The 49,621-nt window shown below is 58.8% G+C and carries 34 protein-coding genes; 19 read left to right on the top strand and 15 right to left on the bottom strand.

The features are described from left to right. Positions 1–172: 172 nt before the first annotated feature. Positions 173–3,346, bottom strand: coding sequence for a TonB-dependent receptor (locus VL547_RS04020; RefSeq protein WP_325575448.1), 3,174 nt, complete (start codon positions 3,344–3,346; stop codon positions 173–175). A gap of 212 nt (positions 3,347–3,558) precedes the next feature. Between VL547_RS04020 and VL547_RS04025 the strand changes: the two genes are divergently transcribed. Beyond that, positions 3,559–4,755: a bifunctional 3,4-dihydroxy-2-butanone-4-phosphate synthase/GTP cyclohydrolase II gene (locus VL547_RS04025; RefSeq protein WP_325575452.1), complete on the top strand. Its 1,197-nt coding sequence runs from the start codon at positions 3,559–3,561 to the stop codon at positions 4,753–4,755. Positions 4,756–4,796: 41 nt separating this feature from the next. Here the strand turns inward: VL547_RS04025 and VL547_RS04030 are convergent, their stop codons facing one another. The 7 genes from VL547_RS04030 to ggt all read right to left on the bottom strand — a co-directional run bounded on the left by VL547_RS04030 (position 4,797) and on the right by ggt (position 14,876). Then, positions 4,797–9,524, bottom strand: coding sequence for a translocation/assembly module TamB domain-containing protein (locus tag VL547_RS04030; protein ID WP_325575454.1), 4,728 nt, complete (start codon positions 9,522–9,524; stop codon positions 4,797–4,799). 68 nt (positions 9,525–9,592) lie between these two features. Further along, positions 9,593–10,441, bottom strand: coding sequence for a TraB/GumN family protein (locus tag VL547_RS04035; protein ID WP_325575456.1), 849 nt, complete (start codon positions 10,439–10,441; stop codon positions 9,593–9,595). Between the two features lie 16 nt (positions 10,442–10,457). After that, positions 10,458–11,087 (bottom strand): hypothetical protein, encoded by a 630-nt coding sequence (locus VL547_RS04040; protein ID WP_325575458.1) that lies wholly within the window; start codon positions 11,085–11,087, stop codon positions 10,458–10,460. Continuing rightward, entirely contained in the window at positions 11,078–11,575 is a 498-nt protein-coding gene (locus tag VL547_RS04045) for a sigma-70 family RNA polymerase sigma factor (protein ID WP_325575460.1), read from the bottom strand. Before VL547_RS04045 ends, VL547_RS04040 begins: the two co-directional genes overlap by 10 nt. A 4-nt stretch (positions 11,576–11,579) precedes the next feature. Then, positions 11,580–12,548, bottom strand: a complete 969-nt coding sequence (locus tag VL547_RS04050; protein WP_325575462.1) for an aminotransferase class I/II-fold pyridoxal phosphate-dependent enzyme — start codon at positions 12,546–12,548, stop codon at positions 11,580–11,582. Between the two features lie 83 nt (positions 12,549–12,631). Further along, positions 12,632–13,186 carry a DUF1572 family protein gene (locus VL547_RS04055; RefSeq protein ID WP_325575464.1) on the bottom strand — a complete coding sequence of 185 codons (555 nt, stop codon included), beginning with the start codon at positions 13,184–13,186 and terminating at the stop codon, positions 12,632–12,634. 31 nt (positions 13,187–13,217) lie between these two features. Beyond that, positions 13,218–14,876 carry a gamma-glutamyltransferase gene (ggt, locus tag VL547_RS04060; RefSeq protein WP_325575466.1) on the bottom strand — a complete coding sequence of 553 codons (1,659 nt, stop codon included), beginning with the start codon at positions 14,874–14,876 and terminating at the stop codon, positions 13,218–13,220. Between the two features lie 45 nt (positions 14,877–14,921). Here ggt and VL547_RS04065 point away from each other — a divergent pair, with 45 nt between their 5' ends. The 7 genes from VL547_RS04065 to VL547_RS04095 all read left to right on the top strand — a co-directional run bounded on the left by VL547_RS04065 (position 14,922) and on the right by VL547_RS04095 (position 27,478). After that, positions 14,922–17,447: a M14 family metallopeptidase gene (locus tag VL547_RS04065; RefSeq protein ID WP_325575468.1), complete on the top strand. Its 2,526-nt coding sequence runs from the start codon at positions 14,922–14,924 to the stop codon at positions 17,445–17,447. A gap of 247 nt (positions 17,448–17,694) precedes the next feature. Further along, positions 17,695–18,057, top strand: coding sequence for a BlaI/MecI/CopY family transcriptional regulator (locus tag VL547_RS04070; protein ID WP_325575470.1), 363 nt, complete (start codon positions 17,695–17,697; stop codon positions 18,055–18,057). Next, positions 18,054–20,600 (top strand): M56 family metallopeptidase, encoded by a 2,547-nt coding sequence (locus tag VL547_RS04075; protein WP_325575471.1) that lies wholly within the window; start codon positions 18,054–18,056, stop codon positions 20,598–20,600. The genes VL547_RS04070 and VL547_RS04075 overlap by 4 nt, the downstream gene beginning before the upstream one ends. A 303-nt stretch (positions 20,601–20,903) precedes the next feature. Then, the gene (locus tag VL547_RS04080; protein ID WP_325575472.1) at positions 20,904–22,838 is read left to right on the top strand and encodes an SPFH domain-containing protein; all 1,935 of its coding nucleotides are present in this window, start codon (positions 20,904–20,906) and stop codon (positions 22,836–22,838) included. A gap of 65 nt (positions 22,839–22,903) precedes the next feature. Beyond that, positions 22,904–25,396: a PIG-L family deacetylase gene (locus VL547_RS04085; protein ID WP_325575474.1), complete on the top strand. Its 2,493-nt coding sequence runs from the start codon at positions 22,904–22,906 to the stop codon at positions 25,394–25,396. 81 nt (positions 25,397–25,477) lie between these two features. After that, entirely contained in the window at positions 25,478–25,645 is a 168-nt protein-coding gene (locus tag VL547_RS04090) for a hypothetical protein (protein ID WP_325575476.1), read from the top strand. 114 nt (positions 25,646–25,759) lie between these two features. Further along, positions 25,760–27,478 (top strand): sodium:solute symporter, encoded by a 1,719-nt coding sequence (locus tag VL547_RS04095; RefSeq protein WP_325575478.1) that lies wholly within the window; start codon positions 25,760–25,762, stop codon positions 27,476–27,478. On the opposite strand, the gene VL547_RS04100 is transcribed toward VL547_RS04095, so the two are convergent. Genes VL547_RS04100 through VL547_RS04110 form a run of 3 tightly spaced genes read right to left on the bottom strand, consistent with a single transcriptional unit; the run spans position 27,447 to position 31,752 of the window. Further along, positions 27,447–29,858, bottom strand: a complete 2,412-nt coding sequence (locus VL547_RS04100) for an ABC transporter permease (RefSeq protein ID WP_325575480.1) — start codon at positions 29,856–29,858, stop codon at positions 27,447–27,449. The two genes, VL547_RS04095 and VL547_RS04100, sit on opposite strands and share 32 nt — an antisense overlap. 21 nt (positions 29,859–29,879) lie before the next feature. Beyond that, positions 29,880–31,190, bottom strand: a complete 1,311-nt coding sequence (locus VL547_RS04105; RefSeq protein WP_325575482.1) for an energy transducer TonB — start codon at positions 31,188–31,190, stop codon at positions 29,880–29,882. Then, positions 31,171–31,752 (bottom strand): sigma-70 family RNA polymerase sigma factor, encoded by a 582-nt coding sequence (locus VL547_RS04110; RefSeq protein WP_325575484.1) that lies wholly within the window; start codon positions 31,750–31,752, stop codon positions 31,171–31,173. Before VL547_RS04110 ends, VL547_RS04105 begins: the two co-directional genes overlap by 20 nt. A 70-nt stretch (positions 31,753–31,822) precedes the next feature. Between VL547_RS04110 and VL547_RS04115 the strand changes: the two genes are divergently transcribed. Continuing rightward, positions 31,823–32,359 (top strand): hypothetical protein, encoded by a 537-nt coding sequence (locus VL547_RS04115; protein ID WP_325575486.1) that lies wholly within the window; start codon positions 31,823–31,825, stop codon positions 32,357–32,359. Here VL547_RS04115 and xerD read toward each other — a convergent pair. Continuing rightward, entirely contained in the window at positions 32,277–33,179 is a 903-nt protein-coding gene (xerD, locus tag VL547_RS04120; RefSeq protein ID WP_325575488.1) for a site-specific tyrosine recombinase XerD, read from the bottom strand. The genes VL547_RS04115 and xerD overlap by 83 nt on opposite strands. A gap of 72 nt (positions 33,180–33,251) precedes the next feature. On the opposite strand from xerD, the gene VL547_RS04125 reads away from it, so the two are divergent. Then, positions 33,252–33,797: a YkgJ family cysteine cluster protein gene (locus tag VL547_RS04125; RefSeq protein WP_325575490.1), complete on the top strand. Its 546-nt coding sequence runs from the start codon at positions 33,252–33,254 to the stop codon at positions 33,795–33,797. A gap of 8 nt (positions 33,798–33,805) precedes the next feature. Here VL547_RS04125 and VL547_RS04130 read toward each other — a convergent pair whose 3' ends face one another. Then, positions 33,806–35,392: a peptide chain release factor 3 gene (locus VL547_RS04130; protein WP_325575492.1), complete on the bottom strand. Its 1,587-nt coding sequence runs from the start codon at positions 35,390–35,392 to the stop codon at positions 33,806–33,808. 85 nt (positions 35,393–35,477) lie between these two features. Between VL547_RS04130 and VL547_RS04135 the strand changes: the two genes are divergently transcribed. The 8 genes from VL547_RS04135 to VL547_RS04170 are packed head-to-tail and all read left to right on the top strand — an operon-like array spanning position 35,478 to position 46,697. After that, positions 35,478–36,038: an RNA polymerase sigma-70 factor gene (locus VL547_RS04135; RefSeq protein ID WP_325575494.1), complete on the top strand. Its 561-nt coding sequence runs from the start codon at positions 35,478–35,480 to the stop codon at positions 36,036–36,038. Positions 36,039–36,092: 54 nt separating this feature from the next. Next, complete coding sequence (locus tag VL547_RS04140) at positions 36,093–37,205, top strand: FecR family protein (protein ID WP_325575496.1); 1,113 nt, start codon at positions 36,093–36,095, stop codon at positions 37,203–37,205. Positions 37,206–37,237: 32 nt separating this feature from the next. Beyond that, positions 37,238–40,564 (top strand): SusC/RagA family TonB-linked outer membrane protein, encoded by a 3,327-nt coding sequence (locus VL547_RS04145; RefSeq protein WP_325575498.1) that lies wholly within the window; start codon positions 37,238–37,240, stop codon positions 40,562–40,564. Between the two features lie 10 nt (positions 40,565–40,574). Further along, on the top strand, positions 40,575–42,050 hold the full coding sequence (locus VL547_RS04150) for a RagB/SusD family nutrient uptake outer membrane protein (protein ID WP_325575500.1): 1,476 nt from the start codon (positions 40,575–40,577) through the stop codon (positions 42,048–42,050). 2 nt (positions 42,051–42,052) lie between these two features. After that, positions 42,053–42,853 (top strand): DUF4843 domain-containing protein, encoded by an 801-nt coding sequence (locus tag VL547_RS04155; RefSeq protein WP_325575502.1) that lies wholly within the window; start codon positions 42,053–42,055, stop codon positions 42,851–42,853. 32 nt (positions 42,854–42,885) lie between these two features. Further along, positions 42,886–44,286, top strand: a complete 1,401-nt coding sequence (locus tag VL547_RS04160; RefSeq protein WP_325575504.1) for a PKD-like family lipoprotein — start codon at positions 42,886–42,888, stop codon at positions 44,284–44,286. Between the two features lie 39 nt (positions 44,287–44,325). Next, the gene (locus VL547_RS04165) at positions 44,326–45,426 is read left to right on the top strand and encodes a TlpA disulfide reductase family protein (RefSeq protein WP_325575506.1); all 1,101 of its coding nucleotides are present in this window, start codon (positions 44,326–44,328) and stop codon (positions 45,424–45,426) included. Positions 45,427–45,452: 26 nt separating this feature from the next. Then, entirely contained in the window at positions 45,453–46,697 is a 1,245-nt protein-coding gene (locus tag VL547_RS04170; protein WP_325575508.1) for an ABC transporter permease, read from the top strand. Here the strand turns inward: VL547_RS04170 and VL547_RS04175 are convergent. Together VL547_RS04175 and VL547_RS04180 are read right to left on the bottom strand one after the other, a co-directional pair. Next, positions 46,678–47,370, bottom strand: a complete 693-nt coding sequence (locus VL547_RS04175; RefSeq protein WP_325575510.1) for a LytTR family DNA-binding domain-containing protein — start codon at positions 47,368–47,370, stop codon at positions 46,678–46,680. The genes VL547_RS04170 and VL547_RS04175 overlap by 20 nt on opposite strands. Continuing rightward, positions 47,349–48,377 (bottom strand): sensor histidine kinase, encoded by a 1,029-nt coding sequence (locus VL547_RS04180; RefSeq protein ID WP_325575512.1) that lies wholly within the window; start codon positions 48,375–48,377, stop codon positions 47,349–47,351. Before VL547_RS04180 ends, VL547_RS04175 begins: the two co-directional genes overlap by 22 nt. 125 nt (positions 48,378–48,502) lie before the next feature. Here VL547_RS04180 and VL547_RS04185 point away from each other — a divergent pair. After that, positions 48,503–49,621 (top strand): hypothetical protein (locus VL547_RS04185; protein WP_325575514.1); only part of this gene is annotated, 1,119 nt, incomplete at its 3' end.

The raw sequence follows: 49,621 nt of genomic DNA on the forward strand, positions 1-49,621 counted from the left end.
TCTCATAATCGGTTATTAGGTTTAGTTTCGAGGCGCAAATAAAACGATTAATTTCCGGGATGATTAATGAACTGCATTATCAAATTGTTAGGCTGTGAATGCGTCGGTGCGACAAAATAAAAAGGCCGCCCGGATGAAGGGCGGCCTGTATATAAATGAGTGAAATGACTTGCTAGAACGAGTACTTGAATTCAAGCTGGCCCCTCCAACGGGAGTTGAAATCGCTGATCGCCCAGGGGCGATAAGTGCCCTTGATGTTATTCATCTTCGTGATGTCGAAGGTGTAGGTAGGCGTCTGTGTTTGGCTGACGACAGTCAGCAGGTTGACGTCCTGATTGGCCAGGTAATAGCTCCAACCCCATTTGCGATCGAGAAGGTTGGCTACGTTCATACAGGCGAAGGTGATTTCCAGCCGGTGTTGTTTGTATAGGAAGATGTCCTCGGAAACCTTTAAGTCGAAATGGCTTTCCCAGGGCATGTGGAAATCGTTACGGAGCAGATTCTGGCCGGCATACTTGCTGATGTGGTTGGCGGCTTCGAAATTATTCAGGTCCTGGAACTGCTGGGCTGCCGAAACGGTGGTACCGCTGCGGGTCAGGGTGGCGAAGTGGGAATCGTCGGTAGGCAGGTAAGCGAGGTCGGCATTGGCAGACTTGCTTGATACGTCATCCCCGTTTATGTTCTTGCTGAACATATAGGAGAAGGGGAGCCCTTGCTGACCGATGTATACCAGGCCGATCGTCGTAGCCAGGCGGTTGCCGGCGTAACGGAACTGCTTGGAGATATACCCGACGATACGCGAGCCTGGGCTGTAGTTGGAGCGCGCTACGTCCAAATTGTTCAGGCCGTTGATGTTGTATGCATAACGCCAGTTGGAGATGGCGGTCGAGCTGGTCCCGTCGTTTAGCGAATAGGATTGACCGTAAGTATAGGCGATCGAACCGGACCATCCACGGGAAAACGGTTTTTGCAGCTGCGCCGTCAGGTTGTAACCATACCCTTTGCTGGTGTTCCCGACTTCCAGTACGTCGGTGAACTGGTTGGTCACCCGGGTGAAATTGTACCAGGGACGTGTAGTGTTGCCCAGCTGAACGGTGCCGGTAGGCGCCCCGACGTTGAGGTTCGTATAGTTGATGTTATTGATGGTCTTGGTAAAGATGCCTTCGAGCGTACCGATCAAACCCCACCAGGGGAGCTTCTGATCGATGGCAAGGTTTGCGCGTAGCACCTGCGGGAATTTAAAGTGAGGATCGGTCACATCGATTTCCGTAGCCGTGGTTTTGGCCGGGGGAATATAGGCGCCAAGGTGCGGTTGCGTCGGATCGTATGTGATCTGGTTGGGCGTTGTCGGATTATTGGTTGTGGATTTAATCGAAGCGACGCCCGTATTGGTGTACATGTTGCTGATCCACACGAACGGTATGCGACCGGTGAAAAGACCGGCGCCGCCCCGCAGCTGGGTTTTGCCGTTGTGGTTTACGTCCCAGTTGAAACCGACCCTGGGGGACCAGAGCGGAGTGGACTTCGGAACCGTGGCATTTTGCACGCCGCCGAAATGGGAAGACGTGTCAAATCCATAGTTGCTGGACGGTTTGTTGAAGAAAACAGGTGCGTCGATGCGAAGGCCGTAGGTCAGCTTGAAGTTGTCCTTCACCGCCCAGACGTCGCCGCCATATACGCTGAATTGCGCGGCGTGCATTTTGGCCGGCGCCTGGTCGTTAGGGCCGCCTGTACCGTAGCTGATGTAGTACGTGGCGATATTGGTATTGTTCAGGAAGTCGGCGATGCTGTTGAAGTTGTAACCGCCGTCGTAGTCCTGCAGGAATACGTTTGTCGTATTGTAGAAGTCGTCATCCGTACCGACGGTAATCGTGTGCTTCCCGCGGTACATCGTGTAGTTATCGGTCAGGTTGTAGTTGTTTTGCTTCAGACTGTTGGCAGCGGAGGAATAGTCGCCCCCGAGGTAGTAAGTCTGCGTCCCGCTGTAGATCGTTATGGACGGGAAAGCCTGTGTTGTACGGTGATCATTGATGGCGTTGTACACCAGGCGGAGCGTATTGGACGATTTGGCGGAAAAATTGCTGTTCAGCTCGGCTACGATAGAGTTCGAGGTGTTGAGCATGTAATATCCCCCGTTGGCGAAGGTGAGGGTTGTCGGGCTCCGGCTGATCACGTAGTTGCTGGCATTGACATAGCTGTCGCGGATGGTCAGCTTCGTCTTATCGCTGATGTTCCAGTCGATACGACCAAAAACATATGTGGCGTATTGTTCGGAGCTGATGCCCGCATAGCTACCGGGATCGAGACCCCACTTCTTATTCATGTAGGCTGAAATCGCAGCCAGGGAGTCGGTATTGAACTTGGACCCTGAATTGGGATTGGTCGGATCGTAAGCGATGGGGGCTTTAGTGTCCGTATGCTCCACGTTGACAAAATAGAACAGCTTGTTCTTGATGATCTTACCGCCAAGGCTGGCGCCAAACGTGTAGTTCTTGAACTGAGGATAGCTGGTGTTCAACGCGCCGTTACCGACAAGACCCTGGTTTTGCATAACATAATATGCAGATCCATGTTCGACATTGGTGCCGCTCTTAGTGACGGCATTCATGCCGCCTCCGGTAAAACCGCCGAGGGTTACGTCATAGGGGCTCAAGATGATTTGGAGTTCCTGGATCGATTCGATGGGGATGGGATTGGCGTTAGCCTGACCACCGTTGGTGCCCGTGGCAGCGAGACCGAACACGTCCGTGGCATTGGCGCCATCGATCGTGAACTGGTTATAGCGGTTGTTTTGCCCGGCGAAGGATATGCCCAGCGGGGAATTGGACGTATTGCTGGAATATGAAACCGCCTGGGGCGTCAACCGTGCGTAGTCCTGGATGCTCCTGGAAAGCGTCGGCAGGTTTTGGACCGTCCTCAAGGAAATGTTGGTGGAAGGACCGGTACGGTCGGAGCTAATGATCGCCCCCTTGGTGCTTCCGGTTATTTTTATCTCGCCGAGATTTCCGGTATTGGGTTGAAGTGTCGATTCCAGTACGAGCGGCGTGCCGAGCTGCACATTAAGGTCGGTGAAAGATTGTGTGGTTAAGCCCACGTAGGTGATCGTAACGGTATATGGTCCGCCTACGCGCAGGTTGGGAAGCACATAGTTTCCGGACGCTTTTGTAACCGTTTGATATACTGAACCGGTAGGCTCATGTACGGCTTTGACGGTGGCCCCGGCCAGCGCGGCCCCTTTGTCGTCTTTTACGGTTCCGGTGATGCTGCCCGTGGTGACTTGGGCTAATAGGTAGCATGGCGCTATAATGGCCATGGATAGGGCCAAAAGCAGTTTCTTCAGACTCATGATGGTTCTCAGTTTGGTTCTGGCTGCAAAGAAAATGATTAAATCTTCAGCTTTTCCGACGAAATATTAACAAATTGTTAGGACAGCGCGAGCTTTCCTTGTGGATAACCGGACGTACTGAATAAGGACTTACAAATGAGCCGCTTGGGGCCACCATGGCCAAAAGCGGCGTGAATTGTCTAACTTTGCAGTAGGAATAAAAGCAATTGTTTATGGATAGTATACTTAGCGCAATAGAAGATATAAAAAAAGGTAAGCTGGTCATCGTGGTCGATGACGAGGACCGCGAAAACGAGGGCGACTTTATCACCGCCGCGGCTAATGTCACCCCCGAGATAATTAATTTCATGAGCAAATACGGCCGGGGTTTGATCTGCGCCCCTCTCCCGGAGGACCGTTGCGAGGCCCTGCAGCTGGACCTGATGGTCACCAACAACACCGCCCTGCACGAAACGCCCTTTACCGTATCTGTGGATCTTATCGGCCACGGTTGTACCACCGGCATATCCGCTCACGACCGCGCCAAAACCGTCCGGGCGCTGATCGATCCGGCAACGACGCCCCAGGACCTGGGCCGTCCCGGTCATATATTCCCCCTGAAGGCAAAAAAGGAAGGCGTGCTACGCCGGGCCGGACATACCGAGGCGACCATCGACCTGGCCCGCCTGGCCGGTTTTGAACCCGCCGGGGTGCTGGTGGAGATCATGAACGAGGATGGAACCATGGCCCGGTTGCCCGAGCTTGAGGTGATTGCTCGGAACTTTGATCTTAAACTAATCAGTATCAAGGACTTGATCGAATACCGGTTAAAAACCGACTCGCTGATAGAAGAAGTGGTCCGGGTGGACATGCCCACCAAATGGGGCAACTTCAAGCTGATCGCCTTTAACGAAAAAGGGACCAAGAACGAGCACCTGGCCCTGATCAAGGGCTCTTGGGAACCCGGCGAACCGGTCCTGACCCGCGTCCACTCGTCCTGTTTCACCGGGGATATCCTGGGCTCGATGCGATGCGACTGCGGGGAGCAGCTCCACGCGGCCATGGAAATGGTTGAAAAGGAAGGGAAAGGCGTCATCCTATATATGAACCAGGAAGGCCGGGGTATAGGATTACTAAACAAATTAAAGGCATATAAGCTCCAGGAAGAAGGGATGGATACCGTCGAAGCGAACCTCCACCTGGGCTTTGGAATGGACGACCGGGACTATGGGGTAGGGGCCCAGATACTCCGTTACCTGGGGATCACCCAGCTCCGCTTGATGAGCAACAACCCCCGGAAACGAGCCGGCCTGCTCGGCTACGGCCTCGAGATCGTCTCGACCGTGCCCATCCGGATCGCGCCGAACCCCCACAATGAACGCTATTTGCAAACCAAGCGGGACCGCCTTGGACATGAAATTTTAAAGTAAAACCGGCGCGCCTGCCGGCGCCCGGAGCGACTCGAATGGCCTCAGTCCGTTCCCCCCGTGGGAGGCTGAGGCCTTTTCGCGTTCAGCCGCTTGCGCTCCCCTGCAAACAAGTCAATCAACCTGTCGAAGTCCTTTCGATAATTGATCCCCACCCCCGACCTATTCGACCGCCCAAATGTCGCATCGTAGTTCGTCCGGTTATACCCCACCAACCGCAGGTGTCCATCCGGCGATATGCTCCACTGTGCCGCCAGGTCCGGCGACGTCAGCAGGTCCGTGGTACCCTGGGTAAACAACAGGTACGTCGTATAGTCGACGCTGGCGCCCAGCTTGACGACTACCCGGCCGTTCAGGAAGGATTTATTGACACCCAGCTTTCCCGCATTGGTCACCGCCCCCGTGTAACCCGCCTGCGAGTTCTGGTAGACAAAGACGGGGTTGATCGAGATGAAGGGGTCGATGGTATTGTTGTTCAACCACCGGCGAACCAATATCCGGATCGTGTTGGTGAGCTGCCCCGCCACGACCTGGCCCAGGGTGTTGGCCACCAGGGTGCCGCTGTTGGGGTTCTGCGAGGCAACGTCGGTGCTGGACATAAAGGTCCCGAACCCGAGCAGGCTGGCGACTTGCTTGTCCATCTCGGCTTTGTCTTCCTCATATTTCTTGAGCTGCGCCGCCACGACCGGGTCGCTGCGGTAAGGGTTGTCGGCCGGGAGCTGGAACTCGAAGCTGATGTCCGGGTGGTCCAGCGTGTTTGTCAGGTGGCAAAGGACGATGATATCCGAGGACTGGACGATCTGCGAAGCCGTCGAGGTGACCAGCTGCGGCAGGGTCACGTCCTGCGCCAGGTAGGAGGCGTTGATATTGATAAAGGCCTTATAGGGATCTCCCGTCCACCGGATGTTTCCGTCGGACAGGGAAAACGGCCGGCGGAGTCCGATGTTGGAATAAATATAGGTGTACTCGCCCGATTCGATATTGTAGGTGCCGTTGATCGTCAGCGGCGTGACCGTTCCCGCCCGGATCAACAGGTTGCCGTTCCCCTGGGCGCGGACGACGTCCCCGTTGTTGGCGTCGAGGATCACATTGACCACCGCGTAGTTATTGGCGATCAGGTTCATGTCCACGGTGAAGTTGGAGTTGGTGGAAAATGCCTCCTTTTCCCCCTGCATCTCGTGACCGTATTCCTTGAACACCACAAAGGTGGGCAGGGCGCCCGCTTTTTCGGTCCCGCTGGGGAGGTAGATGTGCGAGCTGTCGACCGCTTCCGCCCGGTTGATCTTGAGCAGGATGTTCGACTCGGGCCCGGTCAGCGTGGCGTTGACACGGGCAACGGCGGTGCCATAGAAATTCTTGTTATCCCGGGCCGTGGTATTCAACACCAGGAACCGGTCGGTGGTGAGCCGCAGGTTAAAGCTCATGTCCTTGAAAAAATCGTGGTTCAGGTTCCCTTGTAACACAGCCGTGTTGCCGAGGGTGTCCTTTAGCGTCAACCTGCCGAAGTCGATACCCCCCGGTTTGAAGACCACGTCTTCGTTGTCGAACGAATACTTGCAGCGCGTATAGTTGACCCGGAGGCTGCCGTTATGGGCGGTGACCGTGCCCTCCAGCTGGGGATCGCTCAGCGGCCCGCTGACATGGATGGTACCGGTGGCGGTGCCGTCAATGTCCGAGAACAAAAAGCCCACGTAGTGTTCCAGCAGGTGGAGGGAGGTATTGTTCAGGTTGATCGAGGCATCCATCCGCCGGTTGACCGAATCGCCGAGGTCCAACCCGCCATCCATACCAAAACGATAGCGCGGGTTGTCCGACGACAGGTGGAAATGCAATTTGCCGCCGGCGTCGTAGGTGGTAGTGGCCTCCACCTGCCCGATGGAATCGGTCTCGAAACGGAAGCGGTTGAACAGCGCCTTGGCGTCGACGCTCATTTTGCCAAACGGGTCCCGGACGACGACCGTGCCCGTGACCTGTCCTTCCATATGCGGGTCTTTGAGCACCAGCGGCAGGAGGTCTTCGATCGTGACATTGGTGAGGTCCGCCTGGATTTCCCCCGCGCTGTTGGAACCGATTGCGATCTGTTCCGCCGCCGAAGACAGTTTCAGGTCCCGGATACCGATCCACTTGCTCTTCAGCTCGATTTCTCCGTTGCTGGCGATGAGCCATTTCTTGTCATTGAGCACAAAGGAGGAGGAGTCGAAGTGGGCGGTGATCCCATCGGCGGTATTGTGCACCTTGGCGATGAGGGTCGCCGCGTTCAGGTTCTGGTTGGCGCTGGTCTCCAGTGAGACCACCGAGTTGTCGTTTTGCGCGGCCAGGCTGATACGCGTGGTGGGGAGCCGGAGCGAATCGCTGAGGACGACCTCCCCGAGCAACCCCTCCAGCCGGATACGCTGGTCGTCGCCCTGCGCCTTGAAGCTGATGTCGCTCACGTCGATTTGCTTGTAGCCGAATTCCGGGACCGACAGGTCCACGTTGAAAACGTGGTTTACCGTGCTGATACGCCCGGTCAGGTCGCTGTTGTCAAAACCCGACAGGGGCAGCTTCAGCAGGTCCAGGTAGTCTTCCACGTCGTCGGTGTGGACGCTGAAAGTAAAATCTTCCTTGAGCGCCGGCTCCGGGATGGGTTTTATATAAGAGGGGTAGTATTTACCGAGGTACCATTGGACCACTTTGGGCAGCTCCATGATATGGTATTGTCCCTCGACGCGGGCGTTGACCGGCAGGCTTTGGAGCGTGAGGACCCTTTTGCCCTCCGCCAGGGTATCCGACGAGAGCGACAGCGAATCGAACGACAAGGGCTCCCCGTCGTTGCTCAGCGTCGCATCGAAGATTCGGGCCGTACCGGTGAAGTCGTCGATGTTCTTACCCGCGAAGTTGAGGGACAACTTACCCTGGAAGGCCAGGTCGCGCTGCATCAGCCCCAGCGGCTGGAAGTTCAGGCGGTTGATATCGGCGTCGAAATTGAAAACCGGGGATGCCTTGTCGAGCTGTATCTTCCCGTTGAGGACAAAGGCCGCATTGGGATCGTCCACCGACAGCTGCCCGTCAAACAGCTTTTTGTGGAAGGCCCCTTCCACCGTAAAGTTCTTGTAGGTATAGTGGTGTATATCGGCGTCGGCGATCTGCCCCTTTAGCGTGGCATCCAGCTGGTCGAAGGAAAAACCCCTGCCGTCCACGGTTCCGTCGAAGCTGAAGTTCCCCACTTCATCCGTGCCGATAAACCGACCCAGGTCGAATTCGGTTACCGTGACCTTCCCTTTATAGCTCGGCACGCCCTTGGCGGGCAGCTTCAGGTTGAGGTTGCTGAGGACGCGGCCCAGGTTGGTTTGCAGGTCTCCGTTGACGACAAAGTCGCTGATCAACCCGGTAAAGCTGCCCTTGTAGCGGATGCTTTGGAGGGTGCTCATGTTGGGTTGGGTCAGGGTTTTGAGGTAGGGGACGATGGCCGTGACGTCGTCGAAGCCGGTCCTCAGATCGGCCAGGTTGAAGTTCATAACCGTATGGTCGATATCGGGCAGGCCCGTCATCGCGAAGTCGCCGTTGATATAGGTGGTCTGGCCGATCTTCAGCAGCAGGTCGTGCCCCTTGAGCGCCGATACCGGACCCTCCACCTTGCCGTTCAAGTCCACCAGTTTTTTCCAGGAACGCAGCTCCGGGGCGAAGAAGGCGATGTCATCGGTAGACACCTGGCTGTTTTTTATTTCCCCCTTCATGTTCACCCCGGTCACGAAGTTACCCATATCGTCGTCGAAGTCTTCGTAGCGCATCGCGAAATAGTCCCGGATATGGCTCCGGTTGGTCGTGACGTCGAGTTGCCGGAACTCCATGGCCCTGGGCGTGAACTTTACCCGTGCCGTCAGTTTTTTTACGTCGAAGCCGGAGCGCTCTCTTGTCCCCAGGGAGACGATATTGGCGGCCAGCGTATCGTTTTGGAGGTGGACCTGGTTGATGTTCGCGGTGACATGGTTGAAGTCGATGTGCTGCGGATCGAACCAGCTGAAGAGCGGGCGCTTTGTATACGCTTCGTTCCGGAACCGGCAGTCGTCCATGACCAGGTGCCGGACCAGGACGTCCCACTGGTTGTTCCAGGCCCCGGGTTTTTTGACTTTGGAGGGTTTGGGTATCAGGGAATCCGGGCGGTTGCCGGGATAATTGTTGAGCAGGAAACTTAAGCGGGTCGTCCGCAGGAGGTCGATGTCCATGCGCTGTTTGCTGAAGTCCACGTCCCTGGCTTCCAGGTGGAGGGCGCCTACTTCCAGGACCATGTCCTGCCCCCGCCAGCGGTCGACCTGGGCCACCCGGACGTTGGACAGGTCCACCTGTTTCAACCCGACGGACACGCCCTTTTTGGTAGTACCGGAGGACGGTCCGGAGAAATAATCGACCAGGAACGCGTAATTCCACGTACTGTCCGAACGGGTCAGGTTCACCTGCGCATCGGACAGGTGGATATATTGCAGTTCAAACGAACTTTTCAGGAAAAACCAATCCGTTATATTAACCCCCACCGCCCCGGCGTATAGCAGGGTGTCCCGGTGGAGGTCCCGGATCAGCACCCCTTGCAGGGCCACCTGGTTGAACGGAACGAAATTGATATGCCGGACGCTCACCGTCGTTTTGAGGTCTTTTGACAAAACGGTCGTCACCCTGTCCAATAACCAGTTCTGTACCGGGTCCGTCTGGATAAGAAGCCATAGGGACAGGACCAGCAGTAGCAGGATGGCTACAAGGCGTATGAAGAAGCGGCTGATTTTTCTGACGACCGACATGCCCCGTAAAAATAACGAATTCAATGCCAAAAGCCCCCTATATCACGATATAGCAATGCTTTAACAAGCTACTGCACCGCCCGTACGGTATACCCCTGCCGCCGCAGCAGCGCCAGCAGCCCTTTTTCCCCGCCGAGGTGGCCCGCGCCCACCGCGATAAAGCACGACCCCTGCCGCATGGCCGACGTCATGAGTGGGATCCATTTGTGGTTCCTGCGGTTCAGCAGCAGGTCCTGGTCGATCTTGGTATCGGGGGATTCTTCGAGCATCCGGTAGAGGGAGTCGATCTGCTGCCCCCGGTAGAACCCGACCATCCGTTGGAAGTCGATCTTTTCGGAGTCGTAATGGCGCACCATGTCCATGATCATCGACGCCTGTGTCTTCCCCGGGATGCTGTCAAAGATCGAGACCTGCTCTTCCATCGTTTCCAGGCCCTTTACGGGTTTGTGCTGGGTCTTGGCCATCTTTACGAACTCGGTTTCGTAGGCCTGCTCCCGTGCGCATGGCAGCATCTTGGCGCTCATCATGCTGTACAGCATCAGGGGCTTGAACTTCTCGAAGAACTGCACGTCCATCTTCAAGCTGTCGTGTACAAAGGCGCCCAGCTCACGGTAGTCGGAGGAATCGAAAAAGTCGCTCAGCTTTTCGCCGTTCTTGTATTGGATCATCCCCATCAGCTTCATCGGCGCCGTGGGATCGTCGAGGTCTATTTCCAGGTAAAGGGTGTGCGTCTTTTGAAACGCCGACTTCATCGGGTCGGTCAGGAAGAAGTCATCCGGGCAGATCATGTGGATGGTCCCGAAGAGGTAGGAAGGCTGGGGGAGACCCTTGCCGCTGATCTGCCACAACAGCGAATTTTGCTGGCCGCTGGCGGACGCGCACAGCAGCGTTGCCACGACGACGAGGTAACGGTACATGCCCTAAAAGTAGTCATTATTGCATCAGCTCCCCGAGCGTTTTTTCAAGTTCCTCGATGTGCGCCCCGTAACGCCTGCGGTTAACCCAGCGCGTGATGTATTGCGCCGGCCAGCCGAGCGCCAGCCCACATATCGTCCAGCCCAGCACCACCAGCGCCTCCTGCCCCGGGTGCAATTGTATCCCCGCGAACCGGTAGAAATCCTGTCGCTGGAAGGTCCACAGGAGCCAGCACACGAACCACATCACGATCTCCATCAGGATGTAGGTGATCCACTGTTCCAGTCCCAGCAGCTTTTTGAACCGGTCGAGCTTTTCGGTAAAATTGGTGACCATGTCCGCATCGGGCCGGATGTGCTCCATCTCTTTGAGCAGCCGGTATTTCCGCAGGTAGTAGGCCCCGGCCGTGAGGATCATCAGCAGGTAGAAAATCCCAACGGCCAGCTGCTCACCGCCCGAGAACGTTGCGAACGCGAGCGCATACACTACCACCAGGCTGACGGCCTGGGTGATCACTACCCGCTTCATCCGTCTCAGCGGCCGGACCGCGGCACGTTCGGCCTTCTCCAAAAGGGAGGGTAGGTCCATCCGCAGCGGGGGTGCGTCGTCCAGCTGACGCCAGGGGTCCTTTAGCTGGTCTAGTTCCATGTGAGCCTCCTCAATTTTTCTTTTATGCGGTTCATCTTCACCCGCAGATTCACCACTTTTATCCCGAGGATCGCTTCCATTTCGTCATAGGAGCGGTCATCCAGGTACAACATCACGATACTCTTCTCCACGTCGCTCAGCTGGGCGATCGCCCGCCGCAGCTGCTCGAGCCGTTCCTTTTGCTCCGCCCCCCGGTCGTCCTGGGGTAGCTGCGCCGGCAGCTCGTCCACGTAGGTCGTCAGACGGCCGAGCTTGTTTTTTCTAAATCCCGAGATCGCTGTATTCAGGGCGACGCGGTACATCCATGTCGTCACGGCCGACCGGCCCCGGAAGGATTCGTAGCTTTTCCACAACTGGAAAACGATTTCCTGGAAAAGGTCCTCCCGGTCGGTCTCCGTTTTGCAATACAAATGACAGACCTTGAAGATCAAGGCCCGGTGGTCCTGGATGAGGGCGGCAAATTCCTTTTGTCGGGTTGCTAATTCCAATGTGTTACATGGGTCGCTCTTTTTTCAAAAAAGTTACAAGCGCCGCGCAGAGCCTTTCCAAATCCTCGTCCCGGTGGAGCGCACTCAACACCACCCGGTCGATCACCGTCCCCGTCGGGTCGGGATACGCAAACGACGAGATCAGGATTCCCCTCTTTTCGAGCTGTGCCGCCATGCCCTCCCCTGGGCAGAGAAATACGGGCATCGCCGTCGCCGACAGCCCTCTCACCTGTTGCCCGGTCAGGAACTCCCGGTTGTGCGCGAGCCGCGCCCGCTGCACCTCATACAACGGTCCCCCGGTAAGGAGGGCATGCGCATGCGATGGCGCCATCGGCGTGCTCCCTGTGTAGACCGGCAACCGCCGAAGCAGTTCCGCCATCGCCCTGGAGCACCCCACTGCCCCGCCCTGCACATGCAGCGCCTTGGACAACGAATAGACCAGGACATATTCCACGTGGGGCAGGTGCATCAACGCACCCGCGATCCCTTCCCCGTGTTCCCCCAGCCACCCAATCCCGTGCGAATCGTCGATCAGGACCGTATAACGCTTATCTCTGGGTAAATCCTGCAAGAACACAAAATTCCGCACCGCGCCCTCCAGCGGCGCCACCGAGTCCATGACGAGGACAAATTCCTTCGCCCCGGAGCTGTGCGTGTGGCTTAATACCGACTTACACCAATCGTCGTACGCGGTTGCCCCCAGCGCGCCGCCGTGCAGCCCCGTCGCCGGATGCGTCCCCGGCGCCACCAGCACCTCACCCAGCCCCGCGACCAGTTGCCCCGCCGCCATGCACGCCAGGAACCCCGATGAAAACGTCACCGTCGCCTCCCGCCCCGTCAACTGCGCCAGGTAGCGCTCCACGTGGCCGTACAGTGCCAGCGGCGTATTCGAGACCCGCGAAGAGGGATATAGCACCCCATATCGATCCAATCCCTCCTTGATCAACCCGAGGAAGTCGGGCACATGGGACATACCCAGGTAAGAATATCCGGAGAAAAACAGGTACTCCCGCCCGTCGACTAAGATAGTGCGCCCCGGCGCGTCAGGCGGTCCGCTCATGAGCCCCCTCCAGTCTTGTCCTCGAACTTTGCCCTATAGGCCGCAAAAAACTCCCGGGACTGTCCTACCGGTATCGACAACGTCTTCCACTCCCCCGTGCGAATCACCTTCCCGAGGTAGACGATCTGTCCCACGTGATACGCCGAATGCGCCAGGTTACGGTTCAGCGCGTCCACCACCGTATGCGGCTCCGACCGGATCGTAACGGTGCGTTCGAGGTCCTCAGGTTTCAGGGCATGGACGGCCCTGAGCACGCAAGCCCATCCATCGTCCCAGAGCCCCAGCAGTTCAACCTTGGATAGACGCTCGTCGATGAACTCGGCGTCCCGGTCCCTCCAGGTCTTTTCCCCATCCTCCCGCAGGAAGTTGGTGAAACGGCTCAGCATGTTCCCATGCAGATGCCGGATGATGACCGCGACACTGTTGGAGCCATCCCCGGGATGGTAATGAAATTCTTCTTCGGAGAGCTGGTCAAACGTGTCGTCGCCCAACCCGCGTAGGGCAATCAACCGGTTAAGGACCGATTCTTTGTATATAGAAGCTAATGACATACTTAATATCCCGCGGTGCGCCCGCGCCGCCTCAATAACCTGCTGCCGCGTCGTTCCCGCGCCGGTCCGCCACCCCGGTATACTTCCCGTCCGGCCCCACCATGATCACCTCGGTCGCCCCGATCCCGCCCCAGTGTTTCAGCGTATACCCCATCTTCTCCAGCGCCGCCGCCGTCGAGTCCGGAAATCCCCGCTCGAGGTCCACTTCGTCCGGCAGCCACTGGTGGTGGAACTTTGGCACGTCCACCGCCTGCTGGGGGCTCAAATGGAAGTCGATCACGTCGACCAGCGTCTGATAGACGGAGGTCGGTATCGTCGTCCCCCCCGGCGTCCCTGCAATCAGGAAGGGCTTGCCGTCCCGAAGCACGATGGTCGGCGTCATCGAGCTGAGCATTCGTTTGTAGGGCGCAATGGCATTGGCCGTACCCCCCACGGCCCCGAACATATTGGGTACGCCGGGTTTGACGCTGAAGTCGTCCATCTCGTCGTTGAGCAGGAAACCTGCCTTACCCGCCACGGTCTTGGAGCCATACCAGCCGTTCAGGGTGGTCGTTACGGCGACGGCGTTGCCGTCCTTGTCGATGACGTCGAAGTGCGTGGTCTCGGTGCTTTCCGCGGGTATCGACCCGGCCTGTACGGTCTGGCTGCTACCGGCCTTGCCCGGTGTAAAGTCCGCCATGCGGTGTTGTAAATACGATGCGCTCAACAAGGTCGCCACCGGGACCTTGACAAAGTCGGGATCGCCCATGTACGTCGCCCGGTCCGCAAAGGCCCGGCGTTCCGCCTCGATCATCAGCTGGTCGGCGGCCGGCGATGCATACCCCCCGGCCAGCGCGGGGTTGCCCTCCACCATTTTGAGCATCTGCCCGATCAACACGCCCCCACTGCTGGGCATCGGCATGGTCAGGACCGTACAACCGTGATAAGGAAAACTGAGGATGGGGCGCTCCTTGGCGCGGTACGCCTTCAGGTCGTCGAGGCTGATCAAGCCGCCGCCCCGGCGCATTTCGTCCACGATATACGCGGCCGTTTCTCCTTCATAAAAACCCTTGGCGCCCCGGTCGCGGATACGGCGGAGCGTCGCCGCAAGGTCCTTTTGGACGAGGGTATCCCCCGCCTTCCAGGGCCGGTCGCGGATAAAGGCGATGGGCCCGGTATTGTTCCGCAGGAAGGTTTCCCGCGTACGGTTCAGATTGGAGGCCTCCGATTCGCTTAGTGCAAAGCCGTTTTCCGCGAGGTCTATAGCGGGCTGTATAAGGTCTTTGAAGGGCAGCTTCCCATATTTGTGCGCGGCGAACATGCCGGAAACCGTCCCAGGTATCCCGCAGGCCAGGTGACCCGTTTGCGACCAGTCCGTCCGGGCCTTGCCCGCGCTGTCTATGTACATGTCCCGGGAAGCCTTCCCCGGCGCTTCCTCCCGGAAGTCGATAGCCAGCGTGCGCCCGTCGGCCAGCCGGGCCACCATAAAACCGCCGCCGCCGATGTTGCCCGCGCCCGGGAAAACGACCGCCAGGGTCAGCTCGGTCGTGATAGCCGCGTCCACCGCGTTTCCGCCTTTTTTAAGGATGTCCAGCCCGGCCTGGCTGGCCAGGGCCTGGGCGGACACGACGACTCCGTTCGTAACCGTAACCACCTTCTGCGCACACACGTTGACGCTCAGGAAACAAAGCACGTAGTATAACCTCTTCATATGGCCAAAATTTACGAATTTAGGCTCACACGCGAAACCCCGCTTATGCAAAAGTGCTGCTTCCTGTTGATCCTTTGTTGTTTTTCGAGTACCCTCCACGCGCAGACGCCGTCTCCCGACTCGTTCCTGGGATACCCGATCGGCGCCCGGTACACGCCCCACTACAGGATCGTCCAATACCTTGAGGCGGTGGCCGCGGCCAACCCGACAACCATCAAGCTACAGCGGTACGGCCAGACCAATGAGGGCCGCCCCCTCCTGGTCGCCTTTATCGGCCGTCCGGAAAACATCGCTCGGCTCGAAGACATCCGCACCAACAACCTGCGGCTGGCCGGCGTCCTCACCGACAAACCCGGCAGCGAATCGACGCCGCTCGTGATCTGGCTGAGCTATAACGTACACGGTAACGAACCATCCTCCTCCGAGGCCGCCATGCAAACCCTCTACGCGCTGACCACGGACGCCGCCCACTGGCTCGACAACTGTGTCGTGGTCATCGACCCCTGTCTCAACCCCGACGGCCGCGACCGCTACGTCAACTGGTTCAACCAGGTCGTGGGCGTCCAGCCCAACCCCCGCCTCGACAGCCGGGAACACGACGAGCCCTGGCCGGGCGGCAGGACCAACCACTATAACTTCGACCTCAACCGCGACTGGTTCTGGCAAACGCAGATGGAATCCCAGGCGCGCGTAAAACTCTATAACGACTGGCTCCCGCAGATACACGTGGACTACCACGAGCAGGGCATCAACGCGCCTTATTACTTCGCGCCGGCCGCCGAGCCCTACCACGAGGTCATCAGCCGCTGGCAAAGGGACTTCCAGGTTGCCATCGGGAAGAACAACGCCCGTTACTTCGACAAGAACGGCTGGCTGTTCTTTACCAAACAGGAATTCGACCTCTTTTATCCCAGCTACGGCGACACCTATCCCCTGTACAACGGCTCCATCGGGATGACGTACGAACAGGCCGGCAATGGCGGCGGCGGTTTGTCTGCGATCATGGACAACGGCGACACCCTGACCCTCCGCGACCGCGTCATGCACCACTATATCACCGGGCTGAGCACGATCGAAACGGGTTCGCAGCACGCCGCGGAGCTCCTCCACGAATTCCACGCCTACTTCCAGCGCAATGCCCGTGATGGCGTCGGCCCCTACCAGGCCTACGTCATCAGCGTCGACAGCCTGGGCGCCGGCCGCGCCGCCGACCTTTGCCGCCTGCTCGACCGGAACCGCATCGTTTACGGCTACGGCGCCGGCGCCATCCATGGTTATGACTATTTTGCGCAGGCGGACAACCGTGCCTATACGATCCAACCGGGCGACATCGTCGTCCCCGCCCGTCAGCCCAAGGCGACCCTCGTCAAGGTCCTCTTCGAGCCCAACTCCAAGATCAGCGACTCCGTGACCTACGATATTACGGCCTGGTCGTTGCCCTATGTGTACGGATTGCACACGATCGCCTCGAAAGACCCCGTCGCCCTCAAGGCCGCGACGGCCCCTGTGTCCGCCGGTTTCGCCCCCGGGTCCGCCGCCGGCTCCCGGCAATCGCCCGACACGATCCCGTACGGTTACGTCATCCGCTGGACCGACGTCCACAGCGTCGCCGCCCTGAGCGCCCTACTGGCACACCACGTCAAGGTCCGCGTCACGCAGACCCCCTTCGAGGAAGACGGCAAAGCGTATGGGGCCGGTTCGCTCCTCGTACTCCTCAACGGCTCGCCCGAAGAAAGGCGCGCCGCCGCGAACGCCGTTACCGGGTACGCCCCCACGGCCACGCCGCTGCGCACCGGCTTCGTCGACAAAGGCTACGACTTCGGCAGCGACAAGGTGCGCCCCGTCAAGACGCCCCGCATCGCCCTGCTCACCGGTGACAACGTTTCCTCCAACGCCGCCGGCGAGGTATGGCATCTCTTCGAGCAGGAGATTCATTATCCCCTTTCCCTGGTCAATGCGACCTCCTTCACGCACCTCTTCTGGAACGACTACGACGTCATCATCATGCCCGACGGCTACTATCCCTGGCTCAACGACAAAAAGGTGACCGACGCCCTTCACAACTGGATCAACCAGGGCGGCCGCCTGATCGCGCTGGAGGGCGCCGCGTCCCAGCTGGCAGGTATAGACTGGGGTTTCAAAGCCAAAAAGAACGAAGACGATAAAAAGGAAGACAGCGCCCCCTCGTATGCCTACGTCCGCGACTTCGCCAACCGCGATAGGGACGACGTCCGCGGCTCGGTCCCCGGCGCGATCTACCGCGTCGACATGGACAGCACCCACCCCCTCGCCTTTGGCTTCCCCTCCTTCTATTATACCCTCCGCCAGGACAACACCGTTTACCAGTTCATGGAAGAGGGCTGGAACGTCGGCATCCTGAAAAAGAACAACTACGTCAGCGGCTTCGTCGGCAGCAAGGCCAGGCAACAAATAGAAGACGGCGTCCTTTTCGGCGTCGAGGACATCGGCCGCGGCAAGCTCGTCTTCCTGGCCGATAACCCCCTTTTCCGCGATTTCTGGGAAAACGGCAAGCTCCTCTTCTGCAACGCGGTCTTCATGGTTGGCAACTAGCGCGCCGCCCGCCCCCCGCCGTCCGGCCTCGACTGCGCCGCCCGCCTGCGCACACCCCTCCGTATCGAAACCGCACAACCCGGCGGAGCGACCCCCTTTGACCCTCAGCGCGTTGCGCTTTGGCACCCCGTTGGCGGCCCCATAAAACGCCCCGGCCACCGGCCGCGGTAAATTTTTTTTCAAAAAAACTAATGAATTAGTTGACTAACTAATGATTTAGTAGTAGGTTTACCAAAAGTACATAGCTATGCAGAAACTTGCCAAGCGGGAAGAACAGATCATGCAGGTCCTCTGGCGGCTCGAGAAGGCCTTCGTCAAGGACATCATTGCCGGTCTGCCCGACCCGAAACCACACTACAACTCCGTGGCGACGATGGTGCGCATCCTGGAGGAAAAGGGGTTCTTGGACCACGAGGCCTTCGGGAATACGTTCCAGTATTTCCCGGTGGTGACCAAGGAAACCTATCAGCGGCAAACCCTGGGTGACATCGTCAAACAGTATTTCAACGATTCTTACCCGAGCATGCTGGCGTTTTTTGCCAAGGAAGAAAAAATATCCCAGAGCGACCTGGAGGACATCCTTAAAATCATACAATCCAAGAAGCCATGATACCGTATATCATGTACGCCGCGCTCGTCACGGCGGTCTACTTCCTGTTTTACCGGCTGCTCCTTCACAAGGAGACTTTTTTCCGGTTGAACCGTTGGTTTTTCCTGGGCGGCCTGATCTGCTCCTTCGCCCTGCCGGTATTGCCGGTGCCGGCCTCCTGGTCGGTCTGGACCCGCGCCGCAACGGCCACGCAAGCGCCGATACAAACGCAAGCACCGAGGCAAACGCAAGCATCGGCGAGCGCAAAAGCGCCCCCCGCCTACTACGCCCCCGCGATCCACGCAACACAAAAAATCGTACCCGCTACCCCGGCGCCCACCGGCACCCTCACGGGTCCCCACACCCCTGAAGCAACGCAACAGGTAGCCGGTACAACGCCCGCCGGCGATTGGGACTGGCTGACGCTATCCCTCGTCCTCAAGATCCTCTATTATGGCTACCTATGCGGCGCCCTCATCTTCGGCCTCAACCTGCTGCTGCAGTTCGTCGTCATCGGCTACCAGATAAAAACCAGCAACGTCACCAAAGACGGCAGCTTCCATATCGTGGAGACCAGGGGGGACAAGGCGCCCTGCTCCTTCGGCCGCTACATCTTCATCAACCGGAATAACTACGACGAAGAGACATACCACCAGATCCTTACCCACGAAAAGGTACACGCCCAACAGCGACACAGCGTCGATATCCTGCTGGCGGAGCTGGGGATCGTGCTCCAGTGGTTCAACCCTTTTGCGTGGTTTTTCCGCAAGGCCCTCGAAGACAACCTCGAGTTCCTGACCGACGCGGCGATGATCCGTAATCCCCGGGTCAATGCGTCCTGCTATCAAATGAGCCTGCTCCGGGTGTCGGCGCCACACCTGCCCCTGAGCATCACGTCCAACTATAACCAATCCCTGCTCAAAAAACGAATTGTCATGATGCACACAAAACAATCCTCGGCCGGCACGACCTGGAAATACTTTTTCCTCCTGCCCCTGCTGGCCGTCATGATTTGCGTATTCAACCATACGATGGCGATCAACGCCCAGAAAGCGCTAAAACACAGTACCGCCGATACGTCGAAGCCCAAACGCCCCACCGGGTATACCGACGTCGTCGTGGACCCGGTAGTCGTCACCGTGGACCCCGTGGTAACCCCGGTGGTCGCCCCCGTCGTCAACGTCAATCCCAACCCCCAGGTAAACGTCGACGTCAACCCGCAAGTGGACGTGGATGTCAACCCCCAGGTGGACGTGGACGTCGACCCCCAGGTCAACCTCTACATCGACCAACGCTCCGGCACCTGGATGGCCACGATCAACGGCGACACCGTTGAGGTGACATTCAAGAGCAGCGACCAGCATAATAACTGGACCAACACCGAAGACTTCCTCAAATCCGAATTTTCGGCGATACCCACCACCAAAAGCACCTTTACGGTCACCCGCGAGGCCGGCGTCCTTACCCTGACGGGGATGTTCGATGGGAATGAGGGCTTTGGTCACTTCACCTTTACCGAAAACAAGGACTTCGAAGCCTATATAAAGGGACTTGGCTACGATGACATGGACGACCAGAAGATGTTTCGACTGTTCTCGGCCAACATTACCCGTAAGGCGGTTGCGGACATCCAGCAGACCGGCTTCAAACATATCTCTCTCCACGAGCTGATTTCGATGAGCGAGATGAAGATCAATGCCGCATACGTCGATTCCTGGAAACAGCTGGGTTTTACCGATCTCTCGCCGCACGAGCTCGTATCGCTCAAAGCGACGAATGTGGACGCCGCCTTTGTGAATGAGATGAAGTCCGCCGGTTTCAAGGATATTTCGGCGCACGATCTCGTGGGCGCCAAATCCATGAACCTGACCACCGAATACATCCGGTCGTGGTCGCAATCGGGTTTTAGCGACCTGACCGTACACGAGCTGATCGGCTTGAAGTCCATGGACATCGATATGGCGTATGTAAAGGACCTTCAATCCGCCGGTTTAAAGGACCTGTCGGCGCATGACGTGATGGGCGCCAAGTCCCAAAATATCGACGCCGCTTACGTCCGTTCCTGGTCCGACGCGGGATACAAAGACCTGTCGATGCACGAGCTCGTTGGTCTGAAGTCGCAGAACGTCGATGAAGCTTATGTAAAGGACCTCAAAGATGCTGGTTTGACCGACCTCGAACCTCACCAGCTCGTCGGCGCCAAATCGATGGGTATTACGGGCGACTACGTACGCTCCTGGTCAAAGACCGGGTTGAAGGACCTCTCCATCCATGACCTGATGGCGTTGAAATCTCAAAACATCGACGCCGCCTATATCGAGAGCTGGAAGAACAACGGCTACCCCGACCTCGGCGTCCACGAGCTGATCGGACTCAAATCCCAAAACATCACGCCCGAATTCGCAAAGGGCTATAATGCTCTGGGATTCAAGAATATATCTGCGCACATGCTGATCTCGCTGAAGTCGATGGACGTAACGCCGGCGTACATTACAGCCATGAAAAATAAAGGTTTCAATTCCAACGATCTGCAGGAGTACATCAAACTGAAGACCTTCAAATAAGGGGGCGCCTGCACTCATGTCCTGATGGAGGGCTGACCTTACCGGTCGGCCCTTTTTTTTACCGCCTGGCACCGCATTGTCCGGCAACTTTGTTAATGTCCTTGCAAGAGCAACTATTTTTACTGAAACTTTACATCGTCATTCACACTACGATGAAATCGCATTCTCTCGGCTTGAGAATCTTCAACAACTTCCCACCGAACAATTAAGAAAAGAGCCCGACTGGGCCGCGCGCACACACGCACAACGTACGCTCCCGCGTACGGGAAACTTTTTTACCCACATCCATAATAACGCAAGTTTATGACACAAGCTGAAACCATCAGGCTGGTACTCCTTATCGGTATACCCGTAATCTGCCTGATCCTCTACAAGTACATCCTGCGCATTTTCTTTGGCGTCGTCATCGTGCCCGAGAACAGGATTGGTATCGTTACCAAAAAATTCAAATTGATGGGCGGCCAGGAGCTGCCCGTGGGCCGCATCGTCGCTACGCAAGGCGAAGCCGGTTTCCAAGCCAAGACGCTAGCCCCCGGCGTATATTTCCGGAAGTATCCCTGGCAGTATTCCATCACCTTCGAACCCTTTACGGTCATCCCTACCGGTAAGATCGGGCTGGTGCTCGCCAAGGACGGTGGCGAGCTGCGCCCCGGCGACATCCTCGGCCGGCGGGTGGAATGCGACACCTTCCAGGACGCCGAAGCCTTCCTGAAGAACGGTGGCCAGAAAGGCCGGCAAACGGCCATCATCAGCCCCGGTTCGTACCGTATCAACACCCTGTTGTTCGACGTGGACGTCACCGATATGGTGCACATCCCGGAGAGCGGGGTGGGGATCGTGACCACCCAGGAAGGTAAGGCGCTGGACCCCGGCCAGATCGCGGGGCGGACGATGCAAAAGCACAACAACTACCAGGACGTGGACGCCTTCCTGAACGAAGGCGGTTTCAAAGGCTTGCAGGAGCAGGTGATCCTCGCCGGTTCCTACTTCCTCAACCCCTGGTTCGCCAGCGTCGAGGTGGTGAAAATGCTGGAAATACCGATCGGGTACGTCGGGGTCGTCATCTCCTTTGTCGGCACGGACGGGGAAGACCTGAGCGGGACCGAGTTCAAGCACGGCAACATCGTCGCCCGCGGACACAAGGGCGTATGGGCGGAGCCGTTAGGACCCGGTAAATACCCGGTCAACCCCTACATCATGAAGGTGGAGCTCGTGCCCACGACCAACCTCGTCCTGAACTGGGCGAACACCCGGTCCGAGGCGCATCAGCTGGACAAGAACCTCTCCACGATCACCGTCCGGTCCAAGGATGGCTTCTCCTTCAACCTGGACGTATCGCAGATCATCCATATCCCGACCAACGAGGCGCCGAAGGTCATCGGCCGCTTCGGAAACATGACCAACCTCGTGACCCAGGTGCTCGAACCGACGATAGGGAACTACTTCCGTAACTCGGCCCAGGACGCGGACGTGATCGACTTCCTGAAAAGCCGTAAGGAACGCCAGGAATCGGCCCGCGCGCACATCGGCGACGTGCTGGAGCAATACAACGTCAACGGTGTCGATACCCTGATCGGGGACATCGTACCGCCCGAAAGCCTGATGAAGACCCTCACCGACCGTAAGATCGCGGAGGAGCAAAAGGTTACCTATGAGACCCAGATGAAGGCCCAGGAGACCCGCCAGGCGCTCGAAAAGGAAACGGCCATCGCCGAAATCCAAAAGGACGTCGTCAAGGCCGACCAGGGTGTGCTGATCGCCGAAAGGATCGCCGACGCCTCCGTCAAGAAAGCCACCGGTGACGCCAGCAGCGTACGGCTGCAGGCCAACGCCGAAGCCGACCGGATGAGGCTGGTCGCCAGCGGTGAAGCCGAAAGGGTGCGCCTGCTGGCCAAGGCCGAAGCCGAAAAGACCGGGCTCATGGCCCAGGCCGACGCCGGAAGGATAGCCCTCACCGGTAACGCCGAAGCCGAGAAGATCCTGGCCATCGGTAAGTCCAGCGCAGAGTCCTACAAGCTGGCCGTCGAGGCCATGGGTGGGGACAACTTCACCCAGTTGAAGGTCATGGAAGCCATCGGTTCCGAAAAAATCCGGATCATGCCCGACGTCCTCGTCGGCGGCGGCGAGAACGGCGGCCCCATCAACGGGCTCCTCGGTTTGAGGCTGCTCGATGATCTGGGGCGCCGCCCGGCAAAAGTCGACGCGGCAAAAGTCGACGCACCGAAAGGCGACAAATAGCCACGAAACCTTAAATTGCGGTGGGCCCAAACGGGTTCACCGTAATTTTTAGTTATATTCAACGCATGAAAAAACTCCTCTTCGTCCTCCTCGGAGCCCTCATAACAGCCACGACAACCGCCCAGGCGCCGCGTTCCTACAGCAGCGCGGACATCCTCCAGCAGCTCGGGCAACTCAAGGTCGTTGGCTCCGTCCTCTATATCGGCGCACACCCCGATGACGAAAACACCCGGCTCCTGGCTTACCTGGCCAAGGAGCGGAAGGTCCGCACCGCCTACCTCAGCCTGACCCGCGGAGACGGCGGTCAGAACCTGATCGGGGACGAGCAGGGCATCGAGCTGGGGCTCATGCGCACCCAGGAATTGCTCGCGGCCCGGCGGATCGACGGCGCGGAACAGTTTTTCTCCCGGGCATACGACTTCGGCTTTTGCAAAACCGCGGACGAAGCCCTGAAGATATGGGGCAAGGACTCCATCCTGGCGGACGTCGTTTGGGTGATCCGGAAGTTCCAGCCGGACGTCATCATCACCCGCTTCCCCCCGGACCGCCGCGCGGGTCACGGACACCACGCGGCATCGGCCATACTGGCGCGGCTGGCCTTTGACGCGGCCGCCGATCCCAACCGGTTCCCCGAGCAGTTCGCCTATGGCGTAAAACCCTGGCAGGCCAAACGCCTCCTTTGGAACACGTTCAACTTTGGCGGCGCTAACACCACGTCGGAAGACCAATTCAAGATGGACGTTGGCTCCTACAACGCCATCCTGGGCAAAAGCTATGGCGAGATCGCCGCCGAAAGCCGCAGCCAGCATAAGAGTCAGGGCTTTGGCGTCGCCTCAACAAGGGGCACGTCCTACGAATATTTCTCGACGACCGCGGGCGACGCCCCCAAGCACGACCTACTCGACGGTGTCGCCACCGACTGGAGCAGGGTAGGCGCCGCCGACCTGAATGCCGCCATCGACTCGTTGATACAGACCTACGACCCCAAAAACCCCGCCCTGAGCCTGCCCGCGCTCGAACGCCTGCTGAACCGGGTGATGACGCTGCCGCAGAGCGCCTGGCGGACCTACAAGCTGGACCAGATCTACACCCTGGAAAGCGCCTGCAGCGGTCTTTGGATGGAAGCCTATGTGACCCGGCCATACCTGGTCAAGGGCGAGACCGCCCAGGTCACGGTATCCCTGATCAACCGCACGAGCGAGCCCATCAAGGTCCGCCACATCCTCGTCGGGGGCCACGATACCGCCATCAGCCTGACCCTTCCCGTCAATACGCCCGTCAGCTACACATTCCCCTATACCGTGGACGAACGCGCGCCGCTGACCCAACCCTACTGGTTGCGCGAAGAAAAGACCGAAGGCCGCTTCTCGGTGCAAAGCCAAAAAGACATCGGCAAACCCCAGAACGATCCCCCGCTGGTAGCGGAATTTATCCTGGACGAAAACGGGATCCGTTTTGTCGGCACCCCGGTGATGTATAAGCATACCGATCCCGTCCGCGGGGAATTGTACCAGCCGATCGAGATCGTCCCCTCGCTGCTGGTCTATTTCGTGCCGGGTACGATACTCGATAATCTGGACCCCGTTTTCCATCCCCCGCTCAAGCTGACCGTAGTACCGACGACCAACATCACGGGCGCCAATTTGAGCATCGTCCTGGCGGACAGCAAACAGCGCATGCTGGTCTCGAAGGGGAAGGTGAACCTGGAACGCGACAAGTCCTATCAATATGACGTCCCCTACAACGAAGCGATGATGAAATCCGCCCGGGGAGAAGGCTTCGAGGTGTCCGTGCTGCTCAATCAGGGCGACACGTCCGCCAGCTATAGCGCGGGTCTGAAGGAAATCGACTATCCGCACATCCCCTTTATTCATTATTTCCACGGGACGGCCACCAAAGTGATCGGTGAGCCCGTAAAGGTCAGGGGCAAGCACCTCGGCTATATCGTCGGCGCCGGCGACAAAGTACCGTCCTGTCTCGAGCTGATGGGGTATACCGTGGAATTCCTCCGGGAAAACGACATCCTTGGGAACAACCTCTCCAGGTTCGACGCCATCGTCACGGGGGTTCGCGCGTTCAATACGCAACCCTGGCTAAAGAACGTCATGCCCGCGCTGATGGAATACGTGAAAGACGGAGGCGTCCTGGTCGAACAATACAACAACTTCAACGGTCTGGTCACCCCCAACCTGGGCCCCTGGCCGCTCCACGTCATCAACGCCCGGGTAACCGACGAAACCGCCAAGGTCGATTTCCTGGACAAAGGCGACCCGGCCCTGCACTATCCCAACGAAATCGGCCCCGCCGACTTTGACAACTGGGTACAGGAACGGGGTTTGTATTATATCGATACGGAGGGGCTGGACCCGCACTACAAGGCGCTTTTTTCGATGCAGGACCCCGACGAGTCGCCCCTGAACGGTTCGCTGATCGTCGGCCGCTACGGAAAAGGCAAGTTCGTGTATACGGCGCTGGCGTTTTTCCGCCAGCTCCCCGCGTCGGTCCCCGGCGCCTACCGTCTCTTCGCGAACCTGCTGGCGGCGCCGCAGAACCCTTGAGCCGCGCCGCCGCGGACCCCTGGGTTGCGCCGCCCCTCGAAATCTACCCGCGGTTGCGGTAAAGCACTTTATATTTGTCGAATGGCAGATAGTCGAAACAGAAAAGGCCCCGAGTTCGGCCTCATCGTGGGGGTAGTCCTGGGCATAGCGCTCGGTATGTTGTGGAAAGAAATGGCCGTCGGCGTCCTGGTCGGCGGCGGCATCGGTTTGCTGTTGTTTTCGCGAAGCCGTCGTGAAAAGGAAGAATAACACCCCCGGAGAAAGCGCGCCCCTGCTGGGCAGCTGGAGGGCCTGGTACGTGCTCGTTCTGATCGTACTGGCCTTGTGCGTAGGCGCGTTTTATTGGTTTACCAAATACTTTTCATGAGCAGCATCGACTGGATCGTCCTGGCCGCCACCCTGTTGGGCGTTATCGTCTACGGGGTGCTGAAAAGCCGCACGTCCAGGAGCCTGGACGGTTACTTTCTCGGCGACCGGGCGCTCCCCTGGTACATGATCCTGCTTAGCATTATGGGCACCCAGGCGAGCGCGGTGACTTTTTTGTCCGCCCCCGGCCAGGCCTATACCGACGGGATGCGTTTTGTCCAATATTACTTCGGGCTCCCGATCGCGATGGTGGTGTTGTGCGTCGTCTTCGTACCGTTGTACCACCGGCTCAAGGTCTATACGGCGTATGAGTACCTGGAGGGGCGTTTCGACGTCAAGACGCGGACGCTGACGTCCGCCCTTTTCCTGCTGCAACGCGGGCTGTCCACCGGGATCAGCATCTACGCCCCCTCCATCATCCTTTCTTCTCTCCTGGGCTGGAACATCTATTGGACCAACGTCGTTATGGGCGGCCTCCTGATCATCTATACCACGACAGGCGGCGCCAGGGCGGTGGCGTATACCCAACAGCTCCAGCTGATCGTCATATTCGCTTCGCTGGCCGTTGTCGGGTATATGGTCATCCACCTGCTGCCCGCGGGAGTGGGGTTTGTGGACGCCCTCCACATCAGCGGGAAGCTGGGCCGGCTCAACGCGCTCACAACAGGCAGCAATACCAAGCACGGCTTTGATTGGACCGACCGCTATAACATCTGGAGCGGGTTAGTCGGCGGTTTTTTCCTGGCGTTGTCCTATTTCGGGACCGACCAATCCCAGGTGGGCCGTTACCTCACGGCCAAAAGCATCCGGGAAAGCCGGCTGGGGCTGCTCATGAACGGGTTGGTCAAGATACCGATGCAGTTTTGCATCCTCCTGCTGGGCGCGCTGGTGTTTGTATTCTACCAGTTCTATCCCGCGCCCCTTTCCTTCAACCGGGTCCAGACCGACCGCGTCCAGGCCTCGGTATACCGGATAGAGGGCAACGCGCTACAGGCCCGGTACGACAGCTTGTCGATGCAAAAACAACTGGCCGCGACCGCCTACGCCGACGCGCTCAACCGTCACGACACCGCGGTACAGGACCACGCGGGCCTGCTCCTCCAGGGCCTCCGCCAAAAGGACCTCGCGCTCCGCAAGGACTTCCAGGCACTGCTCGGAAAACCGGGTTTGAAGGGGGGTGAGACTGACGACACCAACTATATTTTCCTGCGGTTTATCGTGGACTACCTGCCCCGCGGGTTGGTGGGTCTGGTGATCGCCATCATCTTCCTGGCCGCCTGGGGCAGCATTGCCGCGGCCCTTAATGCGCTGGCCTCCTGTTCCGTCGTCGACATCCATAAAAAGTTCATCCGCAAGGAATGCACCCACGAAGAGGACTACAGCGTTTCCCGCTGGTATACGCTGGGCTGGGGCGTTTTTTGCGTACTCACCGCGCAGTTCGCCTCCAACCTGGGGAGCCTGATCCAGGCCGTGAACATCCTGGGTTCGCTTTTTTACGGCACGATGCTCGGCATCTTCCTGGTTGCGTTTTACCTCAAACGCGCCGGTGGCGACGTCGTCTTCTGGAGCGCCCTGGTCGCCGAAGCCGGCGTGATTGCGCTGTTCGCGTGGTCGGACATCGGGTTCCTCTGGTTGAACGCTGTCGGCGCCCTGTCCGTCGTCGCGCTGGCGTGGATGGGTTCGTTTATTCGGCCCGCAAGCTCTTCACGGGGTTGACCGCCGCCGCGCGCAACGCCTGCGACCCTACCGTCACCAGGGCGATCAGCGCCGACAACACCGCGGCCCCGCCAAATACCCACCATTCCAACCCGATCCGATAGGCGTACCCCTGGAGCCAGCGGTACATGATCCAGCCCGCGATGGGAAAGGCGATCAGACAGGACAACAGCACCAGCTGGAGGAAGTCCATCGACAACAACCGCGCGATACTGGCCGGGGAGGCGCCCAGGACCTTCCGGATGCCGATCTCCTTGATCCTGCGTTCCGCCGTATACGCCGCCAGACCGAAGAGGCCCAGACAGGAAATGACGATTGCCAGGAGGGCAAAGACCCGGGATAATTTGGAGATGAGCATCTCGCCGAGGAACATGTTGTTGAATTGGTCGTCCACGAACGTATAGGTGAAGGGATAACCGGGATTTTCCTTTTTCAGGATGGCCTCCATCCTGGTGAGCGCCTTGTCGGTGGGGACTCCGTCCCGGAGCCGCACGTACATATAGGTGGAGGCGCCGGGGATACAGTAAAAGACCACCGGGTCCGCCTGACCGTACATATCCCCGTACACATAGTCCTGGACGACGCCCTTGACCGTCATGTTGATATTCCCGAAGGGGCTGTCGAAGGACAGCACCTTGCCGATCGCGCTGCCATTACCCATGAGCCGCTCCATCGAGGCGGTGACGATCACGCGCATCGCCGGCAGGTATTTGCCCTGCGATTGTACGACGCGCGCCAGGTCGACACTGTCCGTCGCCGTGAAGCCGACCCCTTCTTTCAGGCGCATACCCAGCGTCGACAGCAGCTCGGGGCTGCCCAGCCGTTGCGAAATGACGACGTGGCTGCCGGGGTCCTTGCCCGCCCAGCCGATACCGCCGGTATTGTTACCCGAATACAGCGTCGGATGGTCGGTGATCGCCGCGTTCTCCGCGATTCCCGCGTCGAGGAACGCCTGCCGGAGGGCGCCGAAGTCGCGGAGCATATTACCCTGCAGGTCCAGCTGGACCAGGTTGTTGCGGTTGAAGCCGAGGTTCCTGTCCTTGACATGCTGGATCTGCCGGTAGATCACGATCGTCCCGATGATCAGCACTATGGAGGCCGTAAACTGGAGCACCACCAGCCCTTTGCGGATCAGCGCCGCGCTCCCGTCTTTATCCTTGATCCCCTTGAGCACGAAAATGGGGTTGAAGGCGGACAGGTACAGCGACGGATAGCTCCCCGCGATCAGTCCGCAGCCCGCCGTCAGTATCGCCAGCGCCAGGAGGTGCGCGGGTTTCAGGAGCTCCAGCGCCAGGTTTTTCTGGACCAGCCCGTTAAAGGCGGGCAACGCCAGCTCCATGAACAACAGCGACACGAACATCGCCAGTACCGTCATGAAGAACGCCTCTCCCAGGAACTGCCGCACCAGGCTGAATTTTGCCGCGCCCAGCACCTTGCGGACGCCCACTTCCTTTGACCTCCTTTCGCTCCGGGCCGTCGCCAGGTTCATGAAGTTGATACACGCAATGAGCAGGATGATCCAGGCGATCAGGGAAAACAGGTGGACGTATTGTATGCGCCCACCCCCGGTCGGCACGCCGTTCTCGAACTGGTCGCGCAGCCGCCAGTCCTTCATGCCAAAGAGAAAGACGTGCACGGTCGACGTCCCTGTCTCCACCTTCTGGGTGGTGAAATCATAGTATGGATTCGACAGCTGCGCGTTGATGGCGTCCGGTTTGATCCCGGGGCCGAGGAGGACATAGGTCGTAATCCCGAAGTTCCGCCAGGTGGTAAAATTGTCGTGCGCTTTGAGATAGGTCTGGAAGGGCGCCAGCCAGTCGAACCGGAGCGACGAATTCGCCGGCGGGTCCTTGACGACCCCCGTGACGACAAAGGCGCCCTTCCGGTCCATTTGCACCACGCGGCCGAGGATGTTCTTGTCGTTCCCAAAGAACCTTTTAGCCGTGCTTTCCGTCACCACCAAGGCGTTGGGTTGCGCCAGCGCGCTTTCCGGGCTCCCTTCCACAAACGGCAGGGTAAAAAGGCCGAACACCGACGGATCGGTGTAGTAGCCCGAGGCATTCAGCGTTTTGTCGCCGATCCCGATCGCAGAGGCGGGATAGTCCTCCGACATCCGGCACGTCGACTCCACCCCCGAAAAACCCGCGATCACCGACGCCAGCGGCCCCGGGGTCGACGAGTGCGTGAACATCCCCTTATCCTCCCTGGAGTTCACCTTGACGATGTACAACCGGTCCTTGTTCACCTGGTTGTCGTTGAACGTCGTCTCGTCCTCCACCCACAGGAAAATCAGTCCCGCGCAGGCGATCCCGATCGCCAGACCGATGATATTCAGGAAGCTGTAAGCTTTGTTTTGTTTCAGGGACCTGAGGTAGTGCATACTGTATCGTTTTTATGGCTATTAGAATTTGACCTTTAATTTCCCCTTGGCCTTTTTACCCTTGCTCCATCCCGGACCCTGCTGCAGCAACCGTATCGCCTCCGCGTCACAGGAGTCGCAAAGCGATTTCGCCACGCTGATGTTCACCGGTTTTCCCGTCTCATCCACCTCAAAGGTCAGGTCCACTTCACCGTGGATATGGTTCACGATCGCCTGGTCAGGCAGCTGGAGGTTGCTGGAAATATAGTCGTTGTAGTTGCTCCACCCCTCCAGTGGCTGCGCCGCATTGGTATCCGTCACGGCATGATACGCGCCCATGGCCTTCCGGGCGAGCCCGGTTTTGGAGGTACCGTACCCGACCACGACCACTTCGTTGAGCCGGCTGGTATCCGGCGATAACTGCACGGCCGCGAGGTCGTTCAGCTGATAGGCATACAGCTCTTTGGACGTATACCCCACCGCCGTCACGACCACGCGCTGGCTATCCTGTGCGTTAAAACGGAAGTACCCCTTCCGGTCCGTCATCACATAATTATCGGTCGGTCCCACCTGCAGCGTGGCCCCCGGAATCGGCTGGTGGTTGTAATCGATCACCCTGTTTTGGAACATAGTCTTCGGGCTCGCCGGGAAAAACTGCTTCCCATTCACCCGTATCCTCGTGACCCGCTCGCCCTGTGCCACCACATTGCCGTCCTTGTCGACCGCCACACCCGGCAACTTTTTGAGCGCGTCTTCCGCGACGACGTTACCCGCGGGGGCCGCCGCCGGCACCGTCGCCATGGCGACCGTCGCCGAATCTATCTCCGTCGCCGGGGCTTTCGTCGTCGCCAATGCTCTCGCCTTCGTTGCTATCTTTTTCCGCGCCGGCCGCGACTTCCTTTCCACCGCCAAGGGCTGCCCCGACGGGACCGCATTCGGCTTCGCCACACCCGCCGCCGTATCCAGCGTCACGGCCTGCGGCGTCACCGCCACCGGCTTCATCGCCACCGCCCCGGGCGCCTTCTCACTCATCCGGTACGCCACTATCCCCGCCCCTCCGAGCACCACCACTGCGGCGGCCGCCACCCACCAGGCAACCCGCTTCCGATGCGGCCGTACCCGCTCCGCGAGCCTCTCCCGGAGCGCCGCCAGGTCCCCTGCCGCCTGGCCGGGCGCCAGCGACGCATACCCTTCCAGCGCCTCCTCCAAAAACGGGTCCTCCAGCGCCGCCCTTTCCAGGGCATGCCGCTCCGCCCCGGTCATCAGACCGTGGTGGTACCGCTCGATGTCGAGTGCGGTGAAGCGCTGGCTTACGCCCGCGCCGCGCTTGCTATCAGACTCCTTTTTGAACATGCGTGCGTCTCTCCATACATATTTTCAAATTCCTTCGCCCATTCTGTATCTGGCTCCTGACCTTGCTCCATTCCTGGCCGGTCAGGGCGCCGATCTCCTGGTAGGACTTGTTTTCCTCATAAAAAAGCGTGATCGTCCGTCGTTGCTCTTCCGGGAGCGCCTCCATACATTTCTCCAGCTTGCCGTATACTTCCTCATTGAGGTGCAATTCCTCCTCCAAATACACAAGTTCCGGCCCAAACTCCACTATTTTTCCCTTCCCTGTGGACCGCAGCTGCATCAGGCAATAGTTTTTTGTGACCCTATACAGCCACGACTTAAAGTATTCCACCGGGTACTTGGTGAGGTCCCGGACGATGACCTCGAATACCCCCATCACCGCGTCCCTGGCCAGCTCCGGGTCTTCCAGGTAACGCAGGCACAGACCGTACACGAGGTCCATATACCGCTCGTAAACGTCGGCCAGCGCCTGCAGGTCGCCCCCCTCCTGGTACGCCTTTACCAGCGCCTCATCGTCGAGAGACTCCGCCTTTTTTCCCCGTATAGACCGTAAAAAAGACATCCGTCAAGAAAATTAAGCAAAAACCGTATGTAATCCCGCCGGCTTTTGCACCTATAAGGAAAACGGCACCATGATTAAAGCTGCATGCCTCCTCCTGGCCCTCACCTATATCCTCCGCGCACCCGCCCAAATACCCGCGCACCAGGCCGCGCCACCCTACGCCGCCCCGCCGCTCGTCATACCGCCAAACACCACGCGCCCCCGACCCATCCCCCCGTCGTCCCCCCTCACCGAAACCAACTTCCAGGTCGAAGTCCGGGACCCCAACGGCAACCCCATCCCCCGCGCCTGCGTCAGCGTCCTCGAGACCCGCCTGCTCGTGGTCGCCGACCTCTCCGGTCGCTGCCTCTGTATCGCCCCGCCCGGAACAAGAGGGCTGACCCTTTTCGTCTCCGCCATCGGTTGCCTTCAGCAAAGACTGTACGTCCCCCTTCCCCCGGAAACCGCCGCGCCGGTCGTCGTCACCCTCCTCCCCGCCCAATCCATAGCCACAATCCTCCGTATCATTCCCTGCCAGGACCTGCTTACCGCTGAAACCCCGGGTGGTGCTGCTGCAACGTCTGCCGCAGGTACTCGCGGTCGAGGTGGGTGTATATTTCCGTGGTAGTGATGCTTTCGTGCCCGAGCATCTCCTGGACCGCGCGCAGGTCCGCTCCCCCCTCCACGAGATGGGTCGCAAACGAATGACGGAAGGTGTGGGGCGAGATGTTTTTGGTGATGCCGGCTTTTGAAGCGAGGTCCTTGATCACGTAAAAGATCATCACCCGTGACAGCGCGGACCCCCGCCGGTTTAAAAAAAGGATGTCCTCGCTGCCGGGTTTGATCGTCAGGTGCACCCGGATCTGTTCACAGTAGATCGCGATGTATTTTAGCGCGTCGCGCCCGATGGGGACCAGCCGCTCCTTGTCGCCCTTACCGATCACGCGGATAAAGCCCACGTCCGGATACAGACACGACAACCGCAGGGTCACCAGCTCGCTGACGCGGAGACCGCAGCTATAGAGGGTTTCCAGGATCGCGCGGTTGCGGCCGCCCTCGGGAGTACTGTGGTCGATCGAAGACAGCATACGCTCGATCTCGTCGAAGGTCAGCACGTCCGGCAAGGCCCGTTTGAGCTTTGGCCCCTCCAGGAGCTCGGTGGGGTCCACCCGCACGATCTGTTCGAGCAGGCAGTATTTGTAAAAAGATCGGAGTCCTGATAAGATGCGGCCCTGCGACGAGGGCGTCATGTGGAGCGAAGCGACCCATTGCAGGAAATGGCGCAAGTCATCCGTGGTCAGCTCGGACGGAGCGCGCGATAAAGACACGTGAAGCAGGTACTGCGTCAGCTTTTCCACATCCCCCAGGTACGCCTCCACCGAATGCTCCGATAAGGAACGCTCCAGCTGCAGGTAGGCTTTGAATCCTTTTTTATACGGCTCCCACAAGGTGCAAAAATGGTTTTGTCGACATTAAACCCTATTTTCGGTCTTTATTCGACAAAATTCGCATTTTCCGTCATGAATCTCCGCGCATTCAAGCAAAAACTCCACGATAAAAAACCAAGGCTCCGTCGCATCCTCACTAAAATCGAAAACGATCCCCCCGCCGGCCTGAACCACATGGCCGTGGGCGCCGACGCCCTGACCTGGAAAGACGTGGATTGCCTGACGTGCGGCAACTGCTGCCGGACGATGACCCCGACCTTTACGCCGGAGGATATCCGCCGTATTTCCGCCCACCTGTCGATGACGCCCGACGCCTTCCGCAAAAAGTGGCTTTTCAAGGATACCGACGGCGACTGGATGAACACCAAACAACCTTGTCAGTTCTTCAACACCGAAGACTTCAAGTGCTCCATCTATGAGGTTCGCCCCGCCGACTGCGCCGGGTTCCCTCACCTCACCAAGAATAAGATCACCGATTATATCCACGTTTACAAACAGAACGTAGAATACTGCCCCGCCACCCAACGCTGGGTAGAACACCTCGAGGGGATGATCACCGGCGCGAAGGTCCCGCCGCCGACGCCCCTGCTCCTCCAAGCGCCCCCCGCGGAACGCTAAAGGAAGGCCTACTTGTGTATCTCACTGGTAAAATGAAACTCGATCCCCGGGTTATTGGCCCGCTCCGTATTGAGGAACCACTCGCTTTGCGCCAGGTAGACGAGGTGCCCATCCTTGTCCTCGACGATATTGTTCTTGAACCGCGCAAAATCCTCCAGCTTATGCGGATCAGGAGAGGTGATCCAGCAAGCCTTAAAAAAGGGCAGGCTATTGAACTGGCAGGCCGCGCCGTACTCCTGTAACAAACGGTACTGGATAACCTCGAACTGCAGGTCGCCCACACAACCGATGATCTTGCGGTTCCCGCCGTGCTGGGTGAAGAGCTGGGCCACGCCCTCGTCGGTGAGCTGGCGGATGCCTTTTTCGAGCTGTTTGGTTTTCATCGGGTCCTTGTTGACCAGCTCCTTGAAGAGCTCGGGGGAAAAGGACGGGATGCCGGTGTAATAGAAGTCCTCGCCCTCCGTCAGGGTGTCGCCGATCTTGAACTGGCCGGTATCGAATAAACCGATGACGTCTCCCGGGTAGGCCTCCTCGATGACGTCCTTATCGCGCGCGAGGAACGAATACGGGTTGCTGAAACGGACGTCCTTCGACAGGCGGACGTGGTGATAGTAGGTATTGCGCTGGAACTTACCGGAGCAGACGCGCAGGAACGCGATCCGGTCCCGGTGTTTGGGATCGAGGTTGGCGTGTATCTTGAATATGAAGCCGCTAAAGGCGTCCTCCGAGGGCGACACCACCCGCACGTTGGTGGGGCGGGGGAGGGGCGCCGGCGCAATCCGGACAAAGGTGTCCAGCAATTCCCGAACGCCAAAGTTGTTGATGGCGCTCCCGAAGAAGACCGGCGCCACGCGCGCCGAGAGATAGTCCGGAACGTTCAATTCGCCATAGACGCCGTCAATCAATTCCACGTCTTCGCGAAGACGCGCCGCATCGGAAGGACCGACTTTTTCATCCAGCACGGACGATGCCAGGTCCTCGATCAGCACCGTGTCGTCCCCCGCCGCCTTGGTATTGGCGGTGAACAGCAGCAGGTTCTTATCGAAGAGGTTGTACACCCCCTTGAAGTCCCGCCCGTTGTTGATCGGCCAGGTGATCGGGTGGAGGTTGATGTGGAGTTCTTTTTCTATTTCTTCCAGGAGGTCGAACGGCTGCTTGCCATCCCGGTCCATTTTGTTGATAAAAACGATCACGGGCGTGTCCCGCATCCGGCAGACTTCCATCAGGCGACGCGTCTGCTCTTCGACCCCGTTCACGCTGTCCACCACGAGCACGACGCTGTCCACCGCCGTGAGCGTGCGATAGGTGTCCTCGGCGAAGTCCTTGTGGCCCGGCGTGTCCAGCAGGTTGATCAGCATGTCCTTGTATTCGAAGGTCATGACCGAGGTCGCCACGGAGATACCCCTTTGACGCTCGATCTCCATGAAGTCGCTGGTCGCGTGCTTTTTGATCTTGTTGCTTTTGACCGCCCCGGCGGTCTGGATGGCGCCGCCGAACAGGAGGAATTTCTCCGTCAGCGTGGTCTTACCGGCGTCCGGGTGCGATATGATGGCGAACGTCTTGCGACGCTGTATCTGGTCGTTGTACTTATTCATGGGCGCGCAAAGGTACGAACAAATCAGCCAGGAATTTCCTATCTTCCCACGGTCGAAAATCACGTATTGGTAATTTTTTGAATGCATGGTGGCCAGAGAAACGAGGAATTATTCGTCTTACCCGGACGCTGAACTGCTGTCGCTGCTGGCGACGGGTGACGAGCAGGCGTTTACCGAGCTGTACAACCGCTATTGGGAGCGCCTTTTATATGTGGCCGGGACAAAGATGAGGGACCTTGCGATCGCCGAGGAGCTGGTACAGGACGTGTTCCTGGACCTCTGGAGCCGGCGGGAAACCCTGGACGTCCGGGGCGAATTGAGCGCCTACCTGGCCGTCAGCATGAAATACAAGGTGATCAACATACAGGCCCGCCAGAAAAGGGCGGCGGATTATAAAAAATCCCTCGGAGACGCAGCCGATCACTCCACCGAGCACCTGGTGAGTTTCGACGACCTCCGCCACCGCCTGGAATCATTAGTCCAGGGGCTCCCCGAAAAATGCCGGATCACCTTCCGGTTATCCCGCGAAGCCGACCTCTCCCATAAGGAAATCGCCAGCCACCTCCACGTCAGCGAAAAAGCCGTCGAGGCGAACCTCACCCGGGCGATCAAGTCCATCCGTAAGGGCTTGTCATATTTTTTTTAAAAACATATGTAGGGTTTGGGCCATTTCAATTGACAATATCTAAAAGGGACTTTCTTGGAGGAAAACGAAAGGATTCGAACGCTTGCCCAAAAATGGCTGGATGGCAGCATAACCCCGGAAGAGGAACGGGAGTATGCCGACTGGTACAACCGGACCGAAGGTACGCTGGACGTCCCCGAAGACCGTGAGGCGATCAAAGCGCGCATGATGCGGAACATCGCGGAAGGCTTGCCGCGGGAGCACAAGACCTATCGCCTTTGGTGGGCCGCCGCGGCCGCCGTCGCGCTGACCGCCATTATCGGTTATGCAACGCTCCGCCGGACGACCCCTGAAAAGACAGACAAACCGGTGCCTGCAATTGCGGCGGCTGGCAAAGATATCCTGCCCGGCAAAACCGGCGCCCTCCTTACCCTGGCAAACGGACAAACCATCTTGCTTGACACGGCCCGTAACGGCCAACTGGCGCAAGCCGTCACCAAAACGAACACCGCCCTGACCGTACAAGGTCAGAGCGAAACCGCGTACAACACGCTAACCACCCCGCGCGCCCGGCAGGAACAACTCGTCCTGTCGGACGGTACCAAGGTATGGCTGGATGCGGAATCGAGCATCCGTTTCCCGGAGACCTTCGGCGCCCAGAGAAGGGTGGAGATAGAAGGCCAGGCCTACTTCGAAGTAGCCAGGGACGCGTCCCGGCCCTTTATCGTGGCGACGCCGCGCACGACGGTACGGGTCCTGGGCACGAGCTTTAATGTGAGTGCGTATTCTGGCGAGAATACCGTCACGACCCTCGTCGAGGGTTCCGTACGGGTTGCGACCGCAACGGACAGCGTACAATTAGTGCCTGGTCAACAAAGCATCGATGAAGCGGGCAGCCAAGGCTTGGGCGGCGGCTCCCTGCGCAAAACACCGGCGGACGTGGAGTTAAGCACCGCCTGGAAAAATGGCCTCACCGCCTTCCGGAAGGCCTCCATCCAGACGATCATGCAACAGGTCCGGCGATGGTATGACGTGGACGTCGAGTACAAGGGCCGGCTCCCGGAGCGGACCTTCACCGGGGAAATCCCGCGCGCCGCCAACCTGTCCCAACTACTGAAACTCTTTGAAATCAGCAATATCCATTTTACTATAGACGCCGAACACAAAAAACTGGTGGTAATGCCATAAGGCGGCGTTCATCAATAAAACACACCGAAACTATGCAATTGAGACTGCTGCGCCCGCACAGACTGGCCGTGCTATGGGCATGCCTGGCCTTCGTCCAGGTAAACGCCCAGAAGATTACCCTCTCGGAAGATAAGGCGCCCCTGGAAAAGGTCCTCCGTTCCATCGGCCAGCAAAGCGGGATGCGCGTCTTTTATGAAGACGCCCTCATGGAAAAAAGCCGCCCCGTCACCATCCACGTGACAGGCGCCCGCCTGGACACCACCCTCAACCTGGTTTTCAGCAACCAGCCCCTGACCTGGGAGATCGTCGGGAACTCGGTCATCGCGATCAAAGAGCGCCCTGAAACAAAACTAACCGCGAAAGGACGCGTGCTCAATGACCAGGGCGAACCCTTATCCGGGGTCAGTGTGCTGATAAAAGGCGCTCAAAAGGGTACCACGACAAATGCGGCAGGCGAATTCGAGATAAACCTCGACGCCCCGGCGACGTTGGTCTTCTCCAGCACAAACACGGAACCAAAGGAAGTGCGCGCCAACGGCAAGGAACCCCTGGTCATAAAGCTAAACACGAAGGTCCAGCAGATCTCCGACGTCGCCATCACCGTCTCCAACGGCTACACCGAAATCAGCAAGGAAAGCTTCACCGGCACCGCCATCACCGTCTCCGGCGCGGACCTCAAAAAGGTAGACCCCAACAACGTCCTTCGCAGCCTGCAGAGCTTCGACCCTTCCTTCAAGATCGTCGACAACAACCTGGCGGGGTCCAACCCCAACGCCCTGCCTAACATCAACGTCCGCGGCTCCACCGCCCTGCCCGCGGGCGGCAATACCATCATCAGCCGGGACAACCTGTCCGGGACCGTGAACCTGCCCACTTTCATCATGGATGGCTATGAGGTCAGCCTCGAGCAGGTGTACGACCTCGACATCAACCGGATCAAGTCCATCACCCTTCTCAAGGACGCCGCGGCCACCGCGGTCTATGGTTCCCGCGCCGCCAACGGGGTCGTCGTCATCACCACCTTCCCGCCCAAGGCCGGGAAGCTCCAGGTGACCTACAACTACGAGCTCAATACGACCACGCCCGACCTGACCCAATACCACGTGCTCGACGCCAGCCACAAGCTGCAATACGAAAAGCTCGCCGGGCTGTATGACGCCGCGAACAACACGGTCATGAGCCAGGACCAGCTCGACGACCTCTATTACCACAAGCTAGGGCAGGTGCTTGGCGGGGTCAACACCTATTGGCTGAGCCAACCCCTGCAAACCACCTTTGGCCAGAAGCACTCCGTCTATCTCGAGGGCGGCTCCGGTCCCTTCCGCGTCGGCCTCGCCGCCCGCTACCAGACCGCGCCCGGCGTCATGCGAGGCTCAGGCCGCGACCGCTACTCCACCGAGCTCACGCTGTCCTACAACCTGAGCTCCAGGCTATTGTTCCGCAACGACATCACCGCGACCCAGGTAAATGCCAAGGCCTCGCCCTATGGCGACTTCGCCACCTATGCCCGGATGAATCCCTATTATCCCAAGACCGATTCCACGGGTCGTATCATCCAGGTCGTGGACAGCTGGACCGATAGGCAAGGAGGCTATGTAACCACCACGCCCGTACTCAACCCCATGTACGACGCTACGCTGAACAGTTTCAACAAGGATTCGTACTTCCAGTTCGTGGACGCCTTTACCGCCGACTGGACGATCATCGACGGCCTCCGCCTTCGCGGGCAGATCAGCGTCGACCGGACGGACGGGACGACCAACCAGTTTGTCTCCCCCCAGGCCAACGCCTATTACGGCTACACCTCCACCCAGATCAACCAGCGGGGCAGCTACACCTACGGGGACAGCGTCAACACCACCGTAGACGGGAACCTGACGCTGAACTACAATAAAGAGGTCCACGGCCACTTCTTCAACGTCCTGGTGGGTTCGAATATCCAGACCCGGCTCACCAATATGAAGTCCTTTCAAGCTACGGGCTTTAGCAATGACCAGTTCCCGGACATCGGTTTCGCCTATGCCTATGCCTCCGGTACGACCCCCACGAGCACGATCGACCAGCAACGGTTGTTCGGAATGCTCGCCTCGGGCAACTACTCCTACAGAGACAAGTACCTGATGGACCTTACTTTCCGGGAAGACGGCTCGTCGCTGTTCGGAAGCAACTCCCGGATGGCGCCGTTCTCCTCCGTCGGTATCGGCTGGAACCTCCACAAAGAGGACTTCATGAAGGGCTCCCCCTTTAGCCGGCTTAAGATCCGCGCCAGTACCGGGCTTACCGGCAGCGTGTCGTTCAGCCCGTATATGGCGCAGACGACGTATCAATACTATACCGGTAACTGGTACTCTACCGGAGTCGGCGCCACGGTCATCGGCTACGGGAACCCCAACCTCCAATGGCAAAAGACCCACGAGACCGACCTGGGGATGGAGATCGGTTTTTTGGACGACCGCATCCTCATCATGCCCCGCGTCTACAACAAGCTCACGACCGGGCTGGTGTCGGACGTCTCCCTGCCGCCGTCCACCGGTTTTGGGTCCTACCTCGATAACATCGGAAACATGCGCAACCAGGGAGCGGAGCTTAATATTCAGGCAGGCATCGTCCGCACCCGGGATTTCAGCTTGAACCTGACCGCGGCCTTCACGCACAATACCAATACCATCGTCAAGATATCGGACGCCCTGAAGGCCTATAATACGAAGGTCGACTCCGCCCAGCTTTCGAGCGCCAATATGGGCGCGCCCCTGCTGCGGTACCAGGAGGGACAATCGCTGAACACGATTTACGCCGTCCGCTCCCTGGGGATCGACCCGGAGAATGGGAAGGAGCTGTTCGTCAAAAAAGACGGGACCCTGACCTACAACTGGAACGTAAACGACATCCAGCCGGTGGGGAACACCGATTCCAAAGTGGAGGGTTTCTTCACCACCAGCAGCCGGTATAAGCAGTTCAACCTCCAGGTGACGTTTTATACCCGCTGGGGCGGGCACCTCTACAACCAGACGCTGGTGGACAGGGTGGAGAACGCCGATCCCCGCTACAACGTGGACGACCGCGTGCTCTCGGAGCGGTGGGAGAAGCCGGGCGACCACGTTTTTTTTAAAAATATAGCCGACCTCGGAACGACACAGGTCTCTTCCCGCTTTGTGCAACGGGATAACGTGCTCGCGTTACAGTCGATTTACCTGTCGTATGACGCGGGCCACGCGATTTACGCCAGGCTGGGTATGAAGGGCCTCCGGTTCTCCTTCACCACCAACGACCTGTTCTGGTGGGGGTCCGTCAAACAGGAGCGCGGGATAGACTATCCGTACGCGCGCAGTTTTACCACCTCCTTACTCGCCACCTTCTAAAGAAAATCGTATGAGACAATATATCATCCTGACGTCCGTACTCCTGCTGGGAATCTCCTGCAAAAAGTGGCTGAACGTCACTCCCCAGACGCAGATAGCCTCCCAGGACCTCTTCAAGACCCAGGCCGGCTTCGAGGAAGCGCTCAACGGCGTGTACACCCGTTGCGGCCAGGCCGACATCTATGGCCAGGAGCTGACGTGCGGGTTGCTCGACGTGCTGGCGCAGGACTACAGCCTGTCGACCGTCAACGACCCGCTGTCCTATCTCCAGTCTTCGGAATTCAACTATGCCGATGCGTACTTCCTCAACCGGGAGAACAGCATCTGGTCCGGTTTATACAACGCCATCGTCAACTGTAACCTGATCCTGGCCAACGTCGACCAGCAAAAGGCGCTTTTCACCGGGAACGAGTACGCACTGGTCAAGGGCGAGGCCCTGGCGCTCCGGGCCTACCTCCACTTCGACGCGCTCCGTCTTTTTGGTCCATCCTATGTGAGTAATTCCTCGGCCCCCGCCGTCCCGTATGTCACCACCTATTCCAACAAGGTAACGGGTTTGTCCAGCGTCTCTGCCGTGGTCAAAGACGTGATCAACGACCTGCTGCAGGCAAAGACGATCCTCGCCCCCGCGGACTCCATCCGCAACTCGGACTATATCGTCGGTTACCCCAGCGACCCGAACCAGACAGAGACCACGTCGACGAACCTGTTCGAGCAGAACCGCCGGCACCGGATGAACTACTACGCCGTTTGCGGGGAGCTCGCCAGGGCCTATCTCTTCGAGGGAGACAACGCCGACGCCCTGGCCAGCGCGCTCGAGGTCATCAACGCCAAAAAGTTCCCCTGGACGGCTCAGGCCGATTTCATCAACGCCGATCCTACCAAACAGGACCTGATCCTCTATAAGGAGCTGGTGTTTGGCTGGTACATCCCCTGGCAGACCACGGCCCTGACCAACCTCTTCCAGACCGGCGCGTCCGGTTTGTTCCTCCAGCCCGCCGACGCCCAGTATATCTATGAGGCTGCCGGGGTGGGAGGGGAGGACCTCCGTTACAAAGAGTGGATGCAGATCGCCGTTAGCGGCGTCGTCCAGCTGTCCAAGTACAAACAGAACCCGAGCGCCACCGCGAACGACCCGACCGCCAACATCTGCCCGCAGGTGGCGCCCGCCATCCGGTTGAGCGAGATGTACTACATCGCCGCCGAAGCCTCCTTCGACCAGGACCCGGCCGGCGCCCTGGCGTATGTCAACACGGTCCGCGCGCAGCGGGGGATCGGTACTCCACTGACCGATTCGACCAAGACCCAGTTCCTGACCGACCTCATCCGCGAAGCGCGCAAGGAATTCTTTGGAGAAGGCCAGATATTCTACCTGTACAAACGACTGAACACGTCCATCGTCGGGTCGTCCGGCATCGTCATCGCTCCCAGCGACAAGATATTCGTATTGCCCCTGCCTGTTAACGAAACCGAATTTGGAGGATAGCCATGAAAAAAATGATTTCCTTAGCCGTGGTCCTGGCCGCCGTGGCGTGCGGTCGTCACAACGAGCTGATTTATAACAGCCCCGCCAACGTGTATTTCAATTTCAATGCGCAGCAGCAGGACAGTATCCTGTATACCTTCGCTTTCGACCCCAGCAAGGAGTCGGACACGCTGTACCTGCCGGTGCAGCTGTCCGGCACGAGGGTGAACAAAGACCGCACTTTCCTGCTCAAAGCGGAGCAGGACTCTTCGACCGCACAGCCTTACGTACACTACAAGCCTTTCGACAGCGTCTATACGTTGCCCGCGAACGCCGGCGGCATCCTGGTGCCGCTCGTGATCTACAACACCGATTCACTCCTGCAGTACCGCTCGGTCATGCTGAAGTTCCGGTTGTTCCCGACGGCCGACCTGGGGACGAACCTGCCGGAGCTGATCTATGGCAAGTGCGTTTTCTCCAGCAAGCTGGAGCGGCCCGACTGGTGGGGCATGTGGATGGGCGACTATTTTTCGCAGGTCAAATACCAGCTCTTTATCATCACCACGGGGCAGGACACGCTCTCGACGAACGGCCTCGACGCGCCCAAAAACCTGTATTTCGTCAGCCTGCTGACGACGTTCCTTTCCGACCCGTACACGTGGCTGGCGCGGAACCAGGCCTCCGGGTATGTGATGGCGCAACCGGTGGACGGTGTGTCGTATTTCTACAATACGGCCAACCCCGCGAAAAAGATATTGTACCAGTACGACGCGCAGGCCAACCAATATTTCTTCATCGATGAAAACGGACAGGAGGTCCACTAGACATGAAACGTCATTTTACTATCCTGGCTTGTTTGCTCGCGGTTGCGTGCTACAAGGATAAAGGCAACTACAGCTATCATCCCGTCGGGCAGCCCGTCATCACCAACCTCGACACGGTCTATAGCGTATACGTGGGCGATAGCCTGGTGGTCGACCCGACCATCACCATCCCCGGGAGCAACGGCAAGCTCGGTTTTCTCTGGACCATCAGCGACCCCGATCTCACGGACACGAATACCCATTTCACGGGGCCTGCGCTCAGGATCGTATTCGGGTTGGGCGCCCAGCGGTATTATACGCGGTTAACGATCACCGACAGCTCCAACATGATGAAGTACTTCGAGGACTTCGTGATCAGCGGCAAGACCGCCTTTTCGCAGGGGACGACCGTGTTGACCCTGGAGAACGGCGTGACCCAGGTGTCGTTTATCAAACCCAACGATTCCGTCCAGCCGCGGATATTCCAGGCCGTTAACCCCGGCGAGGCGTTGCCCGCGAACCCCACCCAGCTCCTCGAAGTCCCGGAAGCTTACCAGTCGGACATACAGACCTATTGGGTCTTTGGCATGAACGGCGTCAACCCGGGTGTGCAGATCGACGCCAATACGTTCAAGAAAAAGGAAAACCTCGCCGACAATTTCTTTAGCGTTCCCGACACCACGCTGACTCCTTATAGGATGTTCGTGGACCCCCTCGGCGTGATCTCCGGCAACATCAACGGCACGCTCTATTCCGGCACCACCGAGACCTGGAACCAAGCGCCCACCTACGGGATGTTCGACCTCGGCGCCCAGGGTAACTACTATCTTTCCCCCGAAGTCATCTTCAACTATACCGGTGTTTACGGTCCGGGGAATTTTGTCGGCTTTGACGAAAAAGCCAGCCAGTTTGTCCGGTTTAACCTCTACGGTGGCATCGTATACTTCGGCGCCAACTACACCGTCCTCGACACGGCATTCGACCCGACGAACCTGGGCATGACCATCGTCCACGCCCAGGAGATCAACGGCGGTCTTTGTTATGCCTATGCCAAGTCTCCCGGGAACGACACCCTCTACGAGTTGAAGTTCGACGCCGAGTTCAACGGCCCGTTCACGTTTGACGCCATCTGGAAACGACCGTTCATCCGGCAGGACCTGATCACCCCGGGTATGCTCTGGCAGTCGACGCCCAACGAGATACTCTATTTCACCAATGGGGCGACGATATACCGGTACAACCCCACCAATCAGCAGGTCGTGGCGCTCAACGCCTCTTTAGGCGGGAAGAATGTCACCATGATCAAGGTTTCCGACGATGGCAACACCCTCTACGCCGGCGTCGACGGCAGCCTTTTTTACCTCGACATCTCGACCGGGAACAACGGGAACCTGATAAAAAGGATCGACGGCCTGCCGGGGACCGTGATCGATATGACTATCCGAAACAGTTAAAACATCCCCCAACCTCAAACAGTTAAAATTAGCATGAATATGAAGCACAGTTTTATGATTCTAGCCTTGCTGCTCGGCGGTCTGACCCTTTCCGCCCAGTCGCCTTTTACCGTCAACGGCCACATCAAGGGCCTCCCCGACGGCCAGATATACCTGGCATACGGCTCCTATGCAACGATGAAGGCCGATACCGTCCTGGCCGCCAATGGGGATTTCGTGTTCAAGGGTACTGTGGAGGAACCCTCCTACGCGATGCTCTTTACCCACGATTTCAGCACCAAGATCGACCTGTTTATAGACAAGGGCGCCGTCACGATCCGCGGGGACGTGGATTCGTTTTATGACTATCACGTCAGCGGCCCCGCCGCCACGAACGACTACGCCGCCTACAACCAGGCCCAGCTCGATCTGCGCAAGCCCGTCCAGGTGGTCTACTCGAAGATGCTCGACGCCTATAAGGCCGGCGATTCCGCCGCGCTCAAGGGCTATAAGGTGGAATACGACACCGCTTTTCATGCCCAGTCCGTCGCCGCCCGCGCCCTCCAGCGCCGGTACATCGCGGAGCACACCCGGAGCTATGGCGCCGCCTGGGAGCTGATGCACTACCTGGACGGCAACAACCTGGCGGAAAGCCAGAAGCTGTTCGACGCCCTCGACCCCGCGGTACAACAGTCCATCCAGGGCAAGGAAGTCAGCAGCCGCCTGCAGCTGCTCGCCGGCGTCGAAGTCGGCAAACCCGCCCCGAACTTTACCGAAAACGACCTCGCCGATCACCCCGTCAGCGTCGCCGACTATAAGGGCAAATACGTCCTGGTCGAATTCTGGGCCAGCTGGTGCGGTCCCTGCCGCGCCGAGTCCCCGAACCTCAAGGTCGCCTACGGCAAGTACAACGCCAAGGGGTTCAACGTCCTGGCCGTCTCCCTGGACAGCAAAAAGGACCTTTGGGCCGAAGCCGTCCAAAAGGATGGCCTGCCCTGGACCCAGGTATCCGACTTGAAAGGTTGGAAGAACGACGCGGCCGCGCTGTACGGCGTACACGCCGTGCCCGCCAACTTCCTGGTGGGACCCGACGGCAAGATCGTCGCCCGGGACCTCCGCGGTGAGGCGCTGGGGAAAAAGCTCGCGGAACTCTTCCCCTAGCCGTCGAAATGTTGTAGGTTTGAGGCGTGCGGAAGACCATCAACATACTCGCCACCAGTTTTCGCATGGCGCTCGACGAGCTGCGGAAGAACCGCCTGCGGAGCTTCCTATCCCTCTTCGGCATCACCATCGGGATATTTTGCATCATCGCGGTGCTCGCTACCGTCGACAGCCTCGACAGTTCCGTCCACAAGGAGCTGGAGGCCATGGGCACCAATACCATATTCGTTGAAAAATGGCCGTGGGGCGGGGGATCGGACTACCCCTGGTGGAAGTACATCACCCGCCCCGCGCCAAAATATCAGGAACTGCGGTACATAAAGGACCGCGCGGACTATGCCGCGCACGCCGCCATTTTCTTTAACGGGCAAGCCAACATCGAATACGGGAACGACGTCCTCACCAACGTCAACTGGTATGGCGTCACCGACGAATACAACCAGATCCAGACCGTGGATATTGGCTACGGCCGGTATATCCTGCCCTCCGAGTTCCAGTATGGCAACCCGGTGGCCGTGATGGGTTTCACCGTCGCCCAGAAATTGTTCGACAACCCGGTTTCCGCCGTTGGCAAAACCGTCGTGATCAAAGGCCGCCAGGTCCAGATCGTGGGGATCATCAAAAAGCAGGGGAGCTCCCTCCTTGGCGGATGGGATTTCGATAACGCCACCATCATTCCCTATGTCTTTTGCACATCGATCGCCAACGTGCATAACCAGAATATGAGCATCCTGGTCCGTGGCAAGGACGGCATCCCGGTGGATGAAGTCAAGGGCCAGCTACGCGGCATCATGCGCTCCGTCCGCCGGCTCAGTCCCAAGCAGGACGATAATTTCGCGCTCAACGACGTTACCAGCGGCACCTCCGAGCTGAACTCCATCTTCGGGGGTATGACTGTCGGCGGCTTTGCCATCACCATCCTCTCGTTTATCGTCGGTATCTTTGGCGTAGCCAACATCATGTTTGTCACCGTCCGTGAACGCACCCCGATGATCGGTCTCAAAAAGGCCATCGGCGCCAAGCGCCGGACCATATTACTGGAGTTTCTATTGGAATCTGCTTTCCTTTGCGTCATCGGCGGTCTTATCGGTCTTTTTATGGTCTTCCTGCTGACCTTCGTGCTCAGCGCCGCGCTCAATTACACCGTCTCCATCTCGCCCAAGCTCTTTATCGGCGCGATCTCGTTCTGTATATTCACCGGCATGCTCGCGGGCATTATCCCCGCTTCGATCGCCGCCCGGATGGACCCGGTCAAAGCGATCCGGAGCTAGCGATCCACTCCTGGACCCGCGCGCGGTTTTCGCGGCTGACCGGGATCCTGGCATCTCCCACCACCAGCCCGGCGCCTTCCAGCTTCTCGATCTTGTTCAGGGCCACGATATATGACTTGTGCACTTTAACGAAGTCCGGCCCCGGTAACCGCTCCACCATCGATTTGATCGACCCATAGGTGATAATCTTCCGGCGTTCCAGGTGAATCAGCACGTAGTTCAGCCGTGCCTCGATGTATCGTATATCTTTCAGATGAATCCTTTCCAGGCCCTTATCCGTTCGCACCGCCAAACATTCCTGTTTTTCGTACAGCGCCTTCGCCTTGTTCGCCGTCATCAGGAACCGTTGAAGCGTCACCGGCTTCAGCAGGTAGTCCAGCACGTTCAGCTCATACCCTTTGATCGCATATTCCGGGAACGCCGTCGTAAATACGATCGGTATGTCCTTATTGAGCCGTTGCGCCAGCGCGATCCCGCTAAACCCCGGCATCTCGATGTCCAGGAACAACAGGTCCGCATCTCCGATCAGGTCCGGTACCTTTAACGCATCCCCCGTCGACGCCGTTAGCGTAAGAAACGGCACCTGCCCGATCAGCTGCCGCATCCCCTCCCGCGCGATCGGTTCGTCGTCCGCGACGACGCAGCGTAAGATTAAAGGTGGAGGTCCAGGCATACGGTGTACATTTCGGGTTCATCCATTATGGTGAGCTTGTGCCGCCCCGGATACAACAAGTCGAGGCGCCGCCGCACATTCGCCAGGCCAATGCCCCCTGTCTCTTTTCCGCCGCCCCCCGTGCCGCCCCCGGCGGCGCTCCTCGTGTTCGTCCCCTCGAAGTGCAGTTTACCAGGCGCCAGTGTGAGCCGCCCACTGATCAGATTTCCTCCTTCGGGCCGGTTCGATACATGCTTGAACATGTTCTCCACGAAAGGGATCAGCAGGAACGGCGCCACCTTTTTCTCTGTCGCTTCGCCGCTTTGCTCCCACGTAATCTCATAACGCTCGTCTTTCCTCAGCCGTTGCAGCTGCATATAGTTGTTGAGATACGCAATCTCCCGCTCCAGCGGCACCAGCTCACTGGTACACTCGTACAGCTGATACCGAAGCATATCCGAAAACGTCGACAGCGTCTCGCGCGCGTCCACCCCCGGCATCGCCATCTGTACATAAATCGTGTTCAGCGAATTGAACAAAAAGTGCGGATTGATCTGCGCCCGCAGGTACGTCAGCTCCGTCGCCACCTTTTCACGCCGCGCCTGCATCCAACCCATCGCCAGCCGCACCACCACCCCCGTCGCCGCGCCGAGGAACGCGATAAAGAACCGGTTCCGCTGCATCGCGTCATAGGTCCAGTTGAAGCTGAAGTGAACCGGCGCCACCATTTCCCTCAGCAGGATCTGCATCACCCCATACATGATCCCCCCCGCCACGCCGACCGAAACGACAAACGCCAGCGCGAACCGCCACCGGCTCCTGTGATGGAACAGCCGCGGCGTCACCCACGCATACAGCGCATAAAAAGACAGGACGATGGCCCCCGTATCGTACGCCGTAAATAGCCACCGGTTCCCTTCGTCGCTGACATAGAAGTACACCAGTCGTTCCCAAAGGAAAAAGAAGATAACCCACCCCAACAGCTGCGCGGCAAGCTTTTTCGTGCCCTGCGTGGCCAGTTTTTTCATCCCCCCAAAGTACGAAGTCCCCCGCGTCGGCGCGCTACTGCTTCGCCCCGATGCTATAAATATGGCGCTCGTTGCTATAATACATTTGCACGTCGCCGGCCGCCGGGCAATTTTTGTAAAAAAAGATGCTCCCGCTCCTCGCCATAATCCTCACGCTCCACGCCGATACCGTCACTCCGGCCCAGGCGTTCGCCGAGCTCGACTCCATGAGCACAAACCCGCGCACGCTGCTTTGGGTCCGCCCGCTCGTGGGTCCCATGCTCTTCGTCAACGTCGACACCCGAGCCGTCTACGCCAACCGCCCGGACGTCCCCGCCACGCTGCCCGATACCGTCGCCATCGCCAACACCTCCGTCTACTGGAACGGCCGCCGCTGGGCGATGGTCATCCTGCCGCTCCCGGAGAACCGTGACCGCCGCCTGAACCTTTTGCTGCACGAATCCTTCCACCGCATCCAGGACTCCCTGGACCTTCCCCCACGCAGCCCGATGGCCGGCTACCTGGACAGCCGTGACGGCCGGCTATGGCTCCGCCTGGAGTTGCGCGCGCTATCCCACGCTTTGGGTCAGCCCATCGACAAACGCGCCTACGACCTCCAAAGCGCCTTGCTCTTCCGCGCCGGGCGCTACGCCCTCCACCCCGGCGAAGACTCGATCGAACACGCCCTCGAATGGAACGAAGGCCTCGCCGAATTCACGGGCGTCTACGCCAGCGGCATCTTCCTCCAGGACACCGCCTACCTCCCCGGCACCGTCCGTGCCGACACCGCGCGTCCCTCCTTCACCCGCTCCTTCGCCTACCTCACCGGCCCCCTCTACGGCATCCTCCTGTCGCAGCGCGACCCGACCTGGACGCGCCACGTGACACCCACCGACAATTTCGAGTCAGAAATCCGCCGCGTCTATAACCTGCCCGCCACCTCGCCGGCGCGCACCGCGTCCGCCGCCGCCGCGCGGGCCGATGCCTACGACGGCCCCCGCATCCGCGCCGAAGAAGACGCCCGCGACGCCCGCCACCAGGCCAAGGCCCGCGCCTACCGCGCCCGACTCGTCGACGGCCACGTGCTCACCTTCACCACCGGCAGCCAGATGCGGATATCCTTCAACCCCAACAACCTCTTCGACCTCACCCCCTACGGCACCGTCTACCCTACCATGACCATGTCCGATGAATGGGGCGCTCTCACGGTGACCGACGGTGTCCTCTTCAAAGACTGGAAATACGTCACCCTGGCCCTCGACTCC

Origin of the sequence: Dinghuibacter sp. (assembly GCF_035492835.1) — a bacterium.
GTDB lineage: Bacteria > Bacteroidota > Bacteroidia > Chitinophagales > Chitinophagaceae > Dinghuibacter.

What these genes read in the sequence shown, in the direction of transcription:
- VL547_RS04180 (WP_325575512.1), bottom strand. Translation starts at nt 48,377, where the DNA reads ATGAAAAAACTGGCCACGCAGGGCACGAAAAAGCTTGCCGCGCAGCTG.
- VL547_RS04090 (WP_325575476.1), top strand. Translation starts at nt 25,478, where the DNA reads ATGGCAGATAGTCGAAACAGAAAAGGCCCCGAGTTCGGCCTCATCGTG.
- VL547_RS04130 (WP_325575492.1), bottom strand. Translation starts at nt 35,392, where the DNA reads ATGAATAAGTACAACGACCAGATACAGCGTCGCAAGACGTTCGCCATC.
- VL547_RS04110 (WP_325575484.1), bottom strand. Translation starts at nt 31,752, where the DNA reads ATGTCTTTTTTACGGTCTATACGGGGAAAAAAGGCGGAGTCTCTCGAC.
- VL547_RS04040 (WP_325575458.1), bottom strand. Translation starts at nt 11,087, where the DNA reads ATGGAACTAGACCAGCTAAAGGACCCCTGGCGTCAGCTGGACGACGCA.
- VL547_RS04145 (WP_325575498.1), top strand. Translation starts at nt 37,238, where the DNA reads ATGCAATTGAGACTGCTGCGCCCGCACAGACTGGCCGTGCTATGGGCA.
- VL547_RS04035 (WP_325575456.1), bottom strand. Translation starts at nt 10,441, where the DNA reads ATGTACCGTTACCTCGTCGTCGTGGCAACGCTGCTGTGCGCGTCCGCC.
- VL547_RS04125 (WP_325575490.1), top strand. Translation starts at nt 33,252, where the DNA reads ATGAATCTCCGCGCATTCAAGCAAAAACTCCACGATAAAAAACCAAGG.
- VL547_RS04100 (WP_325575480.1), bottom strand. Translation starts at nt 29,858, where the DNA reads ATGCACTACCTCAGGTCCCTGAAACAAAACAAAGCTTACAGCTTCCTG.
- VL547_RS04175 (WP_325575510.1), bottom strand. Translation starts at nt 47,370, where the DNA reads ATGCCTGGACCTCCACCTTTAATCTTACGCTGCGTCGTCGCGGACGAC.
- VL547_RS04030 (WP_325575454.1), bottom strand. Translation starts at nt 9,524, where the DNA reads ATGTCGGTCGTCAGAAAAATCAGCCGCTTCTTCATACGCCTTGTAGCC.
- VL547_RS04165 (WP_325575506.1), top strand. Translation starts at nt 44,326, where the DNA reads ATGAAGCACAGTTTTATGATTCTAGCCTTGCTGCTCGGCGGTCTGACC.
- VL547_RS04020 (WP_325575448.1), bottom strand. Translation starts at nt 3,346, where the DNA reads ATGAGTCTGAAGAAACTGCTTTTGGCCCTATCCATGGCCATTATAGCG.
- VL547_RS04105 (WP_325575482.1), bottom strand. Translation starts at nt 31,190, where the DNA reads ATGTTCAAAAAGGAGTCTGATAGCAAGCGCGGCGCGGGCGTAAGCCAG.
- VL547_RS04075 (WP_325575471.1), top strand. Translation starts at nt 18,054, where the DNA reads ATGATACCGTATATCATGTACGCCGCGCTCGTCACGGCGGTCTACTTC.
- VL547_RS04085 (WP_325575474.1), top strand. Translation starts at nt 22,904, where the DNA reads ATGAAAAAACTCCTCTTCGTCCTCCTCGGAGCCCTCATAACAGCCACG.
- VL547_RS04095 (WP_325575478.1), top strand. Translation starts at nt 25,760, where the DNA reads ATGAGCAGCATCGACTGGATCGTCCTGGCCGCCACCCTGTTGGGCGTT.
- VL547_RS04055 (WP_325575464.1), bottom strand. Translation starts at nt 13,186, where the DNA reads ATGTCATTAGCTTCTATATACAAAGAATCGGTCCTTAACCGGTTGATT.
- VL547_RS04080 (WP_325575472.1), top strand. Translation starts at nt 20,904, where the DNA reads ATGACACAAGCTGAAACCATCAGGCTGGTACTCCTTATCGGTATACCC.
- VL547_RS04065 (WP_325575468.1), top strand. Translation starts at nt 14,922, where the DNA reads ATGCAAAAGTGCTGCTTCCTGTTGATCCTTTGTTGTTTTTCGAGTACC.
- VL547_RS04135 (WP_325575494.1), top strand. Translation starts at nt 35,478, where the DNA reads ATGGTGGCCAGAGAAACGAGGAATTATTCGTCTTACCCGGACGCTGAA.
- VL547_RS04025 (WP_325575452.1), top strand. Translation starts at nt 3,559, where the DNA reads ATGGATAGTATACTTAGCGCAATAGAAGATATAAAAAAAGGTAAGCTG.
- VL547_RS04155 (WP_325575502.1), top strand. Translation starts at nt 42,053, where the DNA reads ATGAAAAAAATGATTTCCTTAGCCGTGGTCCTGGCCGCCGTGGCGTGC.
- VL547_RS04115 (WP_325575486.1), top strand. Translation starts at nt 31,823, where the DNA reads ATGATTAAAGCTGCATGCCTCCTCCTGGCCCTCACCTATATCCTCCGC.
- VL547_RS04050 (WP_325575462.1), bottom strand. Translation starts at nt 12,548, where the DNA reads ATGTCCCATGTGCCCGACTTCCTCGGGTTGATCAAGGAGGGATTGGAT.
- ggt (WP_325575466.1), bottom strand. Translation starts at nt 14,876, where the DNA reads ATGAAGAGGTTATACTACGTGCTTTGTTTCCTGAGCGTCAACGTGTGT.
- VL547_RS04150 (WP_325575500.1), top strand. Translation starts at nt 40,575, where the DNA reads ATGAGACAATATATCATCCTGACGTCCGTACTCCTGCTGGGAATCTCC.
- VL547_RS04070 (WP_325575470.1), top strand. Translation starts at nt 17,695, where the DNA reads ATGCAGAAACTTGCCAAGCGGGAAGAACAGATCATGCAGGTCCTCTGG.